The organism is Parasediminibacterium sp. HNIBRBA5674 (assembly GCF_056745525.1).
On the sequence record NZ_JBQWIE010000029.1, the window covers coordinates 1 to 54,606 of the forward strand.

The window sequence follows — 54,606 nt, forward strand, 5'->3', positions numbered from 1 at the left end:
TTTATCCTTAAGCATAAAAGGTGATTGGTTGTTTAGCAATTGGTGGTACAATTAATAGACAATTTCAACACCTTTTTCGCTGTTTCTTAAACCGAACTCACGTTAATTCTAGTAGTAATTGTAACTTTCTCATACTTGTATCGTACAACAAAAGGTATCATTTAGCTACTCACCGATTTTATACAATTTTAGCTTTTTGGCATCGAAATTGTTCCCCAAATTACAGTCAGATTTTAAAACTCTTTAGCCATGCAAGTCTTCTCATTAAAACAAGTAAGTGTAGGGTTTAGCTTAGTAGTTGTATTAGCAATTAGCAGCCAAGTATCAGCACAACGCAATTGGGGCCGCCCAGGTTATTACCATCCTGCACCAAGGGTTTATGCTTATGCGCCAAGACCAGTTTATCGACAATCAGTTCACATTAGCTTAGGTTTAGGTAGTCGCTATTATGCAAGACCTTATGTACCTTATTACAGACCATTTGTACCCTATGGGCCAAGTATTGGTTTTAGAGTAAACGTATTGCCTTATGGTTATTGGCCTTTTTATTTTGGCAGCAGCAATTACTACTATTACGATAATACATTCTACCGCCGCTACGACGATAGAAATTATGAAGTTGTTGCACCACCAATTGGCGCAAAATTGCCTGAATTACCAAAAGCTGCAAAAGCTGTAACCATGGATGGCGTTAAATATTATGAATTAGGTGGTACTTACTATTTGCCAACTTACAACGATAAAAACCAAATTTTGTATGAAGTAGTTGGTGTAAATGGTGAGCTTAAAACCAATCAATTACGAAATGACAATGGCAATTACAACAATCAAAATCAGCCTCAACAAAACAGACCAATTCAAGAAGGTGATTTTGTAGATAATTTACCAGACCAGTGTAAAACCATCACTATTAATGGGCAAACAATGTATGTATCACCAGAAAATATTTATTACCAACAAATAGTTGAAGACAATAGGATTTACTACAAAGTAGTGGGTAAATAATATTTTTTGTAAAAATCAAGTATTAACCTATTATAATTTCGTCAATATCAATCTCCTACCACCGTTTTAAACGTAAAATGCTTCTGAGAAATATAGCTAAAGCTAACTACCAACATAGTAGTTAACAACTTAGAAATTAAAGCATTCCATTTAAATACTTCTATAAAAATCTTTAAAAAACCATAATTCAGCATCAGGCAAATAAACACCACAAAAATATACTTGCTCAGTTGCGCTACTTTACTACCGCTTGTTTCTTGAAACACGACATATCTACTAAAATAAAAACCTACAGGGAAAGTAACAGAGAAACTAATAATAAAAGCTGCAATGTGTGCACTTACTATTAAATTAGGTAATAAACTTGGCAAGGGATGTATGGCTTCACCGTGAAATAGATAAGTGTATGCGGTAAAAAACAAGGTAATATCTAGCAAAGTATTAAACCCACCGCAAGCCGCATAGCGAAAGGTTTGCAAGGGCATAATCTTTTTAAACAGCGGATAAAAGAAATCTACCACCGTTAAAATCAAATTGCGCAACTGTTGATGTAAATGCTTCATAAATGGCGGTAAAGTTAAGGGCATAACAGTTAGATTTGCAGCCCACAAATGTTAAGACTAATGAGCGTTGTTGCACAGATTAAACAAGTTACTGCTAAAGCTATTACAGCCTTATACACTATAGATATTGAAGATGTTGCCATATTGGTAAACGCTACCAAACATGAGTTTGAAGGTGATTATACCGTGGTTTTATTTGCTTTTGTAAAACAATTAAAGAAATCACCCGATGCACTTGGTCAAGAGCTTGGTGACTATTTAGTAGCCAATAACCCTACTCTATTTACGGCTTACAATGTGATTAAAGGCTTTTTAAACCTAAGCATTGCAGATAGTTATTGGTTAAACTTTACCAATACAAATTACAGCAATGAAAATTTTGGTAAGGCTGCGCCAAATGGTAAGCGTGTGATGGTAGAATATTCATCGCCTAATACCAACAAGCCATTGCACCTTGGCCACTTGCGTAACAACTTTTTAGGATGGAGCATTGCAGAAATACTAAAAGCAAATGGTTACGATATTGTAAAAACCTGCATTGTAAATGACAGAGGCATTCACATTTGTAAAAGCATGATTGCTTGGCAATTATTTGCTAATGGCGCAACACCAGAAAGCACTGGTAAAAAAGGCGACCATTTTGTAGGTGATTATTACGTAAAATTTAATGATGCTTATAAAGCAGAAATAGACACATTGGTTGCTAAAGGCATTGCAAAAGACCAAGCAGAGAAAGATGCCCCAATAATGAAAGCAGCGCAACAAATGCTGATAGATTGGGAAGCAGGAAAGCCTGAAGTGATGGATTTGTGGCAGAAAATGAACTCGTGGGTGTACGAAGGTTTTAACACCACTTACAACACCATTGGTAGCGATTTTGATAAAACTTACTACGAAAGCAATACTTATTTATTAGGTAAAGATTTGGTAGAAAAAGGCTTAGAGAAACAAGTGTTTTTCCAAAAAGAAGATAGCAGTGTGTGGATTGATTTAACGGCTGATGGATTGGATGAAAAAATTGTACGTAGAAAAGATGGCACATCAGTTTACATAACACAAGACATTGGTCTAGCCGAGCAAAAGCAAAAAGAGTTTAATGCAGACCAAAGCATTTATGTAGTTGGTGACGAACAGAATTACCATTTTAAAGTATTGAAACTCATTTGCCAAAAACTGGGTTTACCTTCTGCTGATGGCATTTTTCATTTAAGTTATGGTATGGTTGAACTGCCTACCGGCAAAATGAAAAGCCGTGAAGGTACCGTGGTAGATGCAGATGATTTAGTAGCAGAAATGATTAGCATTTCGCAACAAAAAACCGAAGAATTAGGTAAGGTGAAAGACTTCTCAACAGAGGAATTATTAAGCCTTTACAATACCATTGGTTTAGGTGCGTTGAAATTCTTTTTACTACGTGTAGACCCTAAAAAGAAAATGGTATTTAACCCAGAAGAAAGCATTGACTTTCATGGTTTTACAGGTCCATTTATACAGTACACATATGCTAGGATTAAGAGTATTCTGAGAAAAATGGCACAAGAAGTTTCAAGTTTCAAGTTCCAAGTTTCAAGTACTGACAACAATTCACCATTCACTATTCACCATTCACTATTGCTGCCATTAGAGAAATCATTAGCTATTACTTTAGAATTATTCCCTACCGTTATTGGCGAAGCCGCAGCAGAAAACGACCCTAGCAAAGTGGCGATTTATATTTTCAATGTGGCAAAAACCTTTAACTCGTTTTACACAGAACATAAAATTTCCAATGCAGAAAGTGAAGAAAAGAAAATACTTCGCTTACAATTATCGCAACTAACTGCACAAGTGCTTAAAACGGGTATGCAGTTGTTGGGTATTGGTGTGCCTGAGAGAATGTAGCCACCACAAAAAAATGTGGCTATTCTTAGCATAGCGTTTATCTTGCCGCTTTAAAAACTGTATATGGCAAATGCACCTTTGGTTGGGATTATTATGGGTAGCGATAGCGACTTACCTATTATGCAAGCAGCAGCAGATATGCTTACGCATTTCAACGTGCCTTTTGAGTTAACGGTAGTATCTGCTCACAGAACACCATTGCGCATGGTAGACTATGCGAAAACTGCAAAAGAGCGTGGCCTAAAAGTAATTATTGCTGGTGCAGGTGGTGCGGCACATTTGCCAGGTATGGTGGCAAGTATTACCACTTTGCCCGTAATTGGTGTACCAATAAAAAGCAGTAATTCAATTGATGGTTGGGATAGCGTTTTGAGTATTTTACAAATGCCAAATGGTATACCTGTAGCTACTGTTGCTTTAAATGCTGCTAAAAATGCAGGTATTTTAGCAGCTACTATTTTAGGCAGTTTTGACGCTGGATTAAGCGATGCTTTACAAGCGTATAAAAACCAATTGAACGATGAAGTATTAACCAAAGTGGATAAGCTAAAAACTACTTGGCCTAATAGTTTTGACAAATAGATTGTACAAAAAAGGAACCAAATTGGTTCCTTTTTTGTATCGCTATACGGTTAGCATTTCTCCAATGCTTGTTCAATATCTGCAAGAATATCATTTACATTTTCTAAGCCAGCAGAAATACGTATTAAACCTGGCGTAATGCCAATTGCCAATCTTTCAGCTTCTGTCAATTTAGAGTGTGTGGTACTTGTAGGGTGCGATGCAATACTACGTGTATCGCCAAGGTTTGGCGTCATTGACAATAACTCAAGTGCATCTAAAAATTTACGACCACTTTCTACACCACCTTTTAGTTCAAAACACAACACACCACCACCCTTTTTCATTTGCTTAATAGCAATCTCGTATTGAGGATGCGATGGCAAAAACGGATATTTTACCCAAGCAATTTTGTCGTTTTGTTCTAGTTTGGTAGCTATGGCAAGTGCATTAGCACAATGTCTTTCTAATCTTACATCTAGTGTTTCAAGGCTTTTACTAAGTACCCATGCATTAAAAGCACTCATACTTGGGCCAGTATTTCTACAAAACAAATAAATATCTCTAATTAAATCTGCTCTACCTACCACAATACCACCTAAAACCCTACCCTGACCATCAATCCACTTAGTTGCACTGTGGCTTACAATATCTGCACCAAATTCAATTGGGTTTTGTAAAATAGGCGATGCAAAACAATTATCTACGTTAAAAATGATGTTGTGCTTTTTAGAAAATTCACCCACCCAAGCCAAGTCAATCACTTCTAATTGCGGATTGGTTGGCGTTTCTAAATACACCATTTTAGTGTTTGGCTTTACAGCTGCTTCCCATTCATCTGGCTTGGTAGAACTTACCAATGTACATTCAATACCATATTTTGGTAAAAACTTGGTAGCCAATGCATGTGTGCTACCAAAAACTGAACTGCAACAAATTAAGTGGTCACCTGCTTTAAGCAATGCAAAAATTGAATTGAACACGGCAGCCATACCACTTGCAGTTGCAAAACCAGCTTCAGCACCTTCAAGGAAGCACATTTTTTTTACAAATTCGTCTACTGTAGGGTTGCTATAACGACTGTAAATATTGTCATCGCTTTCATCAGCAAATGCTGCACGCATATCTTCTGCTGTATCAAAAGTGAAACTGCTTGTAAGGTATAATGGTGTTGAATGCTCCATCTCGAATGACTGAGCAGTTTGTGTACGAATAGCGAGTGTTTGTTTATGCATAGTTGTGAAATAGTAACCGCTGATTAATAATGATTTTTATGACTGTCTGTGATGGTTAAAATTATTACTCATCATTGCAATCAAATCCCTTGATAAATTTAACCGCTGATTAATGATAATTTTTCTGTGATTGTCTGTGATGACTTAAAATCATAGCACATCATTACAATCATTATTAATCAGCGGTTAATGTTATGGATGTACAAAAGTTTCTGTTTTTATGGCTGCGCCTGCGGCAAATAAAGTAGCTGCAACTGAGCAATATTTATTTAATGATAAATCAACTGCTTTTTCAGCTTTCTCTTGGTCTACCTCACCGTAAATGTGAAACTCTACAGTGATGTCTTTCCATAAAGAAGGTTCTTTGCCAGCTTCTCTATCGCCTTTGATAACCATTTTATAGTCACGCACATTTTGGCGTTGCTTTTTCAAAATCATAATTACATCTATTGCACTACAACCACCAAGCCCCATTAATAGCATTTGCATTGGTCTTACGCCAAAGTTTTGCCCACCACTTTCTGGGCTTGTATCCATTCTTACAACGTGGCCGTTTTCGTCTTTAACTTCAAAACCATAATCGTTCTGAACTCTGTTTAATTCAATTGTAGGCATATCCTATTTTTAATTGGACGCAAAGATAATCACTGATAGAATGATTCAGATGATTTTAATGATTGCAAATAAAGCAACTGTAAACAAAGCTGAATAAAGCAATACAGATGCGAGGTGCGACGCATACAGTGCTGAATAGTAGTACTAGCGATGACACAATAAATAAAAATATACGAGTTAGGGTTATCTAGTTTTATGATTACCAATTCGCCTTTGTGAGTACCCATACCTAAGTTTAGGGATGCGCACTCACACGTGTGATTAGCCATAGCTAAGTTTAGGGATGCCCACTCATACATGTGAGTAACAATAACTAAGTTTGGGGATGGCAATTCGCAGCTGTGAGTAGCTATGCCTAAGATTTTTTATGGCAAGTAGACGTTGTGAGTGGGTGTACCTGACTTTTTTGAGGTAAATAGGTTCAATGAATTTGGATGGGGCAATTTATTACACCAATTCGCAATAACTACACTTCTTTTTCTTCTACCTTTTCTACTGTCACCAAGTCGTCAATTTCTACATTCATTGGTAGCAAACCAATTTGTACAATGGCACGCTTACCACGTATTTCTTTCACCTCGCCTACTTGGTAATTTTTCTTCAGTTTTACCAAAGCGCCTACTACAATTTCTTGCTTTATTTCTACGAATTTTTTGTCTACTTTCTTTGCTAATTTGTTGACCACCACCTTTTCGTTACCCTTAAAAAGCAAGGTGTGTAAGCCTTTTACTACTTGTTCTTTATTGTCAGATTTTTTCCAGTCTAGCGCTACTTGTTTCAGTTTTCGCTCCATATCTTTCAAGTAAGTCAGGCGCTCTTCTGTAATTTGGTTTTGGTGCTTTAAGGTTTCTATTTGCTGTTTGTGTCGCTCTTTATTCAACACTATTTCCATCTCCTTTTTAAGCTTTTCATTCTCACGAATGAGCTTGTGCAAGTCTTTTTTCTCTGCATCTAATTGTTGTAAATCTTGCTCAGTTCTATTCAATAATCTATCAAGCTTAAAATGGTCTTCATCTACCAATTTTCTAGCACGGTTAATTAAATGTTGTGGCAATCCAATACGCTCTGCAATGGAAAATGTGTAACTGCTACCAGGTTTGCCTACAATGAGTTTGTACATGGGTTGTAAATGCACTTCATCAAACTGCATAGCGCCATTAATAATGCCTTGCGTATGATTGGCCATTACTTTTAGGTTTAAGTAATGCGTGGTTACAATGCCAAATGCATGTCTGCGACCCAATTCTTCCATAATTACTTCGGCAAAAGCACCGCCCAAATTAGGATCACTACCACTACCAAGCTCATCTATAAAAAACAGCGTTTTACCATTTGCCACCTCTATAAAATGCTTCATGTGCTGCAAATGCGATGAGTAGGTACTTAGCTCAAATTCAATACTTTGTGTATCGCCAATGTGTATGAATAATTGCTTAAAAATACCCATTTGCGATGTAGGATGCACAGGCACCAACAAGCCACTTTGTAGCATGATTTGGTTGAGGCCAATGGTTTTCATGGTAACGGTTTTACCGCCAGCATTTGGGCCGCTGATTACCAATATTCTGCTCTTTTCATCAAGGGTTAGTGTTACAGGTATAGTTGGTTTATTAGAAGCTTTATTATACAAATACAACAAAGGATGGTAAGCATCTTTTAACTCTAAATGTGCTTTATCTAGCAAATTTGGAAATTGACCGTTCATGTCAACAGCCAATTTGGCTTTGGCTTTAATAAAATCAAACTCGCCTACAATTTCTAAGTAGCCCATCAACAAGCCTGAATACACCGATAATTTGCTGGTTAAAGCTCTTAAAATGCGTTGTACTTCTCGGCTTTCTTCGTGTTCTAAAGCAAACACTTCGTTGTTTAAAGGAATGGTTTCTTCGGGCTCAATAAAGGCTGTTTTACGGCTGTCACTTTCGCCATGCAAAATACCTTTCACTTGCCTTTTATGTTCGGCAAAAACCGCTACTACACGTCTACCATTGCTAAAACCTTCTTCTATTTCTGCACTATAACCAGCTTTGTTTAGTTTGGCTACCACCTTCTCAAACATGCGTCGTAGCTCATTTCTACGCTTGTACAAGGCCATGCGAATTTTATACAAATCATCGCTAGCATTGTCTTTTACATTGCCATTCTCATCTAGCACTTCATTAATCATTTCTACAATTACTTTCTCGTAGTAAGTATGTTCAATTACTTTGGTTAATGAAGGATAAGCCAAACGTTTTTCAGTATCAAACCATCTAAAAATATTGCTGATATTTTCGGCAAGCTTTTTAATGTTCATCCATTGGTCGCTTACTAGCAACGCACCAGGTATACCAAGTAACTTTATATCTTTCTGTATGTTTAAGGTAAAATCATTAGGAAAATACAAGCTTTGCTGGTACAATAATTTGTACTCGTGGCTTTGCTGTAATTCAAGTTCTATATAATCTTTCTTGGTGTGAATACGCAGATTATCTGCTTTTTCCTGTGCATATACTGTTTTACAATGGTTTACTAATAAAGCCTTTACCTTGTCAAATTCTAATTGTATTGCTGCCGTTTCTGGGTATAAACGCATGTTCTAATTTCTGATTTGAGATTTGGGATTTTCGATTTTCCCAATTCGTGTCTTTGTCTTTAATTCTTGTTACGCTATTAGTTACAAACAACTAGGGTCATAAGTTGTAATTTTTTATACATGGTTTAGCCAAAAGCTATAAAGACTTGTAAAATCATAGTAAATCATTCCTATCATTTTTAATCAGCGGTTAGTTTTAATCAGTAGCTTCCTTTTCCATCATCAAATACGCTTTTATAAAGCCATCCAATTCACCATCCATTACAGGCTGCACATTACCTACTTCAAAGTCGGTTCTATGGTCTTTAATCATTTTGTATGGATGAAATACATAGCTACGTATTTGGCTGCCCCATTCTATTTTCTTTTTGTTGCTATTGGTAGCGTTTAAGGCTTCTTGTCGCTTACGCATTTCTTCTTCGTACAACCTACTTTTAAGCATTTTCATGGCCAATTCTCGGTTTTCGCCTTGCGTTCTTGCTTGCTGACATTCGACTATAAAACCACTTGGCCCATGTTTTAATCGTACAGCGGTTTCTACCTTATTTACGTTTTGTCCACCACTACCGCCACTTCTGTAAAATGCCCATTCTAAGTCAGCAGGATTTACTTCAATCTCGATACTATCATCAATTAATGGATACACATACACAGATGCAAACGAGGTATGTCGCCTTGCATTGCTATCAAATGGCGAAATACGCACCAAGCGATGCACACCACTTTCAGCTTTTAAAAAGCCGTAAGCAAATGGGCCGTCAAATTGTAATGTGGCAGATTTTATACCTGCACCATCACCTTCTTGATAATCTAACTCGGTAACTTTCCAGCCTTGCTTTTGCCCATACATCAAGTACATACGCAACAGCATATCAGCCCAATCTTGGCTTTCGGTACCACCTGCACCAGAATTAATTTGCAGAATGCCTGGTAATTCGTCTTCAGGCTTGTTCAATGTGCTTTTAAATTCAGCATCTTCAACAGCCATTACGGCTGCATCGTACACTTTTTTCACTTCTTCTTCCGTTTCGTCACCACTTTTCCAAAAGTCAAACAGCACGGCAAAGTCTTCCACGGCAGTATCAACTTGCTCGTACAATTTCATCCAAAACTCGTTTAGCTTAATGTCTTTCATGGTGGCCGTAGCTCGGGCATTGTCATCCCAAAAACCAGGCGATAACGATAATTGACGATCTTGTTCTACTTTAGTTTTACGGCTATCGTAGTCAAAGAAACCTCCTCAAGACGGTAACTCTGTCTCTTATATCTTTCAATTGCTCTTGTGTCATAGTGGCGCAAGTTACTGCGATTATTTATAAAATTAAGTAGAAGCTGTTTTTGTCACTAGCTTTTGTAGTTCTATGATGCTTTGGTTGCGTCGCACACTGCGGCGCTTTGTACGTTCCTCAGCCATTTATGCAAAAAGCTAAAATAATTTACCTGCAAAACTTTTACTTTGCAATAATCACATTGTTATGGCAAAAGATAAAAAGCAAGCAGCACTAGGTTTCATTTTCATTACATTATTAATTGACTTTATTGGCTTTGGTATCATTATACCCGGCTTACCAAGCCTTATTCAAGGTTTAACGCACAGCACCATTAGCGAAACTGCAAAATATGGTGGCTGGCTGGTATTTGCTTATGCTAGTATGCAATTTTTATGCTCACCAATTTTGGGTAATCTTAGTGACAAATATGGCAGAAGACCAGTTTTATTGTTTTCATTATTTGGTTTTGGCATTGACTATTTATTGCTTGCTTTTGCGCCATCAATTATGTGGCTATTTGTAGGTAGATTAATTGCAGGCATTACAGGTGCCAGTATTACCACAGCATCAGCCTATATAGCAGACATTAGTACACCAGAAAACAGAGCTAAAAACTTTGGTATAGTTGGCGCTGCTTTTGGCCTTGGTTTTATTTTGGGGCCTTTTCTCGGCGGCTTTTTATCAGACATAAATCTTAAACTTCCATTTTTTGTTGCAGCAGGTCTATCTTTAATTAATTGGCTCTACGGCTACTTTATTTTACCTGAAAGTTTAAGTTCTGAAAATCGAAGAGAGTTCGAATGGAAAAGAGCTAACCCAATTGGTTCATTTAAGTTGTTAAACAAATACTCAATAATCGCAGGCCTAGTAATTTCAATCACACTAATTTATATAGCCGCACATGCTGTTCAAACGACTTGGAATTATATAACGATTGCAAAACTAAATTGGGGTTCAAAAGTGAGAGGCTACTCATTAACTGTAATAGGCATTTGCATTACACTAGTTCAAGGCTTGCTTGTAAGAGTAGCTATACCTAAATTAGGACAGGAAAAAAGCGTATATATTGGTTTAGGCTTGTATACACTTGGTTTTATACTATTTGCATACGCAAGTTCTACCTGGATGATGTTTGCATTTACAGGTGTGTATTGTCTAGGTGGTATTGCAGGACCAGCGATACAAGGTTTAATATCTACGCATGTACCAGCTAATGAACAAGGCGAATTACAAGGTGCATTAACCAGTTTAATGAGTGCTACTTCAGTTATTGGCCCTCTCATTATGACCAATATTTTTGCATTCTTTACAAGCAAAACAACGCCTGTTTATTTACCAAGTGCACCATTTTTTTTAGGTGCATTTCTTACACTTATAAGTACTATATTAGCTTACAGAAGCTTAAAAGCAGAACGACTGCGTTAGCATAGATTTTTTCGTAGCGATTTTGAGGCATAAAAAAAGGGCCAGGATAAAAATCCAGCCCCGTTTTAAAATCCAATATCCTATGAAAAACCGATGTAAATATAGATGTCTTTTACCGTTCAAACAAATTGATGTTTAAAACTTGTGAATTTTATTGTACAAATTCACATTATTCCAATAAATAGAGAACTCTTACTATTTAGAAAATCAGGGACGTACTGTTTATCATCGTATTTATTTAACCATTTACCATCTTACGTTGTTACTAATTAAAAGTTATTATGAGCCATAAAATAGTAGTTGCGGTTACAGGTGCAAGTGGAAGTATTTATGCCAAGGTATTGCTCGATAAATTGTCACAAATGCAAAACCAATGGCTAGAATTAAGCATTGTGATGAGTAAAAATGCTAAAGAAGTATGGCATACAGAACTTGGTAACGAAGATTACAACAACTACAATGCTCGCTTTTTTGAGAAGACAGATTTCACTGCGCCTTTCGCTTCAGGCTCAGCAAAATACAATATTATGATTGTCGCACCTTGTAGCATGGGCACTTTGGGCCGTATAGCCAGCGGTGTAAGCGACGATTTAATTACAAGAGCTGCTGATGTGGTATTAAAAGAAAGACGAAAATTGATATTAATGGTAAGAGATACGCCTTACAACCTTATTCACATAAAAAACATGGAAACAGTAACGCTAGCAGGTGGCATTATTGCGCCAGCAACACCTTCATTTTACAGCCTACCTAAAACCATGGAAGATGTTGCAGCTACAGTAGTTGATAGAATTTTAGACATTGCAGGTTTAGACATAAACACCTATAGATGGGGCAGATAGCAACGCTATTTTTCCAATAATATTTTCATCTGAAACATTACATTTGCACCCGTTAGCGGCGATGGCGAAATTGGTAGACGCACTACTTTGAGGTGGTAGCGCCTTTTACCGGGCGTGGGAGTTCGAATCTCCTTTGCCGCACTATTAACTATAAAGGCAATCATCAATGGTTGCCTTTATAGTATTATATGTAAATAATTAATATCTCATAATCTTTCCTAAAGGTTTTGGGGTATTCTTGTTACCAGAAAATTGCCATACAAAACCCAGCTCAATACTAGATACAGAATTATAGCTGCTTACTTCACTGGTTACTACATCGTAAGTTAGCGATAAAATCCAGTTGGTTGCTTCTAATCCTACATAATGATACACAGCATTACCAAATCTTTTGAATGCACCAAAGTTTAGGCTTTCTATGGTGTCGTCACCTGCAATTTTTGCTTTATAAATACCACCGAGAGTAAATACGGTGTTTACGCCCTGAAATTCGGCTAAACTACTAACATGAAATGTACTTCTATTATCGCCTCTACCTAAAGCAAACCAAGCATTACCTTGTAGGCTTAACCTTGTATCTATAGCATATTGCTTACTATCGTAGGCGCCTTCATTCGGTCTACCTGCATGAAAATAGCCTGCACCAACAGTGTAGCCCAAATTATCAAAATTTTGACTGAGGTTTATACCCGCATTAAAATCTAAGTATGATTTTTTTTGCACCGTTATAAAGTCATTTGATGGTATTGAGCGCTGAAAACCCATGCTACCAAATTGCGACTGAAACTGAAACTTGCTGGCATCAAGTATTCTGTTTGCATATACCATTGATAAACCTAAACCAATGGTTATTTGTGAAGAAATAAGCTTGTTATAGGCAATAGATGTACCAAAATAATTATTTTTTAACAACCCATTATTGCTGCCATCTGTTAATAATAACAAGCCAACGGCTAATTGATCATCAGCTAGTTTAGTAGCTGATAGCCTTTTCTCTAAAGAAACAGTAGCTGTATTATAAGGGTTAATATTACTTCCACCCCACCATTGCGACCGCATGTTAATAGCCACTCGCATATCAGAAACGTCCTTTCCTGTGAACGAAGGATTGATGGTGAGGGGCGAAGCAAAGTATTGCGAAAAATGCGGGTCTTGCGCTATTGCAGTATTAGCCATTAAACTTAGACTCATTGCGAATAGACTTAGTTTCAAATTTCTATTGATACATTTAAACATCTTTTTCATGATTTAAGTTTTTGTGTTGTACTTGATGGTGATGGTATTATCTTAAAAGTGTTACTGTACCTTCATGATAAATTGTATTACCATCTTTATCTACTGCCAACACTGTCCATACATAAGTATCTAATGGTTGTAATTGCCCATTGAATGTTCCATCCCAACCTTGGCTTATTAAAGATGTTTCAAATAACTTTTTGCCCCAACGATTGAAAATTCGGTACGATTTCAATTCTGATATGCCTACTGGTATAAGATATAACTTGTCATTTTGACCGTCCCCATTTGGCGAGAACACATTTGGTACATAAACCTTACGAGACTCGTGAATTCTCACCTTTAAGGTATCTAATGTAGTACATCCTGAAGGCACACCAATTGTAATTAAATACTCTTGTTCTTTACTAGTATTAATAGTTGGATTACTGATGAATGGATCACTTAAACCAAGTGAAGGTGACCAGGTATATTGATTACCAAAGTTTCTTGCTTGTAATTGTACATTATCGTTAATAGCTACATCCAATGTATTTTGACGTATAGCTGCTCGAGGTGCTTCAACCGGAACAACTACTGTAAAGCTATCAGAAAGGTTGCTACAAGTGTTAGACTGTACTTTTAACTTCACGCTATAACTACCAGCATTTGGATAAGTAAATCTTGCATTAGTAGCACTACTTGTGTTCGCATTGTTATCAGACCATGTGTAGCTTACTGCACCTGTTATATTTACCGTACTTGCATTGGTAAAGTTGATGGCTTTATTAGTACAATAACTATCGTAAGTAAAGCCTGCTTTTGGTGCCAATAATTGTGTAACTACCAAGCTACCCGTAGCGGGTGCTGTACACCCAAACGCAGAAGTAGCAATAGCAGTGTAAGTACCTATTGTAGTAGCTGCATACGTACTACTTGTTGCGCCACTTATAGGTGTACCATTTCTAGACCACTGATAGGTAGCAGCACCTGTAGCTGTAAGGTTGATAGAGTTGCCTGCACCACAAATAACTGTGCTAGCTGCACTGATGTTTGCCACAGGCAATGGATTCACCGTTACTGTGGCTGTACCTGCTACTGAATTTGAGCAGCTGGTGGCACTTGCATCTTTTACACTTACTAAGCTGTAAGCAAAACTACCTGCTGCACTGGTTGGTACAGATACTGTTACTGTGTTACCGCTTGTAGTGGTGACTGTTTGAGTAGTACCACCATTAACAGTATAGCTGAAAGTATATGGTGCTGTGCCTGCTGCACCTGTAAACGTGATACTTGGGGCTACAGCATTTTGACATACGGCTGTTGTACCTGCAATACTTGCCGCAGGCAATGGATTAACCGTTACTGTGGTAGCAGTTGATGTTGCTGAACAGCCATTGGCATTAATCACTGTAACTGTGTAATTACCACTTGTTGATGCATTGATTGAAGCGGTTGTTGCGCCAGTACTCCATAAGTAACTTGTGCCAGTACTTGCAGTTAATGTTACTGAACCGCCTTGGCAAAATGTGGTAGCACTTCCTGCACTGATACTTGCCTTAGGCAATGGATTGACTGTTACAGTTGTAGCAGTTGAAGTGGCAGAACAGCCATTAGCATTGGTAACCGTTACTGTATAATTGCCACTTGTTGAGGCATTAATTGAGGCGGTTGTTGCACCAGTACTCCACAAATAGCTTGTTCCTGTGCTTGCAGTTAATGTAACTGTACCACCTTGGCAGAATGTAGTAGTACTTCCTGCGCTGATAGTGACTGTTGGCAATGGATTGACTGTTACGGTTACACTAGAATTTTTAGTACAACCATTTGCATTAGTTACTGTTGCCGTGTAAGTAGTAGTACTTGCTGGACTTAGAGTTATGCCATTGCTAACTGCGCCATTGCTCCATAGCACAGTTGACGAACCATCTAAACCCGCTTCTGTTAAAGTAACACTTGAACCATTACAAATAATACCATCATTGTTGGTAGTACCTGATGTTTCTGCTATGGCGATACTCGTATTTGGTAAGGCATTTACCGTACCGCTCACTGCTACATTTTGGGTAGTAGCACCTGTACTAGCTACGGTAATATTGGCACTTGGTGTGCCTGTAGCTGTACTGGCTAATCTTGTGTAAACGGTAGTGTTAGCAACTGTACCGCTACTTTGTGTTAAGATAATACTACTACTATAACCACTAACCGATGCTAAACTTACCTCATAACCTGTTGGTGCTGTTATGATAATATCGTTCGTTAAGTTGCTACCTCCTACTGTAAAGCTTTGTGCAGCACTTACTGTACCTGAACACGTAATAAAGCCATTTAACGTACCTGTAGGTGTTACGGTAGCAATAGCTGGTGCTGCTACCATAACCGTAAATGGATTATCACTACTTATACAACCAGTAGTAGTGTTACGCAAACTAATATTAAAGTTATAGGTATTAGGTGAACTTGCTGGTGTAGCTACACTGATAGGGCTATTACCTAAAATCGCATTATTAACAGCCGTAAAACCACTCATAGCAGTAGGACTTGCGGCAGTAATACTATACTGATCTGGGCTGCCTGCAATTACATTAAAAGGCAAACTAAAGCTTGTAGCATTAGTTAATACGCTACTTACACTTCCTAAGGCAATACTTGGTAAAGCATTTACAGTACCGCTTACTGCAACATTTTGTGTGGTAGCACCTGTACTAGCTAATGTAATATTACCACTTGGTGAACCCGTTGCTGTACTCGATAATCTAATGTAGATATTAGTATTGGTTACCGTTCCACCACTTTGGGTTAACGTAACATTTGAATTATAACCACTACCTAAACTTAAGCTTACTTCAAATCCTGTTGGTGCTGTTATGATAATATCATTTGTTAAGTTGCTACCTCCTACAGTAAAGCTTTGTGTTGTGCTAGCTAAACTAGCACAAGTGCTAAAGCCATTAAGTGTACCCGTAGTTGTTAATGTTGGTGGTGCAGCTACTGTTACAGTAAATGGTACTGTTGCACTTACGCAACCAGTTGTACTATTGGTTACTAGCGCATTAAAATTATACGTACCTACGGCACTAGCTGGTATTGTTACATTTATTGGTGAGGCAGGCAGGGTGGCATTATTAACTGCAGTAAAACCACTCATAGCAGTAGGACTTGCGGCAGTAATACTATACTGATCTGGGCTGCCTGCAATTACATTAAAAGGCAAACTAAAGCTTGTAGCATTAGTTAATACGCTACTTACACTTCCTAAGGCAATACTTGGTAATGCATTTACTGTACCACTCACTGCTACATTTTGTGTGATTACACCTGTACTAGTTATCGTAATATCACCACTTGGTGAACCCGTTGCCGTACTCGATAATCTAGTGTAAATATTAGTGTTGGTTATCGTTCCAGCACTTTGGGTTAACGTAACATTTGAACTATAACCTGTACCTGAACTTAAGCTTACCTCAAATCCTGTTGGTGCAGTAATAGTAATGTCATTCGTCAAGTTGTTACCACCTACTATAAAGCTTTGCGCAGCACCTACTATACCAGCACAAGTACTAAAGCTTTTTAAATTACTGGCAACGGTAAGTACTGGACTGGCTGGTGCAACTATTGTTACCGTAAATAGATTATTATTACTTACACAACCTAAAGTACTATTAACAGCATTTAAACTAAAATTATAAGTACCAGCTGCACTTGCAGGTATTGTTACACTAATTGGCGAAGCTGACAGTGTTCCATTAATGACTGAAGTAAAGCCACTCATAGGCACTGGACTGCCAACAACTAAATTGTATTTATCTGGATTACCTGTAGTAGCTGTATATGGAATACTAAAGCTAGTAGCAGTTGTGGAAACACTACTAATGGTACCTAATGAAATGGTTGGTCGAAGATTTACAGTGCCACTTACTGTCACATTTTGTGTGCTAGCACCTGTACTAGCTATCGTAATATTACCACTTGGTGAACCAGTAGCAGTACTTGCAATTCTTATGAAGATATTAGTGTTGGCTATCGTTCCACCACTTTGGGTTAACGTAACACTTGAACTATAACCTGTACCTGAACTTAAGCTTACCTCAAATCCTATTGGTGCTGTAATGGTAATATTATTCGTCAAGTTACTACCACCTACCAAAAACCTTTGTGCTACACTTGCAATACCTGAACAACTATTAAAGGTTGTTAAAGCTGGTAGAATTCCAGATATATTAATAATTGGGCTTTCAGGTGCAGCTACCGTAACTGTAAATGGATTATTACTACTTACACAACCTGTAGTAGTGCTAAGCAAACTAATATTGAAATTATAGACACCAGCAGCGCTCGCAGGTATCGTTACACTAATTGGTGAGGCAGACAATGTTGCATTATTAACTGCTGTAAAACCACTCATAGCAGTTGGTGCGCCTGTAGTAATACTGTATTGATTAGGACTACCTGTGGTAGCTGAATATGGCAAGCTAAAGCTAGTTGCGGTGGTTAAGACACTGCTTACACTTCCTAAAGTGATGGTTGGTAAGGTATTTACAGTACCACTTACTGCTACATTTTGAGTGGTTGCACCTGTACTAGCTACCGTAATATTACCACTTGGTGAACCTGTAGCACTAATGCTCACTCTAGCATAAATAGTGGCAGAAGGAACAGTGCCTGAGGTAGGTGTAAAACTGAGATTATTTCCATAAGGACCATTAGGAAAAGTACTAATCTCGTAACCGCTTGGTGCAGTTATAATTAAGTTCGCTGTTAAATTACTACCACTCACCGTAAAGCTTTGCGCAGCGCTTGCTGAACTAGCACAAGTGCTAAAGCCATTGAGTGTGCCTGTGGTATTTATTACTGGTGCAGGGGCAGCTACTGTTACCGTGAATGGTACTGAACTGCTTACACAACCTGTACTACTATTTTTTAGCGTTACATTAAAATTATAGGTATTAGCTGCACTTGCAGGTATCGTTACACTAATAGGTGAAACGGGCAGTGAGGCATTATTGACTGCTGTAAAGCCACTCATAGCAGTTGGTGTACCTGTGCTAATACTGTATTGATTAGGACTACCTGTGGTAGCTGAATATGGTAAACTAAAACTCGTTGACGTGGTTAAAACACTACTTACACCACCTAAGGTTATGGTTGGTAAAGTATTTACCGTACCACTTACCGATAGATTTTGTGTGGTAGCACCAGTACTAGATATCGTAATATTACCACTTGGTGAACCTGTAGCACTACTGCTCACTCTAACATAAATGGTGGCAGAAGGAACATTGCCTGAGATAGGTGTAAAACTGAGTCTATTTCCATAAGGCCCATTAGCAAAAGTACTAATCTCGTAACCGCTTGATGTAGTTATAGTTAAATTCGCTGTTAAATTACTGCCACTCACCGTAAAGCTTTGAGGATCACTTCCTATACCTGCACATGCACTAAAAGCTCTGAGTGTGCCTGTGGCTGTTACTGTCGGTGAACCACCAACTGTAAGCATTATTGGATAATTAACACTCATACAACCTGACGCCCTATTTCTTACGGAAAAATTAAAGTTGTAAGTATTTGCCACACTTGCAGGTATAGTAACAGCAATGGGGCTCGCTGATAGAGTTGAATTTGTAATAGCTGCAAATGAGGACATTGTGTTTGGTGTGCTAGCTGAAATACTATACTGATTAGGACTACCAGAGGTGGAGGAATATGGAATACTAAAATTGGTTGCACTTGGCAAAACATTGGCAATTGTACCTAGTGTTATTGTTGGTATTACGTTGCCTAGGTCAGGATATAACGCCAATAAAGCAGCACCAAAGTTTGCATTAAAAGATGTTAAATTTTTAGTGATATTAGTAGGATCTACATCAACATTGGGGTATGTTGTATTAGTGATTAAATCGCCACCCACTACATATTTATTAATATTTTTATTGTAATCAAATGAAAAAAAGTTAGCTGAGTATCCTGTCAACATAAAACCCCATAAATACTCACCAAGAGAAGTAAACTTTACTACCGCACCACCCCAACTGGAAGGTGATGTAAAAGAACCACTAGAACCACTAGGGTCAAAATCGAATGTTGAAGTAAACGACCCGCCAATAACTATATTATTACAGGTATCAATACCCAAACCCATCGGTCTAGGCACTCTACCTGTTCCAGTTCCTTGCGTTGCAGTAGCCCATTTAAATACCCCATTATTATCATACTTACTAATAAAAGCTTCTGTTCCCTGATTTACAATAGTTATAATACTTGGCGAACCACCAGAAGTATTCATATCAATATTGTATCCAGAAATACCCCCTACTATACCACTAACAATTATATCGTTATTTCTATCTATAGCAACATTTTTTCCCTCATCAGAATATATACCCCCTATGCTAAAAAGAAATTGAGGCACTAAAGAATTATTTAGTTTCAATACAAACGCATCACTAAATTTAGCAGCTGTGCAGCTTAACGAACCACAAGTAAGAGTGCCACTATAAGTTCCTACAAAAAATAAATTATCGTTACTATCAACTTGAACATCATTTACAATTTCATTATTATTTGCGCTTGCACAGGTGATAGCATCTTGAAAAACACCAGAAGCATTGTATTTAATAATTGCAATATCATAAGGACCAATTGCAGTAAATACTTTACTTACACCACTTCCTGTTGTATTGGTTTCAAGAAAAGACGAACTAAATCTAGTAGCTAAATAAACGTTACCCGAATTATCTGTCACAACTTTTGTGCCTGCGTCAGCCGCGCTTCCTCCCACTGAATAAGCCCATTGATATTGCCCAGCACTATTATATTTAGCTATGAAAATATCAGTATTTCCATTGGATGTTAAGTTACGAACTGAAGTGGTACTAGGATCAAAATCAACAGTACCCCAAAATATTCCTGTAACATACACATTCCCATTTGCATCACTAGTTACAGCAGTGCAATTGTTTGAATTGGTTACTGCTGTACTACCACTTTGAGAAGAAAAGGGTACTACCCACTGAGCCAAACCACTGCTATTATATTTTGCTAAAAATCCATCTGCATAATTGCTATAAGCTGTTAGGTTCATTGCAGCACCCAATGGATTAAAATTGGTTGTGGCATTGAAGTTGCCTATCGTATAGGTATTACCTAAATTATCTAACTTAACCCCCCAAACAGTTTGCCCATAATTAGATGAATTAGCTCCAAAACGGAAAGCAAAATCTGGACTTTGTGGAGATGTTTGTGCATGTAACCCAATAGACAGAATAATGCAAGAAAGCACGAGCGTCAAAAATTTCATAGCAGTGTGTATTTATTAGAATCGCTATAAAACTCATTAATTACTTACAAGTGCTTGATGGCAAAGCATCGAACCACCTAAAAGACGGTAACGAAACGGGTATTTTAGGTAACGAAATTTTAAAAATTAATGGCTTACCACTATTTTGCAGTGCCTAAGATAGAAACAACCGTATGCAACCTACCCCTATTAAAATTATCATTATTGAAGATGAACAGATTTGGGCTACCCAATTAGAAGTAAGCCTTGAAAGTTTAGGCTTTAGCGTGGCAGCTGTATTTACCACCGCTACAGATACTTTAGCCAATATTGGTACTACCGAATTTGATATGGCCTTGCTAGACATTAATATGGATGGTAAAAATGTAGGTATTACTTTGGGTAAAATGATACACCACACCTACAACAAACCCTTTATTTTTATTACAGGCAGTACCGATATGCACACAGCCAATGAAGCCATAGAAGCCAAGCCTTCGGCCTACTTACTTAAGCCTGTAAACAATACGTCGCTATTTGTGGCCATTAACAATGCGTTACAAAACTTTCAAAACCAAGCAACAAGCACCATTAATACTACCAATGCTACTGATTTCTTTTTTGTAAAGCACGGCAATACTTATAAAAAAATAACTTGGGCAGATGTGGTGGCACTAGAATCGGAAAAAAAATATACCAAGATTTTAGTGCAAAAAAACACCAATACCTATTTGCTCAATAGTACATTGAAGAAAACGCAAGAAGATATTATTCCTAATAATCTTAAGCACAAATTTGTGCAAATAAATAGGGCTGAGCTAGTGAATATAGACTATGTAGACAGCCTAAAAGATAGTATTATTACCACCACACAAAAAACATTTGAAGCTACTGAAGGCTATGTTAAAGACTTGAAAAAAGCCTTACACATTACTAGCTAGTGGCAATTGAATGTAAAAATTGGTCCCCTCGCCTTCTACACTATATACCCATATTTTTCCATGGTGCGCTTCCACTATTTGCTTGCAAATAGATAAACCAAGGCCAAAGCTTTTTTCGCCTGCTGTACCTGTGCGCTTAATACTTGGTAAAGCTGTAAATACCTCATTAATATGTTGTGCAGGAATACCAATACCTGTATCGGCAACTGTAATGGTAGCAAACTGTTCATCATGTTGCAAAGTCACTGAAACAGTTGAACTTGTAGGGCTAAACTTGATGGCATTGGTAATTAAATTCACCATTACACGTTCAAAGTTGTCGTATACCAAAGGCAAAATGATATTACTATCGGTCAGTTGTAGTGTTATTGATTGCTGCTTAGCTTGCGCTTGATGCTGCGTAAGTGTTACTGTATGTTGCAATAGTTGATTAAGATTAACCTCTTGAAAATTAGTAGCTGGCGCCAAAGAATTTGCTTGTAATAATTGGTTGATTAATCCCAATGAACTATTGGCTGTTTTTTCAATTAACTGTAAATACTTTTCTTGCTTCGCATCTTCTAAGCCCGAATCAATCACGGTTTTACTCAATGCGGCTATGCCACTAATGGGGTTGCGTAAGTCGTGTGCTACCACACGTAAAATGCGGTCTTTGTCTTTATTGGCTTGTTCTAGTTCGGCCTTTTGTTCACTTACTTGCTGGTTAAGCAACAAAAGTGCGGCATTGGTTTTTCGTGATTTCTTAAAGTTGACATATACCAAGCCAATAATAATAAAAGAGGCAGCAATTAAACCAATGGTGATGTACAAATACAAAGTGCTTAACTGGTTATTTTTCTTTAGCAAACCAAGGTCTGCCTCTTGCTTTTTTAATTGTAAATCTTTAACGATATTGCTTTCTGCATCTTTCTTCTCTAAAGCATTCAGAGAGTCGTTCATTGCTACATACCGTTTGAAATATGGATAGGCTTTTTGTGGTGCATTAGCCACTTCATAATACTTAGCCATCTGCCTGTGATAGTTCAGTTCAGGCTGAATACTAGGCATGGTATCTAGCGCTTTGCGCAAATCCTGTAGCTCTATAAACATACTGTCGTACCTTTTCTTATCTGCATACATATCTATCAACCGCATTTGTACTAATTGTGCATCTCTTTGTTCGCAGCAGCCCTTAGTATTAATATCAATGCTTTGTTTACTAAGCAAAATAGCAGAATCTATAAGCCCTTTTTTGTGCAGAAGCTGCGCCATATTACCAAATACTACCCCTTTAGATTTGTTTGCTGAAGCCAAGCTACCCGCTCCAGTTTCCCTTGCACTAATATGATACTTATGTTTTTCCAATACATTAAGTGCATACCCATAATACACTAAGGCAGAATCTGTTTGCCCTAATTTAGCAAAACATAAAGCCACGTTATTAATATTACGTGCAGTAACATAATAGTCTGTATAGGGCTGTATAATCGTTTGCAAGTGCCAAGATTCTTTAAAGCTTTGTAAAGCTTGCTGAAAATTCTTTTGCTGATAAGCTATGTATGCTAATTGATCAGCAATGGCATACTGTGAAGGCAAATTGTTATTCTTTCTACTAAATTGCTGTACTTTAAAAAACAATGCATTTGCTAAATCAGGTTGATGTTTATTAAACAGAATAGCTGACTTGCTTAATAATAAACCACTGTAATATTCAGAAGCAGTTTTTTCTAATGAATGTTTTTCAATAAAACTAATAGCAGAATCGGTATACAATAAAAAACCATCTTCATCACCTTTATTTTGATAAAGTATTTTCTTTTTATCATAGTACTGCAAAGGCGAAAAGAAAGACTTATCTTTTTTTCTATAATACAACGAGTCTATTAAATGAATACTATTGTCAAATTCTCGTTTAGCCATTAAGTCAATAGCAGGATTCAAATAGTTGGCCTCACCAAATAAATGCTGATTAAATGCTTCTTTGCTAATAGTAGTTTGCTTACAGGAAATTAAACAAGATAAAACAAGCAGAAAATAAATGACTCTCATAAAAAATTAAGCAATTATTAGGATTTAGGTAAGCTCAGTACCATTATTAAAGACCATAAAAATAGTAGAGTTTTCATTTCTAAAAAAAATCTGTCTAATTCTTCTCATACACACTAGACATGGTATCTACTCAATAAAAAAAGCCACCTGCAAACAGATGGCTTAAATTTATTTTTATCTATTTTGATAGACTTATCCCTTCAACTTTGCTACAACATCTATATACTGCTGCATGGCAGCATCTTTAGTAGTACCTTTTAATTTTGCCCAAGCTTCATGCTTAAATTTAGCTACAAAGTCAAAAGTGCCACCGCTGTATTCTTCACTGTTATCACCTTCTGTGGCTTGCTTGTATAGCGAATAAAGCATTAATAAAGTATTGTTATCTGGCTTTTCGCTAAGGGTTTTACTTGTTGCTACAGCTTCTGTAAATTGATCTACTAAACTCATAGTAATGGTATTTTTATTGTAATTGTTGTAATTGTTTTTGTGCATCTTCTTTCATGGCAGCATCGTCAAATGTGCGGTTTGGCAACTTTACCATTTTGCTTAACACTTCTATTTGCTTGGCAGGCTTATCGTTGTCTTTATAAGCTTTGTTTAAGTAAAAATAGTTAACCATGTAGTAAGGCTCTAGCGTTTTACATTTTTCCATGTACATAATCGCATTATCTAAACTAGCTTCTGGTAAGCCACCGTAAAACAACTTAACAGCAGCCTTTTTAATGCCCGATAAGTTCACCATTTCGTAATGCCACCTACCTAATACAAAATAAGCTTTACCAAAGTTGGGATTAATGGCAATTGCTTTATCTGCAAATGCTTTGGTATCTTTTACATAAGCCACTATTTTCTTATTTTCTGTTTCTACCTCAGTCATTTTACCACTTGCCATAGCTAGGGCATAGTTTGCTTCGGCACTATTGGCATCTGCTTTTATAGCACGTTGTGCAAATGCTAATGCACTTTCAAAACTTAATCGCTTGTCGTTTTTGTTCTCTTGTCTGCCACCTATGCTGCAACTGAGTTCTGTCGCTTTTACCAATGCTTTTATACTCGCTGCATCATTGGCCAATATTTGTTTGTATTTTTCTAATGCTTCAGGTTCTTTAAAACTGCGCTCTAGGTTTTCAGCTTCTTTAAATAATACGGTATTGTCTTGCGCAAAAAGACCACCACTATAAGCTAATAAAAAGGCTAACAAGATTTGTTTCATACGGGTAATTCTCATTTTTTTAAGGAATAACTAACACCAACACTGCCATTAAAATCAGCAATAGGTGGTTGTAATTTTTTAATTGAAATAAACACTTCTTCGGCTAGCTGAAATTGTGCCAAAATTTGCGCAGCAATATCCATTACCAATGTTTCTAGCAAAGGCGTGGCTATTTGCATTCTATTGTTTAGCAAATTAAATACTTCTACGTAGTTAATAGTTTGTTCTATATCGTTTACCAATTGCGTTGGGCGATAATTCACAGTAATATTTACCTCAAAGTTGTTACCGTTTATTTGCTCATGCTTATACAAGCCATGATAAGCAAATAGGATAACATTATTTAAATGGATGGATAACACGCTTTAATTTGAAATTTGTGATTTGGAATTTGAAAGCTAGAATATCTAGTAACTAGCAACTTGTAATCAAAAGCTCTAATACTTTCTCACTCTGCCTGCACCTCTAAACCTTGGTTGCCAATATTTATCGTTAAGGTCGGTAATGGTAACGCCGCCACTAGTACTTGCTTGTAAAAATTTATTATTAGCTATGTACACACCTACATGTGATATAGCACGACCACTTGTATGAAAAAATACCAAATCGCCTTCTTTCAGGTCTTCTAAAGCAATATGTTCACTTTGGTCGTACTGTTCTTGTGCGGTGCGAGGCAGTGTAATACCATACACTTCACGCATAATAACACTTGTAAAAGCTGAGCAATCGATACAATTTTTGGTACTTCCGCCCATACAATATTTAGTGCCCCACCATTCGTCTATTTTTCTTAAAAGCTCTAAGTTATTTACGGTTTCTACCGCAGCATCCATAATAATTGCGTATTTTAACTGTAACCAATCGGCTTTTTCTATATTGCTAGATGTGGCTTTGAGTTTACTTTCTGTATATACAACAGGGCTATTGCTGAGGCCACTTGTTTTGTGTTGCGAGGTAATCATTTGCCCCGGACGCACTTCAATATTGTCTAAAAACGTGATTTTGTGTGGGGGATTTTTTTTTACCACAGGCTTGCTTGTTGATGCGTCTTTACTATTCATTTTACGTAACGAGCTACAACTACTTAATGCCACAACGCCTGAAATAATAACGAGCAAGTATTTTACATCTACTGTCATGCGGCAATGTAAAACGCATTATCACATACACCAAACTTCTTTGGAAATATTTTTATGTCTAAACGTGGATTTGGGTGAATTTTATTGATTTCTAATATATTTACGTAGAATTTTACTTAATACAACTAGTATTATTATGAATTTTGATGCTATATTTTTCTTAAGTTTTGGTGTATTTACAGTAGTAATGGGCATCTTGAACCAAGGAAATGCTATTTGGATGTCTTTTAGATATGATGGGTTAAAGAATTTACTTGGTGATAACTACGCAAGAGTTATCAATATCTCGATGGGGATTTTTTGTATTTTAATAGGTATAGGTTTGTACAATAAATAATTCATCGTCTTACTACTCGCTTTGGTAAAAGCTGAATATTTTACAGAGCTTACAAGTGTGTGACACAACAGACGCCAAATAGTAGTACTACTGCTGGCAACCAAAAGAAAAAAAGAACGGTACGTAAGCGTATTTTAATACTTTAGCAACATGAAAATAGCCATTATTAATGGACCTAACCTGAACTTGCTTGGCACTAGAGAACCAAGTGTGTATGGCTCGCAAACTTTTGAAGCCTTTTTTGTTGAACTGCAACAGCGCTTTGCTGACATAGATTTTACGTATTATCAAAGCAATGTTGAAGGCGAACTGATAAATGAACTGCAAAGGGTTGGCTTTAGTTACGATGGTATTATCATGAATCCAGGCGGATATACCCATACATCGGTAGCTATAGGCGATTGTATTGCTGCCATTACAACACCAGTAATTGAGGTACATATAAGTAATGTACATGCAAGAGAGGATTTTAGGAAAATATCACATGTATCAGCAAAAAGTAAGGGCTCTATTATTGGTTTGGGCTTAAAAGGCTATGAGTTGGCTGTGCATTGGTTTAACCGCTGATTAATCATGAGTTTGATGATATACTATGATTGATTTACTCACAATACGTGTATCATCATCTCTTTTAATCGACAATGTGGCAAAAAACATTGGTTTTAAAATGCATTAGAATTAATACTGTCTGAAATACTTTTTTACAATAAATGTAGATAAGTAAAGCATCAACATTGCACCGATTAAAGATCCTAATTTTTCAAATGGTTTATTTGTTTGCGATAAAGCAATTGAGGTAGCCTTGAAAATAAGACCTACCAACAAAAAGAATATACCAAATCGAAGTAGTCTTACCATAAAATCACTTTGAACTAATACTTGCAGAATTAACAATTAAACAAGTTCTTCCGCCCATTTATCTCTTTCGTCTGGGCTAAATTTCCAAGGCGCAAAATTGTTTTCGATATTGCTAAATGTGCCGTTCCATTCTTGCGGTGCATTACTTTCTTCCATAATTAAACTGCGGCGCAATTCTACAATAATGTCTAATGGTGAAATACTTACAGGACAAGCTTCTACACATGCATTGCAAGTAGTACAAGCACGTAATTCTTCTACAGAAATATAATCGTGTAATAAGGTTTTACCATCAGCCACAAAAGACTTATTAGCATTGATATTTTTGCCCACCTCTTCTAGCCTATCTCTCGTTTTCATCATAATGGCACGAGGGCTTAGTAATTTGCCCGTCATGTTTGCAGGACATTCTGCACTACAACGGCCACATTCTGTACAGCTATAAGCGTCCATCAAGCTTTTCCAACTTAGTTCAAATACATCTTTAGCACCAAAATGCGCTGGCGGCTCTGCACCAACAGGTGCTAGTTCTGGTTGCATGGCATACAATACCTCGTTTTGTACACTTTGCATATTGTGCATTTTACCTTGCGGCAAAAGCTTAGCATAATAGGCATTAGGAAAAGCCAATACAATATGTAAATGCTTAGAATAAGGCAAGTAGTTTAAGAAGGCAAAAATGCCAGCAATATGTAACCACCAACAGGTACGTTCAATACCTACCAAAGTGCCATCGCTAAAGCCACTGAAAATTGGTTGCAATAATGATGAGAAGAAAAATTGACCTGTAGCATGTTCAGCATAATGACCATAACCCCTTGATTGCAACAAGCCATCGCAAGCATTCATGGTAAGGAATAAACTCATTAACACAATTTCTGTAATTAAGATATAATTAGCATCGCTACGTGGCCAGCCGTTTAAATCTTTACTGATAAAACGTTTGAGTTTAATAACATTTCTACGACATAAAAACACCACACAAACCAATGTAACACCAACCGCTAAAAACTCAAAGAAATTGATTAACAAACCATATAAGCCACCAAGTACTGGCGCAAATAAACGATGCGTTCCTAAAATACCATCTAGCACTATTTCTAAAACTTCCGCATTGATGATGATAAACCCTGCATAGATTATCAGATGCATTACCGCAACAAGCGGATTTTTAAACATCTTTTTTTGCCCTAAGGCGAGCAATACCACATTTTTCCAACGTAAGTTTTTGCTGTCGCTAAAGTCTTCATCCTTACCTAAAAAAATATTTCTACGTAATTCGCCAGCTTTTTTTGAGAAAAAATAGATAGAAACTGCAGCAAGCGCTATAAAAGCAATTTGTTGAATAATATGCATACCCAAAAGTTATGCGGCTAAGTTAGTTGTTTGCAGAATAAGTTGAATTATCTAGTACACTTAAGCTGAATTTTACTTGTATTTACTAAAACAAAAAATCCCTGCCACATAATGGTTGCAGGGATTTTAAAGTATCTATTCAGAATCAATTACTCAACACTTGTAATCTTAATCATGTTAGTAGGTAAATGTAAATGTACTGGTGTACTACCTGTATTCACAACTATATCACCAGATGATATATAACCCTTTTCTTTTAAAATGGCTATCTGATCGTTGATGATGTCATCTACACTACGCTCTTGATCGTAGTAGAATGCCTGAACACCCCAACTTAAGCTCAATTGGTTTACTAAGCTTTTTTCTTTGGTAAAAATAAACAAAGGTGCTGCAGGGCGGTAGCTACTTAAGAAGAAAGCAGTGTAACCACTTTGTGTCATACCAATTAATGCGTTTGCTTTAACATCAGCAGCCAACTTACAAGCATTGTAACAAATAGCATCGCTATGGAAAGATGGTGAATGCGGTTGAGGTTTTAAATCATCTTCACGGTTATAACGATATTCTTTGTTTTCAACTTCTGAGATAATTTTACGCATGGTTTGTACCACTAAAGCAGGATGCTGACCAGCAGCAGTTTCACCACTTAGCATTACCGCATCGGCACCTTCAAGTACTGCATTAGCAACGTCGGTAATTTCACTTCTGTTTGGCTTTACACGATCAATCATGCTTTCCATCATTTGCGTAGCCACAATTACTGGCTTACCACGGTGAATACATTTACGTATCAACTCTTTTTGAATTAATGGAATTCTTTCAACTGCTAATTCAACACCCAAGTCGCCACGAGCCACCATGATACCATCACTTTCCAAGATGATGTCACGTATATTTAATAACGCTTCTGGTTTTTCTATTTTAGCAATGATTTTTGTTTTGCTTTTCTTCTCGTCTAGTTTGCTACGCAAAATCACTAAGTCTTTTACACTTCTTACAAAACTTAAAGCAACCCAATCACATTTTTGTTCAATAATAAACTCTAGGTCAACAAGGTCTTTATCAGTTAATGCTGGTAATGAAATTTTTGTATCAGGTAAGTTTAAACCTTTTTTAGATGATAAAACACCACCTAAAGTTACCTGTACTTTTACGTCATTTTCTTTAGTAATATCTACAACTTTCACTTCAATTTTACCATCATCTATCATAATGATATTACCCAACTTTACATCACCTGCAAGATTTGGATAAGACACATAAATTTTCTCTTTTGTACCTACGCATTTTTCGTTGGTAAAAGTTAAAATATCACCAACAGCTAGTGGTAATGCATTGTTCTCAATTTCACCTACACGCAGTTTAGGGCCTTGTAAATCTGCTAAAATAGAGATATTATAACCAAGCGTATCGTTAATGGTACGAATATGTGTAATAATTTGTGCTTTATCTTCATGAGAACCATGAGAAAAGTTCAATCGAAAAATATTTACACCAGCTCTAACTAGTTCTAATAATTGGTCATAAGAATCGCATGCTGGACCTACCGTTGCTACGATTTTAGTTTTGTGCAAAGTATGCTTTTCTGTAGATGCAGGCGTAGAAACAATCGCTTTGTCAGTTTTTTTACTCATAAAATTAATTTTGAAATGCTTTATAAAACTACTTAAAATATTAATAATGCGAAGGGCCAACTAATACTTAGCTGGCTAATATTTTAACAATTTTCATCCATTCTTGACCAATAGTTTGCTTTTGTTTAACAGCGTGGTCAAGTGGTGTATAATGTATTTTATTATTTATAACACCTACCATTACGTTATTTCTACCAATAAGCAGGCTTTCAACCGCATAATAACCCATGTGGCTAGCTATTAATCTATCTTCACAACTAGGCGAACCACCACGTTGAATATGACCTAAAATACAAACACGCACATCGGCCTTTGGTACACGCTCTTTTACAATTTTTGCAAGTTCATTTGCGTCGCCAAATTGTCCGCCTTCGGCTACAACAATTAGGTTTACCAGTTTCTTACGTTTTTCTTTTTCCGTAAGATTAGCAATTAATTCCTCAATGTCAGTTTTAGTCTCAGGAATTACGATATTTTCTGCACCAGTAGCAATACCGCTATGTAAAGCAATATAACCAGCATCACGGCCCATTACCTCTACAATAAACAAACGGTCATGCGCATCCATTGTGTCACGAATTTTATCAATCGCTTCAACTGCTGTATTTACAGCCGTATCAAAACCAATTGTTACATCGCTACCTGCTATATCTTTATCGATAGTACCTGGCAAGCCAATACAAGGGATATCGTATTCATTACTAAATGTTTGTGCACCTTTAAAGCTACCATCACCACCAATAATTACCAAGCCATCAATACCGAAACGCTTTAAATTTTTGTACGCAATTGCTCTGCCCTCTGGTGTTCTAAATTCAGCGCTACGTGCTGTTTTTAAAATAGTACCGCCACGTTGTATAATGTTGGCAACACTTTTACTATCCATCGGAAAAATATCGTTATCAATCATGCCGCTATAGCCACGTCTAATACCAAATACATCTAAACCATGATAAATACCTGTTCTTACTACTGCTCTAATAGCAGCGTTCATTCCAGGCGAGTCGCCACCTGAAGTTAAAACGCCAATTCTTGTTACTTTGTGCTTGCTCATCTCTGATTAAAATAGGGGAAAAATTATCAATGTTTAAAACACCAAGTCACAAAAGTACGGATTTGCAATTTAATCGCAAACGTGTACGGATGTTATAATGATAAAGTAATCTTGTAAAATGAAAATATTAATAACAGGAAGTAATGGTTTTATTGGGCAGCATTTATGCATAAACCTTACTAGCAAAGGGTTTGACGTAATTGCTACAAGTAGAAGTAGTAACAAAATTGAGCATCAAGAGAATATACAATTTCAAGCGGTTGATGTGACTAAAAAGAGTGAAATTGAAAGTGCCATTCAACAATATAAACCCGATGTAATTGTACATAATGCAGCGATGAGTAAGCCAGATGAGTGTCACAATAATAATGAAGCTTGCATCTTACAAAATGTAACAGCAACAGAATATCTTGTTGAAGCAGCTGAAAAAACAAATAGCTATTTTATTTATATTTCTACAGATTTTGTGTTTGGTGAAAATGGCCCTCACAGTGAAGATGCAGAAAAAGCGCCACTAAATTTTTATGGTAAAAGCAAATTAATGGCAGAAGAAATAGTTATAAATAGTAGCTTAAAATATGCCATCATGCGGCCAGTTTTTATTTATGGCAAACAATTGATCAATATGAAAGGAACTTTTTTACATTGGGTAAAAAATAGTTTAACAAATGGACAAAAAATAAGCGTAGTAAATGATCAACAACGTACACCAACTTTTGTAAATGACATTTGCAATGGTCTAACTACGATGATAGAAAAACAAGTAGTTGGTGATTTTCATTTGGCTGGCAGAGATATTTTAACCCCTTACCAAATGGCTGTAGCACTTGCAAACACGCTACAACTGGATGCATCGTTAATTACACCTGTTACTTCTGAAACCTTTGTAGAACCTGTGAAAAGAGCAAAAAAATCAGGATTGAAAATAGATAAGGCTATCAGAGAATTGAATTATCAACCAGTAAGTTTTGAAGAAGGTATTAGACTGAGTTTCTTGTAGTATTAACGACGTTTTAAAATAGCAACAGTCAACCTACTAACGCATATTAGATGTTCTTTTTCATCGTGAATTTTAATATCCCAAACATGTGTACTACCACCAAGATGTAATGGTGTAGCGGTAGCAGTTACAATACCTTCTTTAACACCACGCAAGTGATTGGCATTAATTTCTAAGCCCACACACATCATGGTTTCGTGATTAATTACCAACGCAGATGCAACGCTACCAAGTGTTTCTGCCAAAGCAACACTTGCGCCACCATGCAATAAGCCATAAGGCTGATGCGTACGTTTATCGACAGGCATTGTTGCTTTAAGATAATTTGACCCAATTTCAGAAAATTGCATACTTAGATGTTCACCTAAAGTATTTTTACCCAAGTGTGCAATATCTGCGAGTGTTACAGCCTGATTATGCCAAATACTTTTGCCCAAGAAAACTAGTTTAGTGCTTTAAAAAATTGATGACAGCTTGTGGTAAAAAAGGCGATGCATCACCACCATTCTTGATAATATCTCTTACAATTGTAGAAGCTACAGAGGTATATTTTGGCTCACCAGTTAAAAACACCGTTTCTATATTGCTATCCATTGTTCTATTGGCATCTGCAATTGATTTTTCGTATTCAAAATCACTTACAAAACGAATACCTCTCAATATAAATTTAGCTCCAATTTTCTTACAATAATCAATTGTTAAACCTTCGTATGCCACACTTTCTACTCGCTTGTCATCTTTGTATATTTCATTAAACCAAGCCATTCTTTGTTCTGCCGAAAACATAGGATTTTTGGCAGCATTAGTACCCACACCTACCACAATTTTATCAAATAATGGTAAGGCTCTGTTAATAATGTCAATATGGCCAAGTGTAACAGGATCGAACGTACCAGGGAACAAGCAAATTCTCATGATTTATAATTTGTGATTGCTGATTTGAGATTCTCTAAACGGATGAAACAAGCTATCATCAATTATAAATCAAAAATCAAAAATTGGTTTAGTTACCATTATTAGACAACAAATACAATACAGACATTCTCACAGCCACACCATTTTCTACCTGATTTAGAATAATTGAGTTGTTACCATCGGCCACATCACTATCTAATTCCACGCCTCTATTAATTGGCCCAGGGTGCATGATGGTAATTTGCTTACCTAAACTATCTAACAATTTTTGACTAACACCATAAGCCAAATTATACTCACGTAGAGATGAAAATAATGGCTGATTTTGACGCTCCAATTGAATACGTAATACATTGGCAACGTCGCACCATTGAAGCGCATTTTTTACGTTGTATTCAACACGTACGTTTAGTGCTTCACTGATGTATTTAGGTATCAAAGTTGGTGGGCCAGCCACTACAATTTCAGCACCCATTTTTTTCAGTAAATAAATATTACTCAATGCTACCCTACTGTGCATAATATCACCAATAATGGCTACTTTTAGTCCTTGCAAACTGCCAAATTTTTCTTGCATAGAAAAGGCATCCAGTAAGGCTTGTGTAGGATGCTCATTAATGCCATCACCAGCATTTACAATAGCTGCGGGTATATGTTTTGCCAAAAAATGCGGCGCACCACTAGCACTATGGCGCATTACCACCATATCTACCTTCATGCTCAAAATATTGTTTACAGTATCTAAGAGCGTTTCGCCTTTGGCAGCAGAAGAACTACTTGCTGCAAAGTTTAAAGTATCTGCACTTAAACGTTTTTCCGCCAATTCGAAACTCATACGTGTACGTGTAGAGTTTTCGTAGAATAAGTTTACAATCGTTACATCACGAAGAGATGGTACTTTTTTTACGGGCCTTTGTAAAACGTCTTTAAAATTAGAAGCAGTAGAAAGAATGATTTCTATATCCTCTTTAGTGAGGTTTTTAATACCTAAAAGGTGCTTGGTAGAAAGTTTCATTAAAAAGCGAAATTAGTGTAAAAAAAGATAGTTACAAGTTGCAGATTACTAGTTTCTGTTTGTTCGTGTCAAGTCACCAGCAACTGGCAACTAGAAACCAGATTCTAACCCATCAACTGCACACCTTCTTCAAAGTTTACCAGTACTTTTTGGTTGGCGAAGGTATCTATGGAGCGACCTACATAATCTGGTTGAATGGGATATTCACGACTAAAACGTCTATCGATCAACACACATAATTCTACCTTACTTGGCCTACCAAAATCTAGCAAGGCATCCATCGCTGCACGAATAGTTCTGCCCGTCCACAAAACATCATCTATCAGCACTACATTTTTACCTTCAATACTAAAATTTATGTCTGTTTTGTTGGCTTTGTGAATTTGCATGCGCACATCGTCTCTATAAAAAGTAATATCTAACTTGCCATAGTTAATTTTATCATTAGCTATTAATCCTTTCATTTCATCTACAATTCTGTCACTCACATAAATACCTCTCGGCTGCAAACCAATCAGCACTGTATTATCTAATTGCATATGATTTTCAAATACTTGCTGCGCCAATCTTTTTACTGTTAGTGCTACTTGTTGCTGCGTTAATATTGTTTTCATTTAAACACAAGAAAGTTTCGGTAAAAATATGCGTTTCATGTATTTACCAATAGCAATAATTGTCTCGAAAACTAATTACGTTTAAACTTTGGCAATAATTGAGAGGCATTTGTAAAAAAGTGGAGAAATTGTTTGTACAGGATGCATCTTTTTTTCAACATTTATGTTTCTTTATTACGCAAAATGCATGAATTCGGTCGTACAATCGTACCTTTGCCAACTTTATAAAATATTGGGTAAATAGATTTGTGAATTATTTTGCAACATTGCCATAACAAAAGGCATCTATTTATCGTTACTTTAAGTATAATTTACATAGACTATGAGGCAGCTCAAAATTGCAACCCAGATTACCAACAGAGATTCACAGGCCGTAGAAAAGTATCTGCAGGAAATTTCTAAAATTCCGATGATCACTCCCGAAGAGGAAACGACGCTGGCTCAGAAAATCAAAATGGGTAATCAGAGAGCTCTCGACAAATTAGTGCAGGCCAATCTGCGTTTCGTGGTATCTGTTGCCAAACAATATCAACACCAAGGCCTTTCTTTAAGTGATTTAATTAATGAGGGTAATTTAGGTTTAATTAAAGCGGCACAACGTTTTGATGAAACCAAAGGTTTTAAATTTATCTCTTATGCCGTTTGGTGGATTCGTCAATCTATTTTACAAGCTTTAGCTGAACAAGGTAGATTAGTGCGTTTACCGCAAAACAAAATTGGTACTTACAACAAGGCTAATAAAGCGTATATGGCTTTTGAACAAGAGCACGAACGTGAGCCAAGTACTGAAGAATTGAGTGATATTTTGGAAATGAGTGAAACAGAGATTAACAACATTTTTCAAAGTAACACGCGTCATACTTCTTTAGATGCGCCTGTACACGAAGCAGAAGACGTAGCAATGGGTGATTTATTAGAAGGTAGCGACGATACTGACGACGATGTAATGAAAGACTCATTACGTGAAGAAATTCGCCGTGTACTGAAAAGCCTCAGCCCAAGAGAAGCCGAAATTGTGAATGCTTATTTTGGCTTAGACGGTGAAAATGGTGTAACCATTGAACAGATTGGTGTGAAATACGATTTAACAAAAGAACGTATTCGTCAAATTAAAGAACGTGCTATTAAACGTTTGCAAAAAGCACGTTATAGCAATGCTTTAAAAGCTTATTTAGGTTAATTTTAAACGCTGATTAATAATGATCGTGAATGATATTCCATGATTTTTGACCACATGCAGATATTAAAAAAGCCCCAAGTTTTGGGGCTTTTTTAATATCATAACTTTTCTATAAATAGCGTTCGATTAAAATTTTCTTGTGATGCTCATTATGACCAAATAAAATATAAGCTAAAGCATTTACAGTAACTCGATTGTTACTCGCTTTACCTTCTTGTTGTAAACCTTCTGCAGTTAATGAGTTTAAAAACAAATCCGTCGATTGTCTTAGCAAACTAAATTCAAGTTTTAAATCTGCCAAACTTCTATGGCTTGCTGGTGCTGCTTCTGCATAACTATTCTCATCAAAGCCAGATAAAGCAACCGTATCTTTTCTTGCAAAAGTTAAAGCTCTAAAAGCAAAAATGCGTTCAGTATCAATCATATGTTGCAATAATTGCTTAACCGTCCATTTGCCTTCAGCATATGCAAAGTCAGCTTTTGTATCTGGTATCGTATTCAAGAATTTTAAAAATTCTGCCGAATGATTGGCAATCAATTCTTCAATTGAATTACCCTGCGCAGCATTTACATAACCTTGCGCATAATCGCTAAAATCACCAATTTGAGGACGAGCCATCAGTTAACTATTTTATTTTTAAAAGAAGATTTTGGCAAAGTATCATCTAATTTTTTCACTGCTTGTGTACTTAATTTACCGGCCACTTCTACGGCACCATAAGCATTTAACAACCCACCAGTTTTACAAAGACTGCTTAATGGCACTTCTTCTTTTACCCCCTCTTTGTTAGGCTTTAAAGTAGTAACACCTGTACCCAAACCAGTTGCACTTGTAGCTATTGCTTGCTTAACTTGCTCAGCAGTTAATTTAGGAAAATAAGAACGTATTAAACCTGCTAAGCCAGCGACAACCGGGCTTGCCATACTTGTACCATCTTCAAAACCGTAGCTATTACCACCAGGTAATGTGCTATAAATTTGGCTACCAGGTGCAAATACATCTACACCATTTTTGCCATAATTACTAAAGTATGAGGTATAACTATTGGCAAATGATGGATCGCTGCTAGCACCTACTGTAATAACATTTTTGGCAACCGTACCATCTAAAAATGTTGTTGAAGGAAAATTATTGTTGCTATCAATATTTTTAGAGTCATTACCTGCAGCGTGTACAATTAATACATCCTTAGCAGCAGCATATTTTACAGCCTCATCTACCCATTTTTTATCTGGTGAAAAGCTTTTGCCAAAGCTCATGTTAATCACTTTTGCGCCATTATCTACTGCATAACGAATAGCCAATGCAATATCTTTATCATATTCATCGCCATCTGGTACGGCTCTAATCATCATAATTTTCACATTATCAGCTATCCCATCCATACCTACACCATTACCACGACTTGCGCCAATAATACCGCTAACATGCGTACCATGCATACTGCTTGCGCCCATTACATCTTTGTTACCGTAAAATTTGTCGTTAATGTCGGCTGGATTATCTTTTATGATTTCAGCACGAACATCAGATGGTACTTTATCTTTTGCAGACATTTCATCTTCCATCCTACCTACTTCCTCATTAATCATTTGTAAAACAATGGTATTCTTAGCTTCACTACCTAAACCTATCATTTTCATTAAGTTCAAAAACTTAGTTTTTGCAACTTTGGCTTCACTTGTATGCAATGATAATTTTTCAAGTTCCTCAGCAGTATATTCTTGCTTTTGCGTCTCTTTTCTAATTACAGAATCCATAGCAATTAAGCTACTACGCACTCTTTGCATCATAGGCAACTGTGCTACATTTTCCTGTGAAGGCTCTATTTCTGCAGCAGCTTGTAACCAAGTTTTGTAACGATACTTTTCATCCGCTGACAATTTACTTTCATCAATAGCTTTACCTTGATACAAATCTTTATAAGTATGATAAACTCTGGCTTTTTCCGATGAAGCCTTCTCTACGTTTCTACCATCTTTCCCGCCCAAAAAATTCCAACCGTAGTAATCATCTACATAACCATTACCATCGTCATCAATACCATTGTTAGGAATTTCTTTTAGGTTATGCCAAAGCACAGATTTCAAATCTTCGTGTGTGGTATCAACACCTGAATCTATCACCGCAACAATTATTGGTGTGCTTTTTTTGTTTTTAAGTAATTGATATGCTCTATTCAAACTGATACCAGCAACCCCATCTGTTGCTTTATCCTTTAAATACCAAGTCTTCAGCGAGTCCTTATTCACCTGACGTAAACTACTTTGCGCAGATGCAAATGATAACCCAAAACCAACTGTAATTAATAATAAGTACCTCATGTTTTATAGTTGTATCTGCAAATATGCTGAAAAGGCTGTTTGTAAATTTTACGTTACCTTTTTTTAATAAAAATTTGGGATTAGCGGTATTATGCCGTCAATCCTACATTAATCTCAATATCCAAATTATTCAATAAAAACTCTGCCATGTCTTCATTCATGGTAAAGCCTTTATCGGTGGTGTACATACTGATTTTAATATTATCTCTAGGCTCAATGACATTAAATTTCAGTGACGTTTTACCAGGATTATTTTTCACATTGCTACTAATGAATTCAACAAATTCACCTGAAATAGCCGCTGGATGCAAATTGATTTCAATGCTTTTAGTCAAGTTTTGTTTGGCTGTTTCTAGTAATGTAATACTGCCTACCTTAAACTCAAAAGAATCAGCTTTCCATGATGCTTTAAAAAAACCATTTACCAATACATTTTTACCTTTATCTAGGTAATGCTGAAACTTCATATAATCATCGCTCCAAAGTGCAATTTCAGTTTTACCACTAAAATCTTCTATGGTTAAAATACCAAAGTTTCTACCAGTTTTAGTGGTTCTATGTTGCGCATCAATCACCAATCCTGCAATTCTAAAAGGCTTGCCAACATTGCTTTGCATGAGTGTATTACTTTCTTTTACTTCGTTAAAATCACTCAACTGCATAATGCCGTAATACTTCATCTCAAACTTAAAATGGTCAAGCGGATGACCACTCATAAACATGCCTGTTACATCTTTCTCATAGCCCAATTTTTCCATCAAACTCCATTCTTCACATGGGGCAATTTTTGGTGTAGGTATGTTCATTTCTGATGGTAAATCGCCAAACAATGTATTGGTAGTACCTGTAGCTAAATTTTGTGTTACTTGACCATAACCTATAATCTTTTCTAAGCCACTCATTTTCTCCCCATCGGAAATATTAAAGTACTGCGCCCTGTGCAATTGAGGAAAACAATCAAACGCACCACTGTATGCAAAACTTTCCAGCGATTTTTTATTAACGCTTCTTGAAACTGAACGTTTGATAAAGTCAAAAATATCTGCGTAAGGCCCATTTTGTTTGCGCTCGCTAATGACACTATCTACGGCTACATCACCTGCACCTTTTAAGCCACCTAAACCAAACCTAATTTCGCCACGGCTATTTACAGCAAAGCCTTTCAACGATTCGTTTACATCAGGACCAAGTACTCTTATACCCATACGTTTACATTCTTCCATAAAGAAGGTAATCTTATCAATACTACCTGCATGGTTTAGCACCGCAGCCATGTATTCACTTGGGTAATGTGCTTTTAAATAAGCTGTTTGATACGCCACAAACGCATAGCAAGTTGAGTGCGATTTGTTGAACGCATACTGTGCAAATGCCTCCCAGTCTGTCCATATTTTGTTCAACTTATCTTCAGGATGTCCTTTGGCCATAGCGCCTTCTACAAACTGCGCTTTCATTTTATTCAGTACCGCAATTTGCTTTTTACCCATTGCTTTACGCAACACGTCGGCATCACCTTTAGAAAAACCCGCTAGCTTTTGCGATAGCAACATCACCTGTTCTTGATACACTGTAATACCATAAGTTTCTTTCAGGTATTCTTCCATATCAGGCAAATCGTAGGTAATTTCTTGCCTACCATGCTTACGCTCAATAAAGTCTGGTATATACGCAATTGGCCCCGGTCGGTACAAGGCGTTCATCGCAATTAAGTCACCAAATTGATCGGGTTTTAATTCACGTAGGTATTTTTGCATACCCACACTTTCAAACTGAAACGTTGCATTGGTTTCACCTTTTTGATACAACTGATAAGTCAATTCATCATCTAATGGCACATCATCTATTACAATGTCCTCACCATGGTTTTGCTTAATTAATTCTAAAGCCGTTTTTAAAATAGATAAGGTTTTCAAGCCCAGAAAGTCCATCTTAATTACACCTGCTTCTTCAATAATATTACCTTGAAACTGTGTAAGCCACAAGTCAGATTCTTTTGAAGTGCCTACAGGAATTAACTCGGTTAAATCTTTAGGCGCAATAATGATACCTGCTGCGTGAATACCTGTATTTCTTACGCTACCTTCTAGCCTTTCTGCTTCTTTTAAAACTTTGGCACGTATATCTGTACCGTTGTAAATTTCTCGTAATTGCCTTACATTTTCTAAGTCTTCAGCTTGCAAACCTTCTTTTTCTTCTAAGCTCTTTTCGCCATCTTTTTTAGTAATTGGCGCTTTTAATACACGGCCTAAATCTGTACCCGGTTTATCAGGCACTAGCTTGGTAAGCATTCTACTTTCTTGTAATGGCAAATCCATTACACGAGCCACATCGGCAATACTACTTTTGGCAGCCATCGTACCATACGTAATAATTTGCGCCACTTGCGATTTACCATATTTCTGCACCACATAATCTATCACACGTTGCCTACCATCATCATCAAAATCCGTATCAATATCCGGCATTGATTTACGATCTGGATTTAAGAAACGCTCAAATAGCAAATTGTACTTGATGGGGTCAATATTGGTAATACCGATGCAATACGCTACCACCGAACCTGCCGCAGAACCACGACCTGGCCCTACAAACACGCCCATGTCTCTACCTGCTTTAATAAAGTCACCCACAATTAAGAAGTAACCAGCAAACCCCATTATCTTAATGGTGTTCAGCTCAAAGTCTATCCTTTCTTGTGCTTCAGGGCTTATGTCTATATAACGTTCTTTAGCGCCTTCGTAAGTAATGTGGCGTAAATATTCCCATTGGTTCAGCGTATCATCTGCATGTACTTTAAATTCCTTTGGTATTGGGAAATTTGGCAGGGCAATGTCTCGCTTTAAGTTCAGCACCTCTACTTTATCTACAATCATGTTGGTATTGTCAATACTCTCAGGAATATCGGCAAACAATTGTATCATTTCATCGGGCGACTTGAAATAAAACTGATCATTTGGAAACTTAAAACGCTTGTTTTTTATCTGCGCATCATCGTTTACAATATCATCAAAGCCCGGTGTCGCTTGCTTTTCACCCGTATTAATACATAGCAAAATATCGTGTGCGTTGTAATCATCTTGGTCGGTATAATGGCTATCGTTGGTAGCTATTACAGGCACATTATGCTTCTTGGCAAACTTTAATAGCGTTTGATTAATAATCTCTTGCTCCTTAATATTATGGCGCTGAATTTCTACATAATAATCCTCACCAAACAAATCCAACCACCATTTAAATTCTTTTTCAGCGGCTGCTTCATCTTTATGCAAAATGGTTTGTGGTACATACGCACCTATGCAGCAAGTGGTCGCAATTAACCCTTCGTGATACTTTAAAATTAACTCTTTATCTATACGAGGGTATTTGCTGTACATCCCTTCTATAAACCCAAGCGATGTCAACTTTACCAAGTTTTGATAACCCACTTTGTTTTTAGCCAGCAATACTTGGTGATAACGATGGTCTTTCTCGCCTTTGGTAAACACTTTCGCATGCCTATCTGCCACCACATAAAACTCACAGCCTACTATGGGCTTAATGGTAGGTTCAAGAATATCTTTACCATTCGCATCTTTACCCACTACTTTGGTATTTTTCCAAGCATTGGCCACAAATTCAAACGCACCAAACATATTACCGTGGTCGGTAATAGCCAGCGCAGGCATATTAAACTTACCTGCTTTTTTAAACAAATCACCAATATTAGCCGCACCATCCAGCAGCGAATATTGCGTATGAACATGTAGATGAGAAAACTGCATTTTTATTACACGAATTATTTGAATTACACTAATTACACGAATGAAAACCAATTACACGAATTGATGACTTTTGACATTCGGAACAAACAAATATCGTTCTTAAACATGGAAGCGATGGCGAGCAATTTTCCACATTTGGTTAGATTTTTTATGTAACCAGCTACAGTTTTTCAATGATGCCTCGTTGGTCGCACACTGCATCGGTTAGATACTTTTTGGAGCTTTTATTCACATTTGAAAAATAATTCATACTTGTTATTTAATCCTTCATCATTTCTATCTAATTTCATACGCATGAAAACATATCGTTGGGGTATTTTAGGTGCTGGTAGAATTGCAGATAAATTTTGCGCAGCACTCAATTTTATTGATGGTTCACAAGTTTTTGCGATTGCTTCTCGTGATGCTTATAATGCACAAGCTTTTGCAGCCAAGCATAACGCTACTAAGTTTTATACCAGTTATGTTGATTTAGCTACAGACCCAGACGTTGACATTATCTACATTGCCACACCACATGCCTTTCATTACGAGCATACGATGCTTTGCTTGCAACATCAAAAGCATGTACTATGCGAAAAGCCAATGTCGCTCAATAGTAAGTTGAGTAGCGAAATGATAGATTTTGCCACTAAGCAAAACCTATTTTTAATGGAAGGTTTGTGGACGCGTTTTATGCCATTTACCGAAAAAATACTAAGCCTTATTGCAGAGGATACCATTGGCTCAATAAAACATATTCAAGCAAATTTTGGTTTTGCAGCCCCATTTGATATTAATGGTAGACTATTTAACAAAGCACTTGGTGGCGGTTCTGTTTTAGATGTAGGTATCTACCCTATTTTTCTAGCTACATTATTACTAGGTACGCCATCTGCTATTCATGCGGTTATAAATAAGGCAGCAACCGATGTAGATGAATCTGCTGATATGCAGCTACAATATACCAATAGCACAACAGCTCATTTATTGAGCAGCATTGGCTTTAATACCCCCATTACTGCTACTATATTGGGTACAAAAGGTCGTATTGAGGTTCAAAATCCATTTTTTAAAGCCACTGATTTGTCACTAATCTTAAATGACGGTACAAATGAAAGTTTTTCTTTCCCCCACCTATGCAATGGCTTTGAATACGAAATTGAACACGTGATGTATTGCCTTGAAAATGGCTTGCTGCAAAGCCCCAAAATGCCACACAGTTTTACCTTGAAACTCAGTAATATCATGGATGAAGTATTGAGTAATTTGTAATCTAAGCCATGGATAAATAATGTTCGCAATTGAAATTATGTCGTAATTTACACTTACTAAATACATTAATTTTTGCAACAACAGTTTTATAAACCGCATCCAATTTTACAAGATTTTGTAAAAGATGTTATGATTTTTGATGCCGATTTTTCTGAGGTTGAAAGTCCCGTCATTTGTCCTTTTCCTCCAATGCCACAGCAGTGTATTTATTTTTATGTAAATGATGCTATTGCAGGGCAAAAAGTAGGCGAAACAGCTTTTGTCACCAAGCCTTCAAGCATTATTGTGGGACCGCAATTAACTCGAGTAAATCTCAATCTTAATAAAAAGCATTTGATGGTTTGCGTAAGCTTTCATCCAGGTGGTTTGTATCGCTTATTGGGTATACCTATGACAGAGATTTTTGATAATGATTTTGAAACAAGCCTATTACTTGATGGTGAGATTAATCTAATTAACGAGCAACTGAAAGCAGCCATATCGTGGTCACAAATGAATGAAATTGTGCAAAGCTTTCTACTTACAAAAATTTCAAAATTAAAAGTATCCTTACCTTTTGATGAAGCCATGAAATTGTTACAACAAAGCAATGGCCAAATGTCTATAGATGCTGTTGCGTCTTTGGCTTGCTTAAGTGTAAGGCAGTTTGAACGGAAATGCAAAGAGCGTATTGGTTTACCACCCAAATTATTTGCTAGACTAATTCGTTTTTCTAAAGCTTATCGCCTTAAAGAAAGTGCCCCCAATAGTAATTGGACAAGTATTGCCTACCATAGTGGCTATTTCGATCAAATGCACATGATACGAGATTTTAAAGAGTTTGCAGGCGTAACGCCTACCATACTTGAAGCTGATATTCATAAAGCACCTGTACAATTACAAATAAATCATCGCCTCTAGCCTTATAAAACTTGTCGCATTTGTACTATGTTCTACTTTTAGGTGCCAATAGCTTTGTGTTATAAAATTATTACTATGCACACAGCTATCAATCGTAGACAACTCATGCAGCAACTAGCATTACTAACCGTTGGTTCTGTTGTATTACCTAATATCAGCTTAGCTCAAAATGCCACAGACAACAGAACTGTTTATATACCAGATGGCGCAGGCAAAAAGGCAAGTGTTAGCACTACTGACATCGTATTTAAATTAGCTAAAAATCAAACAGACATGCATCTTGGTGTTTGGGAAAGCGTTTTACAGCCCGGTACATTAGGTGCGCCACCACACATCCATAACACTTACGATGAAATTTGTCGTGTATTGGAAGGTTCTGTGCACTTTATGGTTGGCGATAAAGTAACCGAAGTAAAAGCTGGTGGCTGGCATTTACGACCTAAAGGTATCGTTCACACATTTTGGAACAGCGGCACAATACCTGCCAAAACAATAGATATGAGCGTACCTGGCGGTCACGAAGATTATATGATGGATTTGTCGGCATTATTCGAAAATCATAAAAGCCCTAAGCCAGAAGATTTTAAAAATCTAGCAGCAAAACATGATATTATCTATCGTTGGGATTTGCTGAAGGGCATCATGGAACAATACAAAGTACATTTATAAATAAAGAAGGCTGTCTAAATAATAGGCAGCCTTCTTTATAAGAAATATTTTATACACCAATCTTACACCAATTCAATCACCATCGCACTTGCACCGCCACCACCATTGCATATAGCAGCACCGCCTATTTTACCGCCCTGTTGTTTTAATACATTGATGAGGGTTACTATAATTCTTGCGCCACTGCAACCTAATGGGTGACCAATACTTACCGCACCACCATGTGCATTTACTTGTTTAGGGTATAGTTTCATTTTCTCACTATTGGCTATGCCTACCACACTAAATGCCTCGTTCAGTTCTACAAAATCTAGGTCTTTCATTTGCAAACCTGCTTTAGCAACTGCTTTTGGTAATGCCAATGCAGGTGTGGTGGTAAACCATTCTGGTGCTTGTTCAGCATCGGCGTAACTGCGTATTATAGCCAATGGTTTAATGCCCATGGCATCGGCTTTTTCTTTACTCATTAGTACCACTGCAGCAGCGCCATCATTCATGGTACTTGCATTAGCGGCGGTAACTGTACCGTCTTTTGTAAACGCTGGTTTAAGGTCGGGTATTTTATCAAATTTTACATTGTACGGCTCTTCATCTTTGGCAAATAAAATAGGTTCATCTTTTTTCTGTGGTATAGGCACAGGCACTATTTCAGCATCAAACCAGCCAGCTTCTATAGCAGCCTGACTGCGTTTGTAACTTTCTATGGCAAAAGCATCTTGCTCTTCACGGCTTATCTCTAGCGTTTTGGCACAAAGCTCTGCAAAGTTGCCCATGGCTTCTTGCTTGTAAACATCTGTCAAGCCATCTTTTGCCAAGCCATCTTCTAGCACCACATTACCATATTTATTGCCCCAGCGCAACTTGGGTGAGTAGTAAGGTACATTACTCATACTTTCCATACCGCCAGCCACTACAATATCTGCATCGCCTAGTAAAATGCTTTGCGCACCACTGGCTATCGCTTTCATGCCGCTAGCGCACACTTTGTTTACCGTGGTACAAATCACACTATCTGGCAAGCCTGCAAACTTGGCCGCCTGCCTTGCCGGTGCCTGACCAAGCCCTGCCTGAATCACACAGCCCATCAGCACTTCTTCAATATCGGTAGGTTGTAAACCCGCTTTTTCTACAGCGCCATTTATAGCAATAGCGCCCAATTGTGTTGCCGAAAAGTCTTTCAAGCTGCCGCCAAAACTACCAATAGGTGTACGCACAGCAGCAACAATATAAACGGTTCTGTTAGTCATAGTAAGCAATGTTTGTAGCGAAGGTAGATTTTTAATATTTCACACAAAGAAACAAAGAAGACAAAGGGGTTAATTGTCATGCTGAGGAACAAAGCATCTAACCGGAACTAAGTAATACTGTTGGTAAAAACAAAACAACATGGACACAAAAAACTGCCACTATTGCAGTGGCAGTTTAGCTATTAAAATAGGTCTGTTTCCGTGCTTGAGGTGTGCTATGTCCGTGCTCTTTCCGTGCTTGGGTATTGTTACAGTATTGTTTGCTTTTCTGTCACATTGCCAGGGGTATCGGTGGCTTCTATGGTTATTTTATCGCCAGCTAAACTTGCATTAACGGCTGTGGTGGTGTACACCCAATCTAGCCCGTCAGCACTTAAAACGGCTGCGCCTTCTTCTACCAATGTACCATCGGCATTAGAAATATTTACTGTTACAGAAGTCACAGCAAAATCATCAGTTGCTAGTATAATGATTTTTTCGCCCACTTTACCTGTATAGCCTGATAAATCTACACTGTCAATGTCTGGTGCTTGTAAAAAATCGGCAACTGCTACGTTAAATGCACTTTCGCCTACTTCTGCGTCAGCTTCATAAGCAGCTTTGGTAACAGGATTGGTAATGGCTGCTTTGCCATAAATAGTAGCTCGCTGAAACTTTTGCTTGTGGGCTACTTGTGCAGGGCTATCTGCCTTGGTTTTTTGTTTAGGTACTTTACCTACATAGGTTTTGCCATTACGTTGCGAGAACACTAAAATGTTGCCTACTTTACCACTTAGGCCGTGGGTGATGATGTTGTCTTTGGACTGTGCCATAGATTTTTGTATTTAAAGGTGAAAAAAAGCTTTATATACGTTCATCGGGGGGTAATGCTAAAATAGGCATTTTATATATGGCAAAATAAAGAACTCGTTGCTGGTTTTATAATATTAAGGAAATTTTAAGGTTTGGTGGGTAGTTAAACACCACGGTCTGCGACCACCCCTCTGCTGAGGGGAATTTGATGTGGTTTTCATTCCCCGCCTATGGCGGGGTGGCCGTAGGACGGGGTAGTTTCTTCTGTAAGGGCGGTAGCTTTGCTAAAGGGGTGTGATGTTTGGTGCAAAAAATGGCGGGTGTCTTCACCCGCCAGTAAGAAATGTGTGTATATTGCAGGTAAAAGTAATTGATAAGAACTTTAATAAACTAGAGTTTGCGGACGTGCCAATGATGGATTTAGCTGTGATTCATTTTGCACAATTAAAAAATTTTATGAGTAATACATCAAAAAATTCAGCAGTTCTCGCTTATATAGCAATGGCTGCTCTCGTTGCCTTTTTAATTATTGATAATGTAAATAAGGCAAAGAAAATTAAAGCGCTAAAAAAAGACATTAGCGATAATGAAGACTTAACAAAAGAGATAAAACAAAAATTGACAGAATTAATTGAAAATAATGCTGACGTAGAGCCAAAAGTTGCAAATGAGTTAGCACAAATTTCTGCGCTTTTGGAAATTAAGCAGGATAATTCAGCAGTTCTCAAACTTGCAAAAATCATTGAGAACTTACTAATAGAACTTTACAAAAATGAGAGTAAGGTTAAAGATATAGCGAGACAAAATAATCGTAAGAATCCAGTTTTTGCAGACTATATTGAGCATGGCAAAAATGAAAAAATAATTTCAACAGAAGATTATCATCAACTAAGTGTTTTGAAGATAATAAGAAATGAGGAAGCGCATAAACTTGATGTTGATAAAAGTAAATCTCGAATTGTATCTTCATTCATTTGTGGTATTGGACTTGTTCTTGCATTGTGCAGAATGTTAAAAAAGAAATCACTTGAAACTAAATCCGAGTAACTGACAGATAAAATCTCATTTACTTCAAGTTGCTTTGTTAACAGCAAATACTTGACAAAGTTTAAGAACAAAAACAGCTTTTATGAAGCACTGCTTTAAGTTTTACTATACAGTAAATGTGTAAACTTTAACTACAATTTTATGGTACTCCTCGAACAGCTAAGACACAATGAGTTAGGAACTTCGCATTTTTATTTAATCAACAAGCCAGACCATAAAGTTTTTTTAACCTATGAGTCACATACTAATAAAGCCTTTTACTACACTTTAAACGACTTAGTAGAACTAGAGGGTTCTAAACTCTTAAGAATAGCAACAGGGAATCAAACTCATTCCGCAATAAGTTTTTGGTTTTTGGCTTTAGAGTCGTATTTGAATTGTCTAATAAAAATTGTTTGCCTTAAAAAAAACATTGAATTTAAAGTTTACAAAAATCAAGACTTAGGAAAGCGGTTAGGTTCTTTGGTAGACTTACTTGAGATTGATAAAAAAGTTTTTAATGAAACAGGTATAATAGGAAGGCTTAATGAATTTTGTTTCTTCAGAAATGAATTATTTCATGATAGACATTTTGCAGAGGAAGTTGAATTCAAGAAGACAAAGTTCTCGGCTATACCTGTTTTAAGCAATCAAATTGATACTTTTCAAGCATTACTAATATACATTGAAATAACATCTTTACTTCGATATAGCATTGCTGGAATTGACTCCATGCCAAATGCTATTATCAAAAATGACTCTTATGCTTTATGGGAAAAACTGGACGTATGCTACGATGGTATTTTAAAGCCTTCATTATTGGCAGGTTTACGAAAGCATAATATTTCTACAGACCTACTACTCAATTTGCCTAACGTTACAAATTTTAAAAGCAGCATACTCAATAAAGGCGAAGTACAATCCCTAATTGCAGCTGAGCAAGAGCACGAATACTTTATACACACTAATGATTTAGTTACACATCATGTACAAGAGACTTATCAAAACTTTGTAAATAAGTATAACCTAACACCTAATACTCTTAAGCTCGCAAAAACGGTAGTTTCAGATTCAAAATTCTAAAAAGCTTTCCCGCCGTTTTGCCTTTGTTGGTGTTACTTTCACCCACAATTCTCTTCCATTTAAATACTCACAAGTATTTTGAAAACATAATTTTTTTCTTGTAAGGTTTAATGAACATTACGCTTAGATGGGGTAGATTGCTTCGTGCCTCGCAAAGACGGGTGCAGAAAACCTACGCTACAATAAAGCCCCACAACGAACAGAACGTACAAGTGTGCGATGCAACGAAGTATCATAATAGTACCAACGCTGGTTACATAAAGGAAATACAAGGGCTACAACTGTATCAACTGGTGTGGTATACCTATGGCTTGTAACTGTTGCTGTAGGCGGCGTGCATGGGTATCGGTGATGAACACTTGCCCATCATCGGCGGTGCAAACCCACTGCAAGAGGTTGTGCATGCGCTGCTCGTCTAGCTTTTCAAAAACATCATCGAGCAACAATATAGGGGTAAAGCCTTTTTGGTTTTTAAGGGTTTGCCATTCGGCTAGTTTTAGGGCAAATAGTAGGCTTTTGCGCTGCCCTTGGCTGGCTTCGTTTTTAAAGCTGCTTTGCCCCATGGTAATGGTGAGGTCGTCTTTATGAATGCCAACGGTGGTGCGCTGCAAAGCCATGTCTTTACGCTGTGCGGCTTGCAATAATTGCAGCAAAGGCGCTTGCTGCAAATCGCTGCTATAGGTGATGGCAACCTCATCTGCCTTACCAGCAATGCGCTGATAAAACTGTAATGCTAGCACTATAAAATCTTGTAAAAACTGGGTACGTTGCTGGTATAGCCACTGCCCTTTTGGGCTGAGTTGTTCGTTAAAAATGGTGAGCAAAGCCTCGTCGATATTGCCTTGTTCGGCGGCTTGTTTTAATAAGCTATTGCGCTGTTGCAATACTTTGGTGTAAGCAATTAGTTGGTGCAAATAATCTGCATCCAACTGCGATAAAATGGTATCGATAAATTTTCTACGCTCTTCGCTACCGCCAATAATCAGTTCTACATCGTCTGGCGCAATCATCACGCAAGGAAAACGGCCAATATGGTCGCTGAATTTTTTGTAAGCATCGTCGTTTACGCTAAACTCTTTTTTATTGTTTTCACGCACAATGCACAGCAAATCTTGTGGCTCGTTGTTAAGCGTAAAATGCCCTTGTAACCGCATACCTGCTAGGCCATGGTGTACGTTTTGTGCATCGGTGCGGCTGAAATAGCTTTTGGTAAAACCGAGGTAGTAAATCGCATCGAGTAGGTTGGTTTTGCCACTACCATTGAGCCCACAAATGCCTACCACTTTGCTGGTAAAAGCAAATTGCTGTTGCACATAATTGCGAAATTGTACTAACGATATGGACTGAACTTGCAGCATTGGGTAGCAAAGTAATGGTATAGTACTGATTTATTGATGAGATGAAAAAAGCTATTGCTTAACAAAATTTCTGATGAGGGCTGCAAATGCAATATCAACCTATTTCAATAGCATTTGCCTCATAGCCGGCGGGCTTCGTTCTTGCAGCGCCACTGCTTTTTATCTTTTGAAAAAATATCCTAGGATTTTTTCAATTCGCCTTTGGCGAACCTGATAAAAAAAGGTGGCTTATGCAAGAACTGGTGAAAGATGCGAGTATTAGCTTGCATGTTATATTTGTTAGCACATCTTTTTAATTATGCAAACAGACAAACCAAAACCTACTGATATAGACAGCTATATTGCTGAGTTTCCTGAAGCGACTCAAGCATTGCTGCAACAAATACGAGCTGCCATACAAACTGCTGCGCCTGACGCTAAAGAAACAATTAACTATGCGATACCGACATTTGTGTATCATGGTAATTTGGTGCATTTTGCTGGGTATAAACAGCATATAGGTTTTTATCCTGGTGCTGCTGGTATAGAAGCTTTTAAAGAAGAAATAAGCCAATACAAATGGGCTAAGGGTTCGGTACAATTTCCTATAGATGAGCCGCAGCCATTGGATTTGGTGACAAGGATTGTGACTTATAGATTGGCGCAAAATATAGCTAAGGCTACTAAGAAGAAGAAAAAGTAAGTTGCTCGCAGATTTCGCGGATTTACGCAGAAAAGATGTTTTAGGAAACACAGAGCAAGGAAGTAAAGAAGATTTGCGCATCTTTACTCTGTTGCTTCTTTGCCCTGTGGTAAGTTTATTTTTAAAAGATATTCTGCTCGCAGATTTCGCAGATACTCGCAGAAAAGATGTTTTATGAAACACAGAGCAAGGAAGCAAAGAAGATTTGCGCATCTTTACGCTGTTGCTTCTTTGCTCTGTGGTAAATTTTTGACACTAACACATTACTACTAAAACATTATATTATGCGTTTGAACAATTTTTTATTGATGACTTTCAGTTTAGTAGCAGTGCATGTATTTGCCCAAAGCCCGACAATTTCTTTACTAGATACAAGTAGAAAAGTAAGCATTAGAGGTTTAAGCGTGGTGAACGATAATGTAGTATGGTGTAGCGGTAGCAATGGTAGTGTAGCTAAAAGTATAGATGGTGGTAAAACCTTTACCTGGCAAACCATTACTGGTTACGAGAAAAAAGATTTTAGAGATATTGAGGCTTTTGATGCCAACACAGCTGTAATTATTGCTGTGGCAGAACCTGCGATTATTTTAAAAACAAAAGATGGTGGCCAAACATGGAAAAAGGTATTTGAAGATACAACAAAAGGGATGTTCTTAGATGCGATGGATTTTAGTAAAAATGGTATGGGCTGGGTAATTGGTGACCCGATTAATGACCAACTATTTAAAGCTTTATCGATAGATTTTGGTGATAATTGGGTGACAATAACTGAGCTTGATGAAACCAATAAGTTGCATAAAGGTGAGGCGTTTTTTGCATCTAGCGGTACGAACATAAAGACTAGTACAGACAAAGTGTACACGAATATTTTTGCGACTGGTGGTATGGCTTCTCGCCTATTTTACAAAAACAAAACTTACCAATTGCCAATTGTACAAGGCAAAGAATCAACTGGTGCTAATTCAATTGACGTGTTTAAAAACAAGGCTGTTGTGGTTGGTGGCGATTTTGCTAATGATAAAGACACGACTAACAACTGCGCATTGATAAACCTAAAAAGTAAAAGCGGCCGAACATTTACCAAGCCACAAATACCACCACATGGTTATAGAAGTTGTGTAGCGTACATCAACGAAAAGACGTTGGTAGCTTGCGGTACAAGTGGTGTAGATATTAGCTACGATGGTGGCAATAACTGGCAATTAATTTCTACCCAAAGCTTTCACGTAGTGCAAAAAGCTAAGAATGGTAACGCCATTTACTTAGCTGGCAGCAGAGGTAAAATTGGTAAGCTGTCATTCTGAAGAACGAAGAATCTGCTTGTCATGCTGACGAAGGAAGCATCTGATTACTAGCATTCGGTTAGATTCTTCCTTCGTCAGAATGTCATAACGCCTCAGCATGACAATTAATCTACCGCAATTTCATCTACAAATAACCAACCGGGCTTACCTGCACCGGGCTTGCCATCTGGTATTTTACCAAAATTGTGGGCAATAATTTTTAAGTATTGTGCTATTTGGCTAGGGAATTTTAGTACTACTTTTTGTTGCGTATCGTCTGATTTAAGTTCAAATTTTTCTACTAGTTTAAAAGTCTTTACCATTATCAGACACAAAGATGTCTGTTAGTGGCGATTTATAAATCCAACTGCCTTCTTGCGACAGCACATCTAATGTTACGGTGCTAAAGCTTTCGGCTTTGCCAAAATCAATGATTGCTTCCATGTTTGTACCATTAAAGCCAAGCCATTCGGCTGAGTTAATGCCTTTATTACTTAAGACATCATTCACCAAACCAAAAGCCCCACCATTACCTGGATACTGCACATTTGGTGCAGTAGTAAGTGTTATTTTTTTACCTGTGGCTTTATTGAAACGTATTATTTTAATGAAGTTCTGGTTTAAACCTTTAACACTTGCTAACAAAATTGAAGTAGTGTCTAAATAAATAGGCTTTTCGTACTTTAAATGTGCTGGTGGATAAGCTGTCCATCCTGTAGTTTTAGTATCGTAAGCACCTGCGAAATACAAAATTTCTTCCTTAGATTTTGACGACAATGACCACATCAATCCTTTATTGTCTTTCGTTGCGTAAATACTGTCCTTTATATCATAATATGCCTTACTGCTATTCACTTTCCAAAACTCGTATCGTTTAAATTGGTGTTGCAATCTATTCTCAAAATCTGGTAAGCTTTTGTTGGCTGGTTTTGTCCATAAAGCTTCGCTTAAAGCACTCATTCTTGGGAAAATCATGTATTCAAGTTTGGCAGTATTGCCAATGTATTCTGTCCACACATTGCCTTGCGCGCCCAAAATATATTGGCCTTCTTCTGCAGTTAACTCTGCTGGCAAAGGATTGTAATTATACACTTTTTCTACAGGTAAATAACTACCAATGGTTACTGAATCTTCGTTTTTGGTTTGGCTATGGTCAAAGTAGCAATACGTGCCTGGCGTCATTACTACTTGATGGTGTTGCTTGGCAGCTTCTATACCACCTTTCTCGCCTTGCCAGCTCATTACCATTGCGTTAGGGGCTAAACCACCTTCTAATATTTCGTCCCAACCCATCATTAATCTGCCTCTAGCATTTACCATTTTTTCTATGCGATGCATAAAATAGCTCTGCAATCCATCTTCATTTTTTATACCTTCTTTCTTCATTAACGCTTGGCAAAAAGCCGATTCTCGCCACCATCTTTTATTACACTCATCACCGCCAATATGTATGTATTTACCAGGAAATAAATCTATCACTTCGTTTAAAACATTTTGCAAAAATGCAAATGTGGTATCGCTTGGATTTAGTACATTATTAATGTCTGTTAAGCCCCAAGTTTGTCCTACTTCTTTTTTTACATCAGGTGTGGTAGATAATTCTGGGTAAGCTGTAATAGCTGCCAAACTATGGCCGGGTACATCTATTTCTGGTACAATGGTTACATATCTATTGGCAGCATATTGTACCACATCTTTTATTTGTTCTTGCGTGTAAAAACCGCCGTAATAAATGCTATCGTTGCCTGTACCAGGATAGCGACCAATGATAGTACCTTTTCTAAAACCCCCAACACTAGTAAGCTTGGGATATTTTTTAATTTCAATGCGCCAGCCTTGGTCATCTGTTAAATGCCAATGGAAATAATTCATTTTGTGTAGGGCAATAAAATCGATGTATTGTTTTACATAATCAACACCAAAAAAGTGACGACTTACATCTAAGTGCATACCACGATACATGAAATTAGGTGCATCGGTAATGTTGAGGCAAGGGATTTGGAATTGCTTATTTTGGATTTGAGATTTTTGAATCGGCAGCAATTGTAGGAGGCTTTGCATACCATAAAACGTACCTTCTTGTCCTTCGCCTATAACAGTTACAGCTTTGGGTGAAATATTTAACGTGTAAGTTGGGCCATTTTCAGTTTTTTTTGAAAAAAAACTTATATAGTTAGCAGTGGCTTGTTTGGAAACAGGCAACTGAAAGCCGTAGAATGTTTTCAAATACCCATTAAAAAAGTTGGCCGTATTTTCTTCAAGATCATTTCTATAAACAATGGTGGTGGTTTTAGACAGAGTGAAATTACCCTTGGTTACTTGTAATTGATTGGGCTTAGGAATAATATTAATGGTTTGCGCTTGACTATTAACAGCACAAATGGCAAATGAAGTAGCAATAATTAACTCAAGTTGCTAGTTAATTTTCTTTAGCTGTAAAGCAAACAGGAATAATGCTATTTTCAGGAGGAAGCC

At 37.2% G+C, this 54,606-nt stretch carries 44 protein-coding genes and 1 tRNA gene; 18 read left to right on the forward strand and 27 right to left on the reverse strand.

Features of this window, described 5'->3' with window-relative positions; translation table 11 throughout:
• Nucleotides 1–249: 249 nt before the first annotated feature.
• On the forward strand, nt 250–1,005 hold the full coding sequence (locus ACT9TX_RS13840; protein ID WP_481339090.1) for a DUF6515 family protein: 756 nt from the start codon (nt 250–252) through the stop codon (nt 1,003–1,005).
• A gap of 47 nt (nt 1,006–1,052) precedes the next feature.
• On the opposite strand, the gene ACT9TX_RS13845 is transcribed toward ACT9TX_RS13840, so the two are convergent.
• Nucleotides 1,053–1,592 carry a GtrA family protein gene (locus ACT9TX_RS13845; protein ID WP_481339092.1) on the reverse strand — a complete coding sequence of 180 codons (540 nt, stop codon included), beginning with the start codon at nt 1,590–1,592 and terminating at the stop codon, nt 1,053–1,055.
• Between the two features lie 36 nt (nt 1,593–1,628).
• Between ACT9TX_RS13845 and argS the strand changes: the two genes are divergently transcribed.
• Entirely contained in the window at nt 1,629–3,449 is a 1,821-nt protein-coding gene (gene argS, locus ACT9TX_RS13850) for an arginine--tRNA ligase (RefSeq protein ID WP_481339094.1), read from the forward strand.
• 63 nt (nt 3,450–3,512) lie between these two features.
• Nucleotides 3,513–4,031: a 5-(carboxyamino)imidazole ribonucleotide mutase gene (gene purE / locus ACT9TX_RS13855; protein ID WP_481339096.1), complete on the forward strand. Its 519-nt coding sequence runs from the start codon at nt 3,513–3,515 to the stop codon at nt 4,029–4,031.
• A gap of 50 nt (nt 4,032–4,081) precedes the next feature.
• On the opposite strand, the gene ACT9TX_RS13860 is transcribed toward purE, so the two are convergent.
• The 4 genes from ACT9TX_RS13860 to prfB all read right to left on the reverse strand — a co-directional run bounded on the left by ACT9TX_RS13860 (nt 4,082) and on the right by prfB (nt 9,724).
• The gene (locus tag ACT9TX_RS13860; protein WP_481339098.1) at nt 4,082–5,245 is read right to left on the reverse strand and encodes a trans-sulfuration enzyme family protein; all 1,164 of its coding nucleotides are present in this window, start codon (nt 5,243–5,245) and stop codon (nt 4,082–4,084) included.
• Nucleotides 5,246–5,437: 192 nt separating this feature from the next.
• A complete protein-coding gene (locus ACT9TX_RS13865) occupies nt 5,438–5,860 on the reverse strand; it encodes an OsmC family protein (protein WP_481339100.1) in 423 nt (140 codons plus the stop codon).
• Nucleotides 5,861–6,326: 466 nt separating this feature from the next.
• Nucleotides 6,327–8,435, reverse strand: coding sequence for an endonuclease MutS2 (locus ACT9TX_RS13870; protein WP_481339102.1), 2,109 nt, complete (start codon nt 8,433–8,435; stop codon nt 6,327–6,329).
• A gap of 196 nt (nt 8,436–8,631) precedes the next feature.
• Nucleotides 8,632–9,724, reverse strand: a protein-coding gene (gene prfB / locus ACT9TX_RS13875) for a peptide chain release factor 2 (RefSeq protein ID WP_481339104.1) whose coding sequence is annotated in 2 segments (ribosomal slippage) — nt 8,632–9,663 and nt 9,665–9,724 — 1,092 coding nt in all. Because the reading frame shifts where the segments join, the coding sequence is not laid out codon by codon here.
• Between the two features lie 186 nt (nt 9,725–9,910).
• Between prfB and ACT9TX_RS13880 the strand changes: the two genes are divergently transcribed.
• The 3 genes from ACT9TX_RS13880 (at nt 9,911) to ACT9TX_RS13890 (ending at nt 12,114) form a co-directional block, all read left to right on the forward strand.
• Nucleotides 9,911–11,131: a TCR/Tet family MFS transporter gene (locus tag ACT9TX_RS13880; protein ID WP_481339106.1), complete on the forward strand. Its 1,221-nt coding sequence runs from the start codon at nt 9,911–9,913 to the stop codon at nt 11,129–11,131.
• Nucleotides 11,132–11,412: 281 nt separating this feature from the next.
• Nucleotides 11,413–11,973: a UbiX family flavin prenyltransferase gene (locus tag ACT9TX_RS13885; RefSeq protein WP_481339108.1), complete on the forward strand. Its 561-nt coding sequence runs from the start codon at nt 11,413–11,415 to the stop codon at nt 11,971–11,973.
• Nucleotides 11,974–12,028: 55 nt separating this feature from the next.
• A tRNA-Leu gene (locus tag ACT9TX_RS13890) sits at nt 12,029–12,114 on the forward strand.
• A 57-nt stretch (nt 12,115–12,171) separates the two neighbouring features.
• On the opposite strand, the gene ACT9TX_RS13895 is transcribed toward ACT9TX_RS13890, so the two are convergent.
• Nucleotides 12,172–13,218 carry a PorP/SprF family type IX secretion system membrane protein gene (locus ACT9TX_RS13895; protein WP_481339110.1) on the reverse strand — a complete coding sequence of 349 codons (1,047 nt, stop codon included), beginning with the start codon at nt 13,216–13,218 and terminating at the stop codon, nt 12,172–12,174.
• 37 nt (nt 13,219–13,255) lie between these two features.
• Nucleotides 13,256–20,485 carry a T9SS type B sorting domain-containing protein gene (locus ACT9TX_RS13900; RefSeq protein WP_481339111.1) on the reverse strand — a complete coding sequence of 2,410 codons (7,230 nt, stop codon included), beginning with the start codon at nt 20,483–20,485 and terminating at the stop codon, nt 13,256–13,258.
• Nucleotides 20,486–20,658: 173 nt separating this feature from the next.
• Between ACT9TX_RS13900 and ACT9TX_RS13905 the strand changes: the two genes are divergently transcribed.
• Nucleotides 20,659–21,405 carry a LytR/AlgR family response regulator transcription factor gene (locus ACT9TX_RS13905; RefSeq protein ID WP_481339112.1) on the forward strand — a complete coding sequence of 249 codons (747 nt, stop codon included), beginning with the start codon at nt 20,659–20,661 and terminating at the stop codon, nt 21,403–21,405.
• Here the strand turns inward: ACT9TX_RS13905 and ACT9TX_RS13910 are convergent.
• The 5 genes from ACT9TX_RS13910 to ACT9TX_RS13930 form a co-directional block, all read right to left on the reverse strand.
• Nucleotides 21,388–23,433, reverse strand: a complete 2,046-nt coding sequence (locus ACT9TX_RS13910; protein ID WP_481339113.1) for an ATP-binding protein — start codon at nt 23,431–23,433, stop codon at nt 21,388–21,390. The two genes, ACT9TX_RS13905 and ACT9TX_RS13910, sit on opposite strands and share 18 nt — an antisense overlap.
• 192 nt (nt 23,434–23,625) lie before the next feature.
• Entirely contained in the window at nt 23,626–23,883 is a 258-nt protein-coding gene (locus tag ACT9TX_RS13915) for an acyl-CoA-binding protein (RefSeq protein ID WP_481339114.1), read from the reverse strand.
• A gap of 13 nt (nt 23,884–23,896) precedes the next feature.
• Complete coding sequence (locus ACT9TX_RS13920; RefSeq protein ID WP_481339116.1) at nt 23,897–24,649, reverse strand: hypothetical protein; 753 nt, start codon at nt 24,647–24,649, stop codon at nt 23,897–23,899.
• An 11-nt stretch (nt 24,650–24,660) separates the two neighbouring features.
• Entirely contained in the window at nt 24,661–25,011 is a 351-nt protein-coding gene (locus tag ACT9TX_RS13925) for a dihydroneopterin aldolase (RefSeq protein WP_481339117.1), read from the reverse strand.
• A gap of 75 nt (nt 25,012–25,086) precedes the next feature.
• Nucleotides 25,087–25,788: a C40 family peptidase gene (locus tag ACT9TX_RS13930; RefSeq protein ID WP_481339119.1), complete on the reverse strand. Its 702-nt coding sequence runs from the start codon at nt 25,786–25,788 to the stop codon at nt 25,087–25,089.
• Nucleotides 25,789–25,924: 136 nt separating this feature from the next.
• Between ACT9TX_RS13930 and ACT9TX_RS13935 the strand changes: the two genes are divergently transcribed.
• Together ACT9TX_RS13935 and aroQ are read left to right on the forward strand one after the other, a co-directional pair.
• A complete protein-coding gene (locus tag ACT9TX_RS13935) occupies nt 25,925–26,125 on the forward strand; it encodes a hypothetical protein (RefSeq protein ID WP_481339120.1) in 201 nt (66 codons plus the stop codon).
• A 150-nt stretch (nt 26,126–26,275) separates the two neighbouring features.
• Nucleotides 26,276–26,692 (forward strand): type II 3-dehydroquinate dehydratase, encoded by a 417-nt coding sequence (gene aroQ, locus ACT9TX_RS13940; protein WP_481339121.1) that lies wholly within the window; start codon nt 26,276–26,278, stop codon nt 26,690–26,692.
• Between the two features lie 327 nt (nt 26,693–27,019).
• On the opposite strand, the gene ACT9TX_RS13945 is transcribed toward aroQ, so the two are convergent.
• From ACT9TX_RS13945 to pfkA, 3 genes are all read right to left on the reverse strand, one after another.
• Nucleotides 27,020–28,339 (reverse strand): 4Fe-4S dicluster domain-containing protein, encoded by a 1,320-nt coding sequence (locus ACT9TX_RS13945; protein ID WP_481339122.1) that lies wholly within the window; start codon nt 28,337–28,339, stop codon nt 27,020–27,022.
• 149 nt (nt 28,340–28,488) lie between these two features.
• Entirely contained in the window at nt 28,489–29,973 is a 1,485-nt protein-coding gene (gene pyk / locus ACT9TX_RS13950) for a pyruvate kinase (protein ID WP_481339124.1), read from the reverse strand.
• Nucleotides 29,974–30,040: 67 nt separating this feature from the next.
• The gene (pfkA, locus tag ACT9TX_RS13955) at nt 30,041–31,027 is read right to left on the reverse strand and encodes a 6-phosphofructokinase (protein ID WP_481339125.1); all 987 of its coding nucleotides are present in this window, start codon (nt 31,025–31,027) and stop codon (nt 30,041–30,043) included.
• Nucleotides 31,028–31,145: 118 nt separating this feature from the next.
• Here pfkA and ACT9TX_RS13960 point away from each other — a divergent pair, with 118 nt between their 5' ends.
• Nucleotides 31,146–32,027: an SDR family oxidoreductase gene (locus ACT9TX_RS13960; RefSeq protein ID WP_481339126.1), complete on the forward strand. Its 882-nt coding sequence runs from the start codon at nt 31,146–31,148 to the stop codon at nt 32,025–32,027.
• A gap of 2 nt (nt 32,028–32,029) precedes the next feature.
• On the opposite strand, the gene ACT9TX_RS13965 is transcribed toward ACT9TX_RS13960, so the two are convergent.
• The 4 genes from ACT9TX_RS13965 to pyrR form a co-directional block, all read right to left on the reverse strand.
• Nucleotides 32,030–32,464 carry a hotdog fold thioesterase gene (locus ACT9TX_RS13965; protein WP_481339128.1) on the reverse strand — a complete coding sequence of 145 codons (435 nt, stop codon included), beginning with the start codon at nt 32,462–32,464 and terminating at the stop codon, nt 32,030–32,032.
• A 10-nt stretch (nt 32,465–32,474) separates the two neighbouring features.
• On the reverse strand, nt 32,475–32,942 hold the full coding sequence (gene coaD / locus ACT9TX_RS13970) for a pantetheine-phosphate adenylyltransferase (protein ID WP_481339129.1): 468 nt from the start codon (nt 32,940–32,942) through the stop codon (nt 32,475–32,477).
• Nucleotides 32,943–33,030: 88 nt separating this feature from the next.
• Nucleotides 33,031–33,957 (reverse strand): aspartate carbamoyltransferase catalytic subunit, encoded by a 927-nt coding sequence (locus tag ACT9TX_RS13975; protein ID WP_481339131.1) that lies wholly within the window; start codon nt 33,955–33,957, stop codon nt 33,031–33,033.
• Nucleotides 33,958–34,061: 104 nt separating this feature from the next.
• Entirely contained in the window at nt 34,062–34,571 is a 510-nt protein-coding gene (gene pyrR / locus ACT9TX_RS13980) for a bifunctional pyr operon transcriptional regulator/uracil phosphoribosyltransferase PyrR (RefSeq protein ID WP_481339132.1), read from the reverse strand.
• 322 nt (nt 34,572–34,893) lie between these two features.
• Here pyrR and ACT9TX_RS13985 point away from each other — a divergent pair, with 322 nt between their 5' ends.
• Entirely contained in the window at nt 34,894–35,751 is an 858-nt protein-coding gene (locus ACT9TX_RS13985) for a sigma-70 family RNA polymerase sigma factor (RefSeq protein ID WP_379012291.1), read from the forward strand.
• Between the two features lie 109 nt (nt 35,752–35,860).
• On the opposite strand, the gene ACT9TX_RS13990 is transcribed toward ACT9TX_RS13985, so the two are convergent.
• The 3 genes from ACT9TX_RS13990 to dnaE all read right to left on the reverse strand — a co-directional run bounded on the left by ACT9TX_RS13990 (nt 35,861) and on the right by dnaE (nt 41,837).
• Complete coding sequence (locus ACT9TX_RS13990; RefSeq protein ID WP_481339133.1) at nt 35,861–36,370, reverse strand: DinB family protein; 510 nt, start codon at nt 36,368–36,370, stop codon at nt 35,861–35,863.
• Entirely contained in the window at nt 36,370–38,076 is a 1,707-nt protein-coding gene (locus ACT9TX_RS13995) for a S8 family peptidase (RefSeq protein ID WP_481339135.1), read from the reverse strand. The genes ACT9TX_RS13990 and ACT9TX_RS13995 overlap by 1 nt, the downstream gene beginning before the upstream one ends.
• An 89-nt stretch (nt 38,077–38,165) precedes the next feature.
• Nucleotides 38,166–41,837, reverse strand: coding sequence for a DNA polymerase III subunit alpha (dnaE, locus tag ACT9TX_RS14000; protein WP_481339136.1), 3,672 nt, complete (start codon nt 41,835–41,837; stop codon nt 38,166–38,168).
• 294 nt (nt 41,838–42,131) lie between these two features.
• Between dnaE and ACT9TX_RS14005 the strand changes: the two genes are divergently transcribed.
• The 3 genes from ACT9TX_RS14005 (at nt 42,132) to ACT9TX_RS14015 (ending at nt 44,660) form a co-directional block, all read left to right on the forward strand.
• Nucleotides 42,132–43,091, forward strand: coding sequence for a Gfo/Idh/MocA family protein (locus ACT9TX_RS14005; protein ID WP_481339137.1), 960 nt, complete (start codon nt 42,132–42,134; stop codon nt 43,089–43,091).
• Nucleotides 43,092–43,163: 72 nt separating this feature from the next.
• Nucleotides 43,164–43,991, forward strand: a complete 828-nt coding sequence (locus ACT9TX_RS14010) for a helix-turn-helix domain-containing protein (RefSeq protein WP_481339139.1) — start codon at nt 43,164–43,166, stop codon at nt 43,989–43,991.
• Nucleotides 43,992–44,066: 75 nt separating this feature from the next.
• A complete protein-coding gene (locus ACT9TX_RS14015) occupies nt 44,067–44,660 on the forward strand; it encodes a cupin domain-containing protein (RefSeq protein ID WP_481339141.1) in 594 nt (197 codons plus the stop codon).
• A gap of 62 nt (nt 44,661–44,722) precedes the next feature.
• Here ACT9TX_RS14015 and ACT9TX_RS14020 read toward each other — a convergent pair whose 3' ends face one another.
• Together ACT9TX_RS14020 and ACT9TX_RS14025 are read right to left on the reverse strand one after the other, a co-directional pair.
• A complete protein-coding gene (locus ACT9TX_RS14020) occupies nt 44,723–45,907 on the reverse strand; it encodes an acetyl-CoA C-acyltransferase (protein ID WP_481339142.1) in 1,185 nt (394 codons plus the stop codon).
• 248 nt (nt 45,908–46,155) lie between these two features.
• Nucleotides 46,156–46,719 (reverse strand): hypothetical protein, encoded by a 564-nt coding sequence (locus tag ACT9TX_RS14025; protein ID WP_481339144.1) that lies wholly within the window; start codon nt 46,717–46,719, stop codon nt 46,156–46,158.
• Between the two features lie 277 nt (nt 46,720–46,996).
• On the opposite strand from ACT9TX_RS14025, the gene ACT9TX_RS14030 reads away from it, so the two are divergent.
• Together ACT9TX_RS14030 and ACT9TX_RS14035 are read left to right on the forward strand one after the other, a co-directional pair.
• Nucleotides 46,997–47,746 carry a hypothetical protein gene (locus ACT9TX_RS14030; RefSeq protein ID WP_481339145.1) on the forward strand — a complete coding sequence of 250 codons (750 nt, stop codon included), beginning with the start codon at nt 46,997–46,999 and terminating at the stop codon, nt 47,744–47,746.
• Nucleotides 47,747–47,887: 141 nt separating this feature from the next.
• The gene (locus tag ACT9TX_RS14035; RefSeq protein WP_481339147.1) at nt 47,888–48,808 is read left to right on the forward strand and encodes a hypothetical protein; all 921 of its coding nucleotides are present in this window, start codon (nt 47,888–47,890) and stop codon (nt 48,806–48,808) included.
• Between the two features lie 275 nt (nt 48,809–49,083).
• Here ACT9TX_RS14035 and recF read toward each other — a convergent pair whose 3' ends face one another.
• Nucleotides 49,084–50,166 carry a DNA replication/repair protein RecF gene (gene recF, locus ACT9TX_RS14040; protein WP_481339148.1) on the reverse strand — a complete coding sequence of 361 codons (1,083 nt, stop codon included), beginning with the start codon at nt 50,164–50,166 and terminating at the stop codon, nt 49,084–49,086.
• Nucleotides 50,167–50,464: 298 nt separating this feature from the next.
• Between recF and ACT9TX_RS14045 the strand changes: the two genes are divergently transcribed.
• Nucleotides 50,465–50,848 carry an iron chaperone gene (locus ACT9TX_RS14045; RefSeq protein WP_481339150.1) on the forward strand — a complete coding sequence of 128 codons (384 nt, stop codon included), beginning with the start codon at nt 50,465–50,467 and terminating at the stop codon, nt 50,846–50,848.
• Between the two features lie 284 nt (nt 50,849–51,132).
• The gene (locus ACT9TX_RS14050; RefSeq protein ID WP_481339152.1) at nt 51,133–52,152 is read left to right on the forward strand and encodes a WD40/YVTN/BNR-like repeat-containing protein; all 1,020 of its coding nucleotides are present in this window, start codon (nt 51,133–51,135) and stop codon (nt 52,150–52,152) included.
• Nucleotides 52,153–52,256: 104 nt separating this feature from the next.
• Here the strand turns inward: ACT9TX_RS14050 and ACT9TX_RS14055 are convergent, their stop codons facing one another.
• Nucleotides 52,257–52,454, reverse strand: a complete 198-nt coding sequence (locus tag ACT9TX_RS14055) for a hypothetical protein (RefSeq protein WP_481339154.1) — start codon at nt 52,452–52,454, stop codon at nt 52,257–52,259.
• Nucleotides 52,438–54,534 (reverse strand): beta-N-acetylhexosaminidase, encoded by a 2,097-nt coding sequence (locus ACT9TX_RS14060; RefSeq protein WP_481339156.1) that lies wholly within the window; start codon nt 54,532–54,534, stop codon nt 52,438–52,440. Before ACT9TX_RS14060 ends, ACT9TX_RS14055 begins: the two co-directional genes overlap by 17 nt.
• Nucleotides 54,535–54,606 lie beyond the last annotated feature (72 nt).

Bases quoted from the DNA above. Each gene is read 5' to 3' on its own strand.
- ACT9TX_RS13840 (WP_481339090.1), top strand. From the start codon at position 250: ATGCAAGTCTTCTCATTAAAACAAGTAAGTGTAGGGTTTAGCTTAGTA.
- ACT9TX_RS13845 (WP_481339092.1), bottom strand. From the start codon at position 1,592: ATGCCCTTAACTTTACCGCCATTTATGAAGCATTTACATCAACAGTTG.
- argS (WP_481339094.1), top strand. From the start codon at position 1,629: ATGAGCGTTGTTGCACAGATTAAACAAGTTACTGCTAAAGCTATTACA.
- purE (WP_481339096.1), top strand. From the start codon at position 3,513: ATGGCAAATGCACCTTTGGTTGGGATTATTATGGGTAGCGATAGCGAC.
- ACT9TX_RS13860 (WP_481339098.1), bottom strand. From the start codon at position 5,245: ATGCATAAACAAACACTCGCTATTCGTACACAAACTGCTCAGTCATTC.
- ACT9TX_RS13865 (WP_481339100.1), bottom strand. From the start codon at position 5,860: ATGCCTACAATTGAATTAAACAGAGTTCAGAACGATTATGGTTTTGAA.
- ACT9TX_RS13870 (WP_481339102.1), bottom strand. From the start codon at position 8,435: ATGCGTTTATACCCAGAAACGGCAGCAATACAATTAGAATTTGACAAG.
- ACT9TX_RS13880 (WP_481339106.1), top strand. From the start codon at position 9,911: ATGGCAAAAGATAAAAAGCAAGCAGCACTAGGTTTCATTTTCATTACA.
- ACT9TX_RS13885 (WP_481339108.1), top strand. From the start codon at position 11,413: ATGAGCCATAAAATAGTAGTTGCGGTTACAGGTGCAAGTGGAAGTATT.
- ACT9TX_RS13895 (WP_481339110.1), bottom strand. From the start codon at position 13,218: ATGAAAAAGATGTTTAAATGTATCAATAGAAATTTGAAACTAAGTCTA.
- ACT9TX_RS13900 (WP_481339111.1), bottom strand. From the start codon at position 20,485: ATGAAATTTTTGACGCTCGTGCTTTCTTGCATTATTCTGTCTATTGGG.
- ACT9TX_RS13905 (WP_481339112.1), top strand. From the start codon at position 20,659: ATGCAACCTACCCCTATTAAAATTATCATTATTGAAGATGAACAGATT.
- ACT9TX_RS13910 (WP_481339113.1), bottom strand. From the start codon at position 23,433: ATGAGAGTCATTTATTTTCTGCTTGTTTTATCTTGTTTAATTTCCTGT.
- ACT9TX_RS13915 (WP_481339114.1), bottom strand. From the start codon at position 23,883: ATGAGTTTAGTAGATCAATTTACAGAAGCTGTAGCAACAAGTAAAACC.
- ACT9TX_RS13920 (WP_481339116.1), bottom strand. From the start codon at position 24,649: ATGAAACAAATCTTGTTAGCCTTTTTATTAGCTTATAGTGGTGGTCTT.
- ACT9TX_RS13930 (WP_481339119.1), bottom strand. From the start codon at position 25,788: ATGACAGTAGATGTAAAATACTTGCTCGTTATTATTTCAGGCGTTGTG.
- ACT9TX_RS13935 (WP_481339120.1), top strand. From the start codon at position 25,925: ATGAATTTTGATGCTATATTTTTCTTAAGTTTTGGTGTATTTACAGTA.
- aroQ (WP_481339121.1), top strand. From the start codon at position 26,276: ATGAAAATAGCCATTATTAATGGACCTAACCTGAACTTGCTTGGCACT.
- ACT9TX_RS13945 (WP_481339122.1), bottom strand. From the start codon at position 28,339: ATGCATATTATTCAACAAATTGCTTTTATAGCGCTTGCTGCAGTTTCT.
- pyk (WP_481339124.1), bottom strand. From the start codon at position 29,973: ATGAGTAAAAAAACTGACAAAGCGATTGTTTCTACGCCTGCATCTACA.
- pfkA (WP_481339125.1), bottom strand. From the start codon at position 31,027: ATGAGCAAGCACAAAGTAACAAGAATTGGCGTTTTAACTTCAGGTGGC.
- ACT9TX_RS13960 (WP_481339126.1), top strand. From the start codon at position 31,146: ATGAAAATATTAATAACAGGAAGTAATGGTTTTATTGGGCAGCATTTA.
- coaD (WP_481339129.1), bottom strand. From the start codon at position 32,942: ATGAGAATTTGCTTGTTCCCTGGTACGTTCGATCCTGTTACACTTGGC.
- ACT9TX_RS13975 (WP_481339131.1), bottom strand. From the start codon at position 33,957: ATGAAACTTTCTACCAAGCACCTTTTAGGTATTAAAAACCTCACTAAA.
- pyrR (WP_481339132.1), bottom strand. From the start codon at position 34,571: ATGAAAACAATATTAACGCAGCAACAAGTAGCACTAACAGTAAAAAGA.
- ACT9TX_RS13985 (WP_379012291.1), top strand. From the start codon at position 34,894: ATGAGGCAGCTCAAAATTGCAACCCAGATTACCAACAGAGATTCACAG.
- ACT9TX_RS13990 (WP_481339133.1), bottom strand. From the start codon at position 36,370: ATGGCTCGTCCTCAAATTGGTGATTTTAGCGATTATGCGCAAGGTTAT.
- ACT9TX_RS13995 (WP_481339135.1), bottom strand. From the start codon at position 38,076: ATGAGGTACTTATTATTAATTACAGTTGGTTTTGGGTTATCATTTGCA.
- dnaE (WP_481339136.1), bottom strand. From the start codon at position 41,837: ATGCAGTTTTCTCATCTACATGTTCATACGCAATATTCGCTGCTGGAT.
- ACT9TX_RS14005 (WP_481339137.1), top strand. From the start codon at position 42,132: ATGAAAACATATCGTTGGGGTATTTTAGGTGCTGGTAGAATTGCAGAT.
- ACT9TX_RS14015 (WP_481339141.1), top strand. From the start codon at position 44,067: ATGCACACAGCTATCAATCGTAGACAACTCATGCAGCAACTAGCATTA.
- ACT9TX_RS14020 (WP_481339142.1), bottom strand. From the start codon at position 45,907: ATGACTAACAGAACCGTTTATATTGTTGCTGCTGTGCGTACACCTATT.
- ACT9TX_RS14025 (WP_481339144.1), bottom strand. From the start codon at position 46,719: ATGGCACAGTCCAAAGACAACATCATCACCCACGGCCTAAGTGGTAAA.
- ACT9TX_RS14030 (WP_481339145.1), top strand. From the start codon at position 46,997: ATGTTTGGTGCAAAAAATGGCGGGTGTCTTCACCCGCCAGTAAGAAAT.
- ACT9TX_RS14035 (WP_481339147.1), top strand. From the start codon at position 47,888: ATGGTACTCCTCGAACAGCTAAGACACAATGAGTTAGGAACTTCGCAT.
- recF (WP_481339148.1), bottom strand. From the start codon at position 50,166: ATGCTGCAAGTTCAGTCCATATCGTTAGTACAATTTCGCAATTATGTG.
- ACT9TX_RS14045 (WP_481339150.1), top strand. From the start codon at position 50,465: ATGCAAACAGACAAACCAAAACCTACTGATATAGACAGCTATATTGCT.
- ACT9TX_RS14050 (WP_481339152.1), top strand. From the start codon at position 51,133: ATGCGTTTGAACAATTTTTTATTGATGACTTTCAGTTTAGTAGCAGTG.
- ACT9TX_RS14055 (WP_481339154.1), bottom strand. From the start codon at position 52,454: ATGGTAAAGACTTTTAAACTAGTAGAAAAATTTGAACTTAAATCAGAC.